Origin of the sequence: Pseudomonas siliginis (assembly GCF_019145195.1) — a bacterium.
Classification (GTDB): domain Bacteria; phylum Pseudomonadota; class Gammaproteobacteria; order Pseudomonadales; family Pseudomonadaceae; genus Aquipseudomonas; species Aquipseudomonas siliginis.
The window spans coordinates 1-56852 of record NZ_JAHSTW010000009.1 but is presented as its reverse complement, the minus strand read 5'-3'; the positions used below and the strand labels follow the sequence as shown (position 1 = coordinate 56852).

The 56852-nt window shown below is 59.9% G+C and carries 54 protein-coding genes (1 of these 54 running past the window's edge); 21 read left to right on the top strand and 33 right to left on the bottom strand.

Annotation, left to right across the window (positions count from 1 at the left end):
- The 16 genes from nuoH to KVG87_RS18215 all read right to left on the bottom strand — a co-directional run.
- A protein-coding gene (gene nuoH / locus KVG87_RS18290; RefSeq protein ID WP_016775282.1) for an NADH-quinone oxidoreductase subunit NuoH crosses the window boundary here: on the bottom strand, window positions 1-24 show its beginning. The gene continues 984 nt to the left of window position 1, outside the view; only the first 24 of its 1008 coding nucleotides appear in the window; the start codon lies at window positions 22-24; its stop codon lies beyond the left edge, outside the window.
- Window positions 21-2735, bottom strand: a complete 2715-nt coding sequence (gene nuoG / locus KVG87_RS18285) for an NADH-quinone oxidoreductase subunit NuoG (protein WP_217851918.1) — start codon at window positions 2733-2735, stop codon at window positions 21-23. Before nuoG ends, nuoH begins: the two co-directional genes overlap by 4 nt.
- Before the next feature lie 136 nt (window positions 2736-2871).
- Complete coding sequence (gene nuoF / locus KVG87_RS18280) at window positions 2872-4227, bottom strand: NADH-quinone oxidoreductase subunit NuoF (protein ID WP_024013417.1); 1356 nt, start codon at window positions 4225-4227, stop codon at window positions 2872-2874.
- On the bottom strand, window positions 4224-4721 hold the full coding sequence (nuoE, locus tag KVG87_RS18275; RefSeq protein WP_003223804.1) for an NADH-quinone oxidoreductase subunit NuoE: 498 nt from the start codon (window positions 4719-4721) through the stop codon (window positions 4224-4226). The genes nuoF and nuoE overlap by 4 nt, the downstream gene beginning before the upstream one ends.
- Before the next feature lie 2 nt (window positions 4722-4723).
- The gene (gene nuoC, locus KVG87_RS18270) at window positions 4724-6508 is read right to left on the bottom strand and encodes an NADH-quinone oxidoreductase subunit C/D (RefSeq protein ID WP_076563524.1); all 1785 of its coding nucleotides are present in this window, start codon (window positions 6506-6508) and stop codon (window positions 4724-4726) included.
- A 69-nt stretch (window positions 6509-6577) separates the two neighbouring features.
- Window positions 6578-7252, bottom strand: coding sequence for a NuoB/complex I 20 kDa subunit family protein (locus KVG87_RS18265; protein ID WP_016775278.1), 675 nt, complete (start codon window positions 7250-7252; stop codon window positions 6578-6580).
- A gap of 10 nt (window positions 7253-7262) precedes the next feature.
- Window positions 7263-7676 carry an NADH-quinone oxidoreductase subunit A gene (locus KVG87_RS18260; RefSeq protein WP_003223812.1) on the bottom strand — a complete coding sequence of 138 codons (414 nt, stop codon included), beginning with the start codon at window positions 7674-7676 and terminating at the stop codon, window positions 7263-7265.
- 646 nt (window positions 7677-8322) lie between these two features.
- A complete protein-coding gene (aceA, locus tag KVG87_RS18255) occupies window positions 8323-9648 on the bottom strand; it encodes an isocitrate lyase (RefSeq protein WP_016775277.1) in 1326 nt (441 codons plus the stop codon).
- 475 nt (window positions 9649-10123) lie between these two features.
- Window positions 10124-10885, bottom strand: a complete 762-nt coding sequence (locus KVG87_RS18250; protein WP_024013416.1) for a secretin N-terminal domain-containing protein — start codon at window positions 10883-10885, stop codon at window positions 10124-10126.
- A gap of 288 nt (window positions 10886-11173) precedes the next feature.
- Entirely contained in the window at window positions 11174-11599 is a 426-nt protein-coding gene (locus KVG87_RS18245; protein ID WP_016775275.1) for a GNAT family N-acetyltransferase, read from the bottom strand.
- Window positions 11592-12761, bottom strand: coding sequence for a ribosomal protein uL16 3-hydroxylase (locus KVG87_RS18240; RefSeq protein WP_217851916.1), 1170 nt, complete (start codon window positions 12759-12761; stop codon window positions 11592-11594). The genes KVG87_RS18245 and KVG87_RS18240 overlap by 8 nt, the downstream gene beginning before the upstream one ends.
- 86 nt (window positions 12762-12847) lie before the next feature.
- Window positions 12848-14218, bottom strand: coding sequence for an adenylosuccinate lyase (purB, locus tag KVG87_RS18235; RefSeq protein WP_003223822.1), 1371 nt, complete (start codon window positions 14216-14218; stop codon window positions 12848-12850).
- Window positions 14219-14344: 126 nt separating this feature from the next.
- Window positions 14345-14968, bottom strand: coding sequence for a high frequency lysogenization protein HflD (gene hflD / locus KVG87_RS18230; RefSeq protein WP_039763308.1), 624 nt, complete (start codon window positions 14966-14968; stop codon window positions 14345-14347).
- Entirely contained in the window at window positions 14965-16089 is a 1125-nt protein-coding gene (gene mnmA / locus KVG87_RS18225; protein ID WP_076563523.1) for a tRNA 2-thiouridine(34) synthase MnmA, read from the bottom strand. The genes hflD and mnmA overlap by 4 nt, the downstream gene beginning before the upstream one ends.
- 59 nt (window positions 16090-16148) lie before the next feature.
- Complete coding sequence (locus tag KVG87_RS18220) at window positions 16149-16595, bottom strand: NUDIX hydrolase (RefSeq protein WP_041477075.1); 447 nt, start codon at window positions 16593-16595, stop codon at window positions 16149-16151.
- Window positions 16596-16798: 203 nt separating this feature from the next.
- Window positions 16799-19024 carry an NADP-dependent isocitrate dehydrogenase gene (locus KVG87_RS18215; RefSeq protein WP_217851913.1) on the bottom strand — a complete coding sequence of 742 codons (2226 nt, stop codon included), beginning with the start codon at window positions 19022-19024 and terminating at the stop codon, window positions 16799-16801.
- Window positions 19025-19505: 481 nt separating this feature from the next.
- On the opposite strand from KVG87_RS18215, the gene icd reads away from it, so the two are divergent.
- On the top strand, window positions 19506-20762 hold the full coding sequence (icd, locus tag KVG87_RS18210) for an NADP-dependent isocitrate dehydrogenase (RefSeq protein WP_024013414.1): 1257 nt from the start codon (window positions 19506-19508) through the stop codon (window positions 20760-20762).
- A 78-nt stretch (window positions 20763-20840) separates the two neighbouring features.
- On the opposite strand, the gene KVG87_RS18205 is transcribed toward icd, so the two are convergent.
- The gene (locus tag KVG87_RS18205) at window positions 20841-21122 is read right to left on the bottom strand and encodes a cold shock domain-containing protein (RefSeq protein ID WP_076563520.1); all 282 of its coding nucleotides are present in this window, start codon (window positions 21120-21122) and stop codon (window positions 20841-20843) included.
- Between the two features lie 224 nt (window positions 21123-21346).
- Here KVG87_RS18205 and clpS point away from each other — a divergent pair, with 224 nt between their 5' ends.
- A complete protein-coding gene (clpS, locus tag KVG87_RS18200) occupies window positions 21347-21730 on the top strand; it encodes an ATP-dependent Clp protease adapter ClpS (protein WP_011334948.1) in 384 nt (127 codons plus the stop codon).
- A gap of 30 nt (window positions 21731-21760) precedes the next feature.
- Window positions 21761-24031, top strand: a complete 2271-nt coding sequence (gene clpA, locus KVG87_RS18195; protein WP_016775266.1) for an ATP-dependent Clp protease ATP-binding subunit ClpA — start codon at window positions 21761-21763, stop codon at window positions 24029-24031.
- Between the two features lie 655 nt (window positions 24032-24686).
- Here the strand turns inward: clpA and infA are convergent.
- The 3 genes from infA to aat all read right to left on the bottom strand — a co-directional run bounded on the left by infA (window position 24687) and on the right by aat (window position 26464).
- Window positions 24687-24905, bottom strand: a complete 219-nt coding sequence (infA, locus tag KVG87_RS18190) for a translation initiation factor IF-1 (RefSeq protein ID WP_002553999.1) — start codon at window positions 24903-24905, stop codon at window positions 24687-24689.
- A gap of 112 nt (window positions 24906-25017) precedes the next feature.
- Entirely contained in the window at window positions 25018-25725 is a 708-nt protein-coding gene (locus KVG87_RS18185) for an arginyltransferase (RefSeq protein WP_041477071.1), read from the bottom strand.
- Between the two features lie 58 nt (window positions 25726-25783).
- Complete coding sequence (gene aat, locus KVG87_RS18180; protein ID WP_217851911.1) at window positions 25784-26464, bottom strand: leucyl/phenylalanyl-tRNA--protein transferase; 681 nt, start codon at window positions 26462-26464, stop codon at window positions 25784-25786.
- A 522-nt stretch (window positions 26465-26986) separates the two neighbouring features.
- Between aat and ftsK the strand changes: the two genes are divergently transcribed.
- From ftsK to cysG, 6 genes are all read left to right on the top strand, one after another.
- A complete protein-coding gene (gene ftsK, locus KVG87_RS18175; protein ID WP_041477069.1) occupies window positions 26987-29395 on the top strand; it encodes a DNA translocase FtsK in 2409 nt (802 codons plus the stop codon).
- A gap of 67 nt (window positions 29396-29462) precedes the next feature.
- On the top strand, window positions 29463-30083 hold the full coding sequence (gene lolA / locus KVG87_RS18170) for an outer membrane lipoprotein periplasmic chaperone LolA (protein WP_016775262.1): 621 nt from the start codon (window positions 29463-29465) through the stop codon (window positions 30081-30083).
- A gap of 195 nt (window positions 30084-30278) precedes the next feature.
- Entirely contained in the window at window positions 30279-31601 is a 1323-nt protein-coding gene (locus KVG87_RS18165) for a replication-associated recombination protein A (RefSeq protein ID WP_217851909.1), read from the top strand.
- The gene (gene crcB / locus KVG87_RS18160) at window positions 31601-31975 is read left to right on the top strand and encodes a fluoride efflux transporter CrcB (RefSeq protein WP_016775261.1); all 375 of its coding nucleotides are present in this window, start codon (window positions 31601-31603) and stop codon (window positions 31973-31975) included. The genes KVG87_RS18165 and crcB overlap by 1 nt, the downstream gene beginning before the upstream one ends.
- Window positions 31976-31990: 15 nt before the next feature.
- The gene (gene serS, locus KVG87_RS18155) at window positions 31991-33271 is read left to right on the top strand and encodes a serine--tRNA ligase (RefSeq protein ID WP_024013408.1); all 1281 of its coding nucleotides are present in this window, start codon (window positions 31991-31993) and stop codon (window positions 33269-33271) included.
- Window positions 33272-34666 carry a siroheme synthase CysG gene (gene cysG, locus KVG87_RS18150; protein ID WP_217851907.1) on the top strand — a complete coding sequence of 465 codons (1395 nt, stop codon included), beginning with the start codon at window positions 33272-33274 and terminating at the stop codon, window positions 34664-34666.
- A gap of 132 nt (window positions 34667-34798) precedes the next feature.
- Here the strand turns inward: cysG and KVG87_RS18145 are convergent, their stop codons facing one another.
- The 7 genes from KVG87_RS18145 to KVG87_RS18115 form a co-directional block, all read right to left on the bottom strand.
- On the bottom strand, window positions 34799-35800 hold the full coding sequence (locus KVG87_RS18145) for a glutathione S-transferase family protein (protein ID WP_217851905.1): 1002 nt from the start codon (window positions 35798-35800) through the stop codon (window positions 34799-34801).
- 91 nt (window positions 35801-35891) lie between these two features.
- Entirely contained in the window at window positions 35892-36893 is a 1002-nt protein-coding gene (locus KVG87_RS18140) for a glycosyl transferase family protein (RefSeq protein ID WP_217851903.1), read from the bottom strand.
- Window positions 36890-37225 carry a TusE/DsrC/DsvC family sulfur relay protein gene (locus KVG87_RS18135; RefSeq protein ID WP_217851901.1) on the bottom strand — a complete coding sequence of 112 codons (336 nt, stop codon included), beginning with the start codon at window positions 37223-37225 and terminating at the stop codon, window positions 36890-36892. Before KVG87_RS18135 ends, KVG87_RS18140 begins: the two co-directional genes overlap by 4 nt.
- Entirely contained in the window at window positions 37222-37515 is a 294-nt protein-coding gene (gene tusB / locus KVG87_RS18130; RefSeq protein ID WP_217851899.1) for a sulfurtransferase complex subunit TusB, read from the bottom strand. The genes KVG87_RS18135 and tusB overlap by 4 nt, the downstream gene beginning before the upstream one ends.
- Window positions 37515-37871, bottom strand: a complete 357-nt coding sequence (gene tusC / locus KVG87_RS18125) for a sulfurtransferase complex subunit TusC (protein ID WP_217851897.1) — start codon at window positions 37869-37871, stop codon at window positions 37515-37517. Before tusC ends, tusB begins: the two co-directional genes overlap by 1 nt.
- A gap of 2 nt (window positions 37872-37873) precedes the next feature.
- Entirely contained in the window at window positions 37874-38266 is a 393-nt protein-coding gene (gene tusD / locus KVG87_RS18120; RefSeq protein ID WP_041477377.1) for a sulfurtransferase complex subunit TusD, read from the bottom strand.
- A 189-nt stretch (window positions 38267-38455) separates the two neighbouring features.
- The gene (locus tag KVG87_RS18115; RefSeq protein WP_217851895.1) at window positions 38456-38785 is read right to left on the bottom strand and encodes a DUF6388 family protein; all 330 of its coding nucleotides are present in this window, start codon (window positions 38783-38785) and stop codon (window positions 38456-38458) included.
- 133 nt (window positions 38786-38918) lie between these two features.
- Between KVG87_RS18115 and KVG87_RS18110 the strand changes: the two genes are divergently transcribed.
- Window positions 38919-39269 (top strand): hypothetical protein, encoded by a 351-nt coding sequence (locus KVG87_RS18110; RefSeq protein WP_024013401.1) that lies wholly within the window; start codon window positions 38919-38921, stop codon window positions 39267-39269.
- A gap of 102 nt (window positions 39270-39371) precedes the next feature.
- Here the strand turns inward: KVG87_RS18110 and KVG87_RS18105 are convergent, their stop codons facing one another.
- Window positions 39372-39797, bottom strand: a complete 426-nt coding sequence (locus tag KVG87_RS18105) for a GNAT family N-acetyltransferase (protein WP_217851893.1) — start codon at window positions 39795-39797, stop codon at window positions 39372-39374.
- A gap of 152 nt (window positions 39798-39949) precedes the next feature.
- Between KVG87_RS18105 and KVG87_RS18100 the strand changes: the two genes are divergently transcribed.
- The 6 genes from KVG87_RS18100 to KVG87_RS18075 all read left to right on the top strand — a co-directional run bounded on the left by KVG87_RS18100 (window position 39950) and on the right by KVG87_RS18075 (window position 45622).
- Window positions 39950-40390, top strand: a complete 441-nt coding sequence (locus KVG87_RS18100; protein ID WP_076563495.1) for a hemerythrin domain-containing protein — start codon at window positions 39950-39952, stop codon at window positions 40388-40390.
- A gap of 207 nt (window positions 40391-40597) precedes the next feature.
- On the top strand, window positions 40598-41233 hold the full coding sequence (locus KVG87_RS18095; RefSeq protein WP_217851891.1) for a lytic polysaccharide monooxygenase auxiliary activity family 9 protein: 636 nt from the start codon (window positions 40598-40600) through the stop codon (window positions 41231-41233).
- A gap of 99 nt (window positions 41234-41332) precedes the next feature.
- Window positions 41333-41920: an NUDIX domain-containing protein gene (locus tag KVG87_RS18090; protein ID WP_024013397.1), complete on the top strand. Its 588-nt coding sequence runs from the start codon at window positions 41333-41335 to the stop codon at window positions 41918-41920.
- 171 nt (window positions 41921-42091) lie between these two features.
- Window positions 42092-43819: a gamma-glutamyltransferase gene (gene ggt, locus KVG87_RS18085; protein WP_041477051.1), complete on the top strand. Its 1728-nt coding sequence runs from the start codon at window positions 42092-42094 to the stop codon at window positions 43817-43819.
- A 64-nt stretch (window positions 43820-43883) separates the two neighbouring features.
- Entirely contained in the window at window positions 43884-44417 is a 534-nt protein-coding gene (locus tag KVG87_RS18080) for a cysteine hydrolase family protein (protein WP_056788931.1), read from the top strand.
- A gap of 188 nt (window positions 44418-44605) precedes the next feature.
- A complete protein-coding gene (locus KVG87_RS18075; protein WP_217851889.1) occupies window positions 44606-45622 on the top strand; it encodes a lysozyme inhibitor LprI family protein in 1017 nt (338 codons plus the stop codon).
- Here the strand turns inward: KVG87_RS18075 and KVG87_RS18070 are convergent.
- Complete coding sequence (locus KVG87_RS18070; RefSeq protein ID WP_217851887.1) at window positions 45589-45933, bottom strand: DUF7693 family protein; 345 nt, start codon at window positions 45931-45933, stop codon at window positions 45589-45591. The two genes, KVG87_RS18075 and KVG87_RS18070, sit on opposite strands and share 34 nt — an antisense overlap.
- Before the next feature lie 160 nt (window positions 45934-46093).
- Here KVG87_RS18070 and KVG87_RS18065 point away from each other — a divergent pair, with 160 nt between their 5' ends.
- Window positions 46094-47539 carry a SulP family inorganic anion transporter gene (locus KVG87_RS18065; protein ID WP_217851884.1) on the top strand — a complete coding sequence of 482 codons (1446 nt, stop codon included), beginning with the start codon at window positions 46094-46096 and terminating at the stop codon, window positions 47537-47539.
- Here the strand turns inward: KVG87_RS18065 and KVG87_RS18060 are convergent.
- Complete coding sequence (locus KVG87_RS18060) at window positions 47507-49738, bottom strand: response regulator (RefSeq protein WP_217851882.1); 2232 nt, start codon at window positions 49736-49738, stop codon at window positions 47507-47509. The genes KVG87_RS18065 and KVG87_RS18060 overlap by 33 nt on opposite strands.
- A 186-nt stretch (window positions 49739-49924) precedes the next feature.
- Window positions 49925-50443, bottom strand: coding sequence for a carboxymuconolactone decarboxylase family protein (locus tag KVG87_RS18055; RefSeq protein WP_076563488.1), 519 nt, complete (start codon window positions 50441-50443; stop codon window positions 49925-49927).
- A gap of 131 nt (window positions 50444-50574) precedes the next feature.
- On the opposite strand from KVG87_RS18055, the gene KVG87_RS18050 reads away from it, so the two are divergent.
- Window positions 50575-51390 (top strand): AraC family transcriptional regulator, encoded by an 816-nt coding sequence (locus KVG87_RS18050; RefSeq protein ID WP_217851880.1) that lies wholly within the window; start codon window positions 50575-50577, stop codon window positions 51388-51390.
- A gap of 3 nt (window positions 51391-51393) precedes the next feature.
- Here KVG87_RS18050 and KVG87_RS18045 read toward each other — a convergent pair whose 3' ends face one another.
- On the bottom strand, window positions 51394-52287 hold the full coding sequence (locus KVG87_RS18045; protein ID WP_217851877.1) for a DMT family transporter: 894 nt from the start codon (window positions 52285-52287) through the stop codon (window positions 51394-51396).
- An 89-nt stretch (window positions 52288-52376) separates the two neighbouring features.
- Here KVG87_RS18045 and KVG87_RS18040 point away from each other — a divergent pair, with 89 nt between their 5' ends.
- Both KVG87_RS18040 and KVG87_RS18035 read left to right on the top strand, forming a co-directional pair.
- On the top strand, window positions 52377-53708 hold the full coding sequence (locus tag KVG87_RS18040; RefSeq protein ID WP_217851875.1) for an aminotransferase-like domain-containing protein: 1332 nt from the start codon (window positions 52377-52379) through the stop codon (window positions 53706-53708).
- A 40-nt stretch (window positions 53709-53748) separates the two neighbouring features.
- Window positions 53749-54126, top strand: a complete 378-nt coding sequence (locus KVG87_RS18035) for a c-type cytochrome (RefSeq protein WP_217851873.1) — start codon at window positions 53749-53751, stop codon at window positions 54124-54126.
- A gap of 507 nt (window positions 54127-54633) precedes the next feature.
- On the opposite strand, the gene KVG87_RS18030 is transcribed toward KVG87_RS18035, so the two are convergent.
- On the bottom strand, window positions 54634-56289 hold the full coding sequence (locus tag KVG87_RS18030) for a sensor domain-containing diguanylate cyclase (protein ID WP_217851871.1): 1656 nt from the start codon (window positions 56287-56289) through the stop codon (window positions 54634-54636).
- Window positions 56290-56466: 177 nt separating this feature from the next.
- Here KVG87_RS18030 and KVG87_RS18025 point away from each other — a divergent pair, with 177 nt between their 5' ends.
- On the top strand, window positions 56467-56802 hold the full coding sequence (locus KVG87_RS18025; RefSeq protein ID WP_024013386.1) for a hypothetical protein: 336 nt from the start codon (window positions 56467-56469) through the stop codon (window positions 56800-56802).
- The last annotated feature ends 50 nt before the right edge of the window (window positions 56803-56852 follow it).

Sequence of the window (56852 nt, the reverse complement as noted above, 5' to 3'; positions counted from 1 at the left end):
CACTTCAGGGGTGAACCAGGTCATTGCGCTGCCTCCTGCAGACCGTCGACGGACACGCCGGCGAATGCCGGTGGAATGCCGGCGATGCCCGCAGGCAGTGCCACCAGACCGGCGCCCAGTTCTTCATTGATGCGCAGCGGCAGACGCAATGTCTGACCGGCCACGTTCAGGCTCAGCAGGGCACCGTCGTTGACGCCGAGGCGATCCGCTTCGGATTTCGCCAGAGCCACGTACGGAGCCGGAATGCGTTCCTGTACCGGTGCGGCTTTCGAAGAGTTTTCTTCGCTGCCGAACAGGTGGAAGAACGGCACGGCTTGCCAGGTACCCGGCGCCGGGTTGAACGCACGCGGCGCAGCAGCGAACCAGTTCAGCGAATCACCGGTGCTTTCGATCAGGCGTGTGCCCGGGTCGCCAGCGCGCAGATGACCACCGACTTCGTCCTGGAACTTGTTCCACGCTTGTGGCGAGTTCCAGCCCGGCGACCATGCGAATGGCACCTGCTGACGCGGTTCGGCGGAGCCCGAGTAACCTTCCATGGAGAAGGCGAACGCGGTGTCCTGGTCTTGCGGGGTGCGTGGTTCGTGAACGCTGATGTCGGCGCGCATTGCGGTGCGACCGGAGTAACGCAGCGGCTCACGGGCCAGTTTCAGACCCTTGATGCGGAACGCGGCCGATGGGGCTGCGTCGACGATACGCGCCAGTTGCGCGGTGCTCGAGGCAACGGCAGCGGTGACGTGGTCAAGTTGCGTCCAGTCGATCGGCTGGTTCAGCAGGGTCGAGCGCAGGGCGTGCAGCCAGCGCCAGCCTTCGTGCACCAGAATGCTCGCGTCCATGTATTGCGGATCGAAAACCTGGAAGAAGCGCTGAGCGCGGCCTTCCTGGCTGACCAGCGTACCGTCGCCCTCGGCGAAGCTCGCCGCTGGCAGAACCAGGTGCGCGCGATCAGTGGTGGCGGTTTTCTGATGGTCAGCGACGATCACTACTTTGGCGGCGTTCAGCGCAGCATCGACCTTGGCGTTGGCAGTGCGGGTGTACAGATCGTTTTCCAGCACGACGATAGCGTCGGCCTTGCCATCGATGACCGCTTGCAGCGCGGCGTCGACCGATTCGCCACCGAGCATGGCCAGACCGAGGCTGTTGGCTTCCGGCACGATCAGGCTGATCGAACCGTTCTTCTCGCGCAGCTTCAGGGCCTTGGCGATGTTCGCGGCAGCTTCGATCAGGGCTTTGGAGCCCAGCGAAGTACCGGCGATAATCAGCGGACGCTTGGCGGCGAGCAGGGCATCGGCGATGCGCTGCGCCAGTTCCAGGGCTTCGGTGTCCAGACCTTCAACGGCCGGGGCACTGGCGTCCAGCGCGTGAGCCACGGCGAAACCGATGCGCGCCAGATCGTCGGGAGCTGCGTGTACGCACTCTTCGGCGACGTCGTCGAGCTTGGTTTCGGCGAGGCTGGCGATGAACAGCGGGTTCAGCGCGTGCTGGCCGATGTTCTTCACCGCCGCGTCGAGCCAAGGCTGTACGCGCATGGCTTCGGCCATGTCTTCAGCCTTGCCCTTGACCGACTGACGCAGAGCCAGCGCCATACGCGCGGCGGTCTGGGTCAGGTCTTCGCCGAGGACGAAGATCGCGTCGTGGTCTTCGATGTCGCGCATGTTCGGCACTGGCAGCGGGCTGTCGTTCAGCACTTGCAGGACCAGACGAATGCGCTCCAGCTCGGAGGCTTCGATACCCGAATAGAAGTGCTCGGCACCGACCAGTTCGCGCAACGCGTAGTTGCTCTCGAGGCTGGCGCGAGGCGAACCGATACCGACGATGTTGCGTCCGCGCAGCAGGTCGGCGGCTTTGTCCAGCGCAGCGTCGAGGCTGAGCTTGGTGCCATCGGCCAGCATCGGCTGACGTGGACGGTCGGTGCGGTTCACGTAGCCATAACCGAAACGGCCACGGTCGCAGAGGAAGTACTGGTTAACCGAACCGTTGAAACGGTTTTCGATGCGACGCAGTTCACCGTAACGCTCGCCCGGGGAAATGTTGCAACCGCTCGAGCAGCCATGGCAGATGCTCGGGGCGAACTGCATGTCCCACTTGCGGTTGTAGCGCTCGGAGTGGGTCTTGTCGGTGAACACACCGGTCGGGCAGACCTCGGTGAGGTTGCCGGAGAACTCGCTTTCGAGGGTGCCGTCCTCAACGCGACCGAAGTACACGTTGTCGTGGGCGCCGAATACACCGAGGTCAGTGCCGCCGGCGTAGTCCTTATAGAAACGCACGCAGCGGTAGCAGGCGATGCAGCGGTTCATTTCGTGGGAAATGAACGGGCCCAGTTGCTGGTTCTGGTGGGTGCGTTTGCTGAAGCGATAACGGCGCTCGTTGTGGCCGGTCATCACTGTCATGTCTTGCAGGTGGCAGTGACCGCCTTCCTCGCACACCGGGCAGTCGTGCGGGTGGTTGGTCATCAGCCATTCGACAACGCTGGCGCGGAACGCCTTGGATTCTTCATCGTCGATGGAGATCCAGGTGTTGTCGGTGGCCGGGGTCATGCAGGACATGACGATACGACCACGGGTGTCGTTCTCGTCGGTGTACTGCTTGACCGCGCACTGGCGGCAGGCCCCGACGCTACCGAGCGCGGGGTGCCAGCAGAAATATGGAATGTCGAGGCCCAGCGACAGACATGCCTGTAACAGGTTGTCTGCCCCGTCGACTTCGAGCGCTTTGCCGTCTACGTGGATAGTGGCCATGGTTCAAAGGTCTTCGTTGGCCCGGTGTCAGCGGGCGTGGCTAATGGAATCTTGTTATGCGTCCGAATCCAAACAGCCCCGAAGGGCGTCATCGGACGAAAGGCGAAGGGCACGGACCCTTCGCCTTTTTAAGCGTTTACGCGCCGACTACGATCGGCCTTGCCAGAGGCGGGACGGCGGCGCTGACAGGCGCGATACCGGCTTCGAACTCTGGACGGAAGTATTTGATCGCGCTGCCCAGCGGCTCCACGGCACCCGGTGCGTGAGCACAGAAGGTCTTGCCCGGGCCGAGGAAACCGACCAGACCCAGCAGGGTTTCGATGTCGCCCGGCTGGCCCTTACCCTGTTCGATGGCCATCAGCAGCTTGACGCTCCATGGCAGACCATCGCGGCACGGGGTGCAGAAACCGCAGGATTCGCGAGCGAAGAACTGCTCCATGTTGCGCAGCAGCGAGACCATGTTGACGCTGTCATCCACCGCCATCGCCAGACCGGTACCCATCCGGGTCCCGACCTTGGCGATACCGCCGGCATACATTTGTGCGTCGAGGTGCTCCGGCAGGAGGAAACCGGTACCGGCGCCCCCTGGCTGCCAGGCCTTAAGCTTGAAGCCGTCGCGCATGCCGCCGGCGTAGTCTTCGAACAGTTCACGACCGGTGACGCCGAATGGCAGTTCCCACAGGCCCGGGTTCTTGACCTTGCCGGAGAAGCCCATGAGCTTGGTGCCCATGTCTTCGGAGCCTTCGCGGGCCAACGATTTGTACCAGTCAACGCCGTCGGCAATGATCGCCGGCACGTTGCACAGGGTTTCGACGTTGTTCACGCAGGTCGGCTTGCCCCACACGCCGACGGCGGCAGGGAAGGGCGGCTTGGAGCGCGGGTTGGCGCGGCGGCCTTCAAGGGAGTTGATCAGTGCGGTTTCTTCACCGCAGATGTAACGCCCGGCGCCGGTGTGGACGAACAGCTCGAAATCGAAACCCGAACCGAGAATGTTCTTGCCCAGCAGGCCGGCCGCCTTGGCTTCTTCCACGGCACGGTTGAGGTGCTTGGCGGCGGTGGTGTATTCGCCGCGCAGGAAGATGTAGCCACGGTAGGTTTTCAGCGCGCGGGCACTGATCAGCATGCCTTCGATCAGCAGATGGGGCAGTTGCTCCATCAGCATGCGGTCTTTCCAGGTGTTCGGCTCCATTTCATCCGCGTTGCACAGCAGGTAGCGGATGTTGATGGATTCGTCCTTGGGCATCAGGCCCCACTTCACGCCAGTGGGGAAGCCGGCGCCGCCGCGACCCTTGAGGCCAGCGTCTTTGACGGTCTGGACGATCGCGTCCTGATCCATCTCGGCGAAGGCTTTGCGTGCAGCGGCGTAACCGTTCTTGGCCTGATATTCGTCGAGCCACACGGCTTCGCCGTCATCACGCAGACGCCAGGTCAGCGGGTGTGTCTCGGCCGAACGCTGGATGCGGTTGGCTGGACCAAAAGATGTCAGGGTCATACGTAGCCCTCGAGCAGTTTGGCCACGCCAGCAGGCTGCACGTCGCCAAAGGTGTCGTCGTCGATCATCAGCGCCGGTGCCTTGTCGCAGTTGCCGAGGCAGCAGACAGGCAGCAGGGTGAAACGACCGTCGGCGGTGGTCTGACCCAGGCCGATGCCCAGATTGTTCTGGATTTCGCTGACCACCGACTCGTGGCCGCCGATGTAGCAGACCATGCTGTCGCAGACGCGAATGATGTGGCGGCCGACCGGCTGACGGAAGATCTGGCTATAGAACGTCGCCACGCCTTCAACGTCGCTGGCCGGGATGCCGAGGATCTCGCCGATCGCGTACAGGGCGCCATCCGGCACCCAGCCGCGTTCCTTCTGAACGATCTTCAGGGCTTCGATCGACGCCGCGCGCGGGTCTTCGTAGTGATGCAGCTCGTGCTCGATGGCCGAGCGCTCGGTTTCACTCAAGGTGAAACGGTCTGTCTGGATAAGCGTGCTGTTCATGCTTAGCGGTCCACGTCGGCCATAACGAAGTCGATACTACCCAGGTACGCAATCAAGTCCGCGACCATGCTGCCTTTGATCACCGAAGGGATCTGCTGCAGGTGCGGGAAGCTCGGAGTACGGATCCGGGTACGGTAGCTCATGGTGCCGCCGTCGCTCGTCAGGTAATAACTGTTGATGCCCTTGGTCGCTTCGATCATCTGGAAGGATTCGTTGGCCGGCATGACCGGGCCCCACGAAACCTGCAGGAAGTGCGTGATCAGGGTTTCGATGTGCTGCAGCGTGCGCTCTTTCGGCGGCGGCGTGGTCAGCGGGTGATCCGCCTTGTACGGGCCTTCCGGCATGTTGCGCATGCATTGATCGATGATCTTGATGCTCTGGCGCATCTCTTCGACGCGGACCATGCAGCGGTCGTAGGCATCGCCGTTGACGGCCAGCGGCACTTCGAATTCGAAGTTCTCGTAGCCCGAGTACGGACGCGCTTTGCGCAGGTCGAAATCGCAACCGGTCGACCGCAGGCCGGCACCGGTGACGCCCCATTCCAGGGCCTCTTTGGTGTTGTAGGCAGCGACGCCGACGGTACGACCCTTGAGGATGCTGTTCTGCAGGGCGGCCTTGGTGTATTCGTCGAGACGCTTGGGCATCCACTCGACGAAATCCTTGACCAGTTTTTCCCACCCGCGCGGCAGGTCGTGGGCGACGCCACCGATGCGGTACCAGGCCGGGTGCAGACGGAAACCGGTAATGGCTTCGATCACCGTGTACGCCTTCTGGCGGTCGGTGAAAGTGAAGAACACCGGGGTCATGGCGCCGACGTCCTGGATATAGGTACCGAGGAACAGCAGGTGACTGGTGATCCGGAAGAACTCGGCCATCATGATGCGGATGACGTCGACCTTCTGCGGCACCTTGATGCCGGCGAGCTTCTCGACCGAGAGCACGTACGGCAGGTTGTTCATCACGCCGCCGAGGTAGTCGATGCGGTCGGTGTACGGAATGTAGCTGTGCCAGGACTGACGCTCGCCCATCTTCTCGGCGCCACGGTGGTGGTAACCGATGTCCGGGACGCAGTCGACGATCTCTTCACCGTCCAGCTGCAGGATGATGCGGAACGCACCGTGCGCCGAAGGGTGGTTCGGGCCGAGGTTGAGGAACATGTAGTCCTCGTTGGCTCCGGAACGCTTCATGCCCCAGTCTTCCGGACGGAAACGCGCGGCTTCCTCTTCCAGCTGCTGCTTGGCGAGGTTGAGGCTGAACGGATCGAATTCGGTGGCGCGCGCCGGGAAGTCCTTGCGCAGCGGGTGACCTTCCCAGGTCGGCGGCATCATGATGCGCGACAGGTGCGGGTGGCCTTTGAAGTCGATGCCGAACATGTCCCAGACTTCGCGCTCGTACCAGTTGGCGTTGGGCCAGATGCTGGTGACGGAAGGCATGCTGAGGTCGCCTTCGGACAAGGCCACCTTGATCATCACGTCACTATTACGCTCCAGCGACATGAGGTGATAGAACACGGTGAAATCGGCGCCGGTTGGCAGCCCTTGACGCTTGGTGCGCAGACGCTCGTCCACGCCGTGCAGGTCATAGAGCATGACGTACGGCTTGGGCAGGTTGCGCAGGAAAGTCAGGACTTCAACCAGTTTGGCACGGGCCACCCAGAGCACCGGCATGCCGGTGCGGGTTGCCTGCGCGGTGAACGCTTCGGCGCCAAAACGGTTGTTCAGTTCGACGACCACATCCTGGTCGTCTGCCTTGTAAGGCGGGATGTACAGAGCGCTGCCTGTAGTCATGGTTATTTTTTCGCTTTCGGTCAACGTAAAGAATGAAGCCAGCTTCTCGTTACTTGGAACAGAACTGGATCAGACTTCGTCAGGGCTGCGCAGATTGGTGACTGCGATTCGCTGTTCGCGGCGCTGTTCCTTCTGCGATGGCATGTCGGCGCGATACACGCCTTGATCACCAACGACCCAGGAAAGCGGACGACGCTCCTGTCCAATCGATTCCTGCAACAGCATCAAGCCTTGCAGAAATGCTTCCGGACGGGGCGGGCAGCCAGGTACGTAGACGTCCACGGGCAAGAACTTGTCCACCCCTTGAACCACGGAGTAGATGTCGTACATGCCGCCGGAGTTGGCGCACGAACCCATGGAGATAACCCATTTCGGTTCGAGCATTTGCTCGTAGAGACGCTGAATGATCGGCGCCATCTTGATGAAGCAGGTACCGGCGATAACCATGAAGTCGGCCTGACGCGGCGAGGCCCGGATGACTTCGGCGCCAAAGCGCGCGATGTCGTGGGGCGCCGTGAAGGCGGTGGTCATTTCCACGTAGCAGCACGACAGGCCGAAGTTGTACGGCCACAGGGAGTTCTTACGTCCCCAGTTGACCGCGCCGCTCAGCACGTCTTCCAGCTTGCCCATGAAAATGTTTTTGTGGACTTGATCTTCTAACGGATCGGCAACGGTTTCCCGCTGGCCAATCGGATACTGCTCGTTAGGAGCATCGGGGTCGATCCTGGTGAGATTGTATTGCATTGCCAAAGCCTCATTGTTTCAGCTTCGCCTGCCGCTTGCGACGAGCTTCCGGAGCCCAGTCAAGGGCGCCCACTCGGAACAGGTAGACAAGACCTGCCAACAGAATTGCTATGAAAACGAGAGCTTCGACGAATCCGGTCCAGCCGCTTTCGCGGACGGACACAGACCATGCAAAGAGAAAGAGGGCTTCGATATCGAAGATCACGAAGAGCATCGCGACCAGATAGAATTTGGCTGAGAGCCGCAAGCGGGCGCCACCGGTAGGTAGCATGCCCGACTCGAACGGTTCGTTTTTGCTGCGACCCCAGGCTTTTGACCCGAGGAGGCTGGAGACGCCAAGCATGAAGGCACACAGGCCGACGACACCCAGAAGGAAAATGGCAAAGCCCCAGTTGTGGGCCATGAGTCCTGTCGCTTCGGGCATGCTGGTAATCCTTAACAGAGAGCAAAGGTCTCTGAGCTTGATAAAGAAATAAGGCAGTGACGATATGTCGCAGCAATCAATCGGGCTGATTTTATGGCTAAACACCCGGCAAGTAAAATTCCAAAGGCGAAATTATTTACCGGATTAAGGACATAGCGCTTGTCCATAGCCCTGCGGCCCATGCGGTGCGGGCATTAGCCGGGTTTCCGTCAATTATGTTTTGTAGGCTTTGTAACGAACATAGTTGCTGCTAAATGATAATTGATATCGTTTGGAGTGGTTTTGTAACTGTTTAACGAGTGAGTGGCTGGGAAGTTGTCTTACTTGCGCGTTACTGCAAGTTGCGAAGCCTACCGTTTTAACGGAAATTTCTGACGCTTGTAGCGCTTCAGATCAATGTTTCGTCTCGCGGCTGACGGTAGCCCTGTGGGAGCGAGCCTGCTCGCGAAAGCGGTGGATCAGCCTCCAGATGTGCAAGCTGACTTGTCGCCTTCGCGAGCAGGCTCGCTCCCACCGGGGATTTATGGGGGCTTTGAGATTCCAGCAGGCAAAAAAACGCCCCGATCCAGTCGGGGCGTCAGTCTTGCGGCTTTGCGGTTAGCTTTTTATTCGATCCGCAAAGGCCGTTTGCTCAGGTGAAGCCGAATCAGTGGAACTGTTCTTCTTCGGTCGAGCCGGTCAGCGCGGTCACCGAGGACGAGCCGCCCTGGATCACGGTGGTCATGTCGTCGAAGTAGCCAGTGCCCACTTCCTGCTGGTGCGCAACGAAGGTGTAACCCTTGGCGGCGTCAGCGAATTCCTGCTCTTGCAGCTTCACGTAGGCAGTCATGTCGTTGCGGGCGTAGTCGTGCGCCAGGTTGAACATGCTGTGCCACATGTTGTGAATGCCGGCCAGGGTGATGAACTGGTGCTTGTAGCCCATGGCGGACAGTTCGCGCTGGAACTTGGCGATGGTCGCGTCGTCCAGGTTCTTCTTCCAGTTGAAGGAAGGCGAGCAGTTGTACGACAGCAGCTGGTCCGGGTATTCCTTCTTGATCGCTTCAGCGAAGCGACGGGCTTCTTCCAGATCCGGCTTTGCGGTTTCGCACCAGATCAGGTCGGCGTACGGAGCGTAAGCCAGGCCACGGGCGATCGCTTGATCCAGGCCGGCACGTACCTTGTAGAAACCTTCCTGAGTGCGCTCGCCGGTCACGAATGGCTGATCGTACGGGTCGCAGTCGGAAGTCAGCAGGTCAGCCGCGTTGGCGTCGGTGCGGGCCAGGATGATGGTCGGCGTGCCGGCAACGTCAGCTGCCAGGCGGGCAGCGGTCAGCTTCTGTACGGCTTCCTGGGTTGGCACCAGAACCTTGCCGCCCATGTGGCCGCACTTCTTCACCGAAGCCAGTTGGTCTTCGAAGTGAACGCCAGCGGCGCCGGCTTCGATCATGCTTTTCATCAGCTCGTAGGCGTTGAGTACACCGCCGAAACCGGCTTCAGCGTCGGCCACGATTGGTGCGAAGTAGTCGATGTAGCCGTCATCGCCCGGGTTCTTGCCGGCTTTCCACTGAATCTGGTCGGCACGACGGAACGAGTTGTTGATGCGCTTGACCACGGTTGGGACGGAGTCCACCGGGTACAGCGACTGGTCCGGGTACATCGATTCTGCGGAGTTGTTGTCCGCAGCAACCTGCCAGCCGGACAGGTAGATCGCCTGGATACCGGCTTTAACCTGCTGAACAGCCTGGCCGCCAGTCAGGGCGCCCATGCAGTTGACGAAATCTTTCTCTGGACGGAAGGACGGCTTGGCACCCTGGGTGACCAGGTTCCACAGCTTCTCGGCGCCCATCTTCGCGAAGGTGTGCTCTGGCTGAACCGAGCCACGCAGGCGGACCACGTCGGCAGCGGAGTAAGTGCGAGTCACGCCTTTCCAGCGCGGGTTCTCGGCCCAGTCTTTTTCAAGGGCTGCAATTTGCTGTTCGCGTGTCAGTGCCATGGAGATAAACCTCGTCGCGTCTTTTATGAAAAGTTGTTCTGCGGTGGAAAATTCCTGCGCTCGCTGACCAGAAGCTTAGGTGGTCAAGTCGGATTCGGCGGGGTAGGCGACGGGATGAACGATGGGCTCGAGGGGAAGTGAGCAGGTAGTGGCGGACTGCGGGGCGCATGCGGGCGTCGTGGGCCTTTATACGGACAACAGCGTGAAGCCGGGTTACCTAAATACGCTTCCGTCCCTCGGGACAACTTCGTTCCAGTCGGCAACCTCGTCAAACACACCTTGTGGGCGGTACAGACACGAAACGGCTCGCGGGGTAGGTGCGAGCGGCGCTTCGAAGGCCCTTGCCAGGGCCTCTGATTAGCGGGAGCGAGGCCATCATGCCTTCGCTTTTTGGCCTCGTCAAACGTTTTGTAGTGCTTTTTTCAAGGCACTACATCTTTCGTCTAATACGACTAATCAGTCAGTTTTCGGTGCTTTAGTCCAGTGTGTCGACTTTCACCCGCAAGGTCATGTCATCGCGGCCTTGAGTCGAGTAGCTGCGGGTCAGGCCCTGTTTATCGGCCTGAGTCTGGCTGTTGACGCCCGCCAGAGTGATCCACTCACCGAGGCGCCCGGTGACGGTTGTGTCGGTGCTTTGCACGTTCACTACATCGGGACGTTCCTGGCTCATGCGGTCACGGTTGGTACTGATCGCCAGATGAACGGTCTCGCCGGTGACGCTGGCGGTGACGTAGAAACCCTGGGTGACGTTGCGGTATTGGGTCTCGCTGCTGTAACCGCCGTAGGAATCGCTCTGGGTGTTGGTGATCGGCACGCTCTGGCCAACCTGAATCAGCGCCGGAGTGCCTTCACTGGTTTGCACTTGCTGAACGCCGCCGTTGCGGCTGGTGGTGCTGCGGCTGATGATCCGGGTCTGGTTCGGCTGGGCGCCGTTGACCGAATAACCTTCGTCGCCACGGCCATTGTTTTCGTTGGTGTCGACGGTGATCAGCAAGCGCTTCGGTGCGGTATCGAGTTGCGCCAGCAGATCTTTCAGTTCCTGTATCTTGCCCGGCTCGGCTTTGACGATCAGCTGATTGCCGTAAGCGCTGACCTGACCGTCCTGGCCGATGAAATCCTGCGCCACTGGCAACATGTCAGCGCTGGTGTGGTATTTGAGGGGGACGATTTCTGTAGCTGCCAGCACCGAAAAACTGCAGCCGAGCAGCAGGGTGGTGAGCAGGGTGCGTAGGGACATGTCCGTTATCTCCGCGTTCGAAAGGCTTGATATTGCCAGTTTGTCGGCCCGGGGTGGGGCAAGTTGAATCGTAGACAGCAAAACGCCCCGGCATTGGTGGATGGCGGGGCGTTTAGTGGTGTTCTTGCGGCCTTTTGTGGTGAGGGGATTTATCCCCGCTCGGCTGCGCAGCAGTCGCCGACCCAGCGCGCTCGATTTAACTGACTCACCGAGTTTTCTGGATTTGGGGTTGCTTCGCAGCCCAGCGGGGATAAATCCCCTCGCCACAGGGATCTAGAGGTTTCGGCATCAGGCCGAATGCCGAACCATGTCGACATGCGGAATCCCGGCCTCAAGAAACTCTTCGCTGACCAGGCTGAAACCCAGGCGCTCGTAGAACGCCGTGGCTTGCACCTGAGCGCTGAGCTTCTGTTGCTTCAGCCCGCGCGCTTCGGCTTCGGCGATGACCGCTTGCATCAGCGCGTCGCCGACCTTCATTCCGCGCCAGTCTTTGAGCACCGAAACCCGGCCGATATGGCCGTCGGGCAACAGCCGCGCAGTGCCGATTGGGAAGTCGCCTTCGAACGCCAGAAAATGCACGGCGGTCGCGTCATCGGCGTCCCACTCAAGCTCGGGTGGCACCGATTGTTCGGCGATGAACACCGTTTCACGAATGCGCCGGATCTCGGCGATATCCTTCTGCCAGTCTGCGACACGAACGCGAATTTTATTCATCGGCGAACCCCAGGCTTCCTTGCTTGACCAGTTCGCAGAGCAGGCTGCGGCCGTCTTCATCGCTCAGCCATTGGCCCAGGTTGTCGGCGTGCAGGGCGTCAGCGGCGCAGATCAGCTTCAGCAGTTCGCGCAGCTTGCCCGGCAGGTAGCGGCTCTGGCCGCTGGCGAACAGCAGCAGATCGTCGTCGACTTCCGACCAGGCCAGGCGCGCGCTCGGGTTGCGGATCAGCACGGCGCCGTCCTGCAGGGCGGCGAGGAAGTCTTCTTCTTCGACGTCTTCCGGGCCGACCACCAGTTCCGGGTAGCGCGGCTCGGTCATGTACTGGCCGAACCAGGTCAGCAGCAGACGCTCGTCGCTCATGTGCTCGGCGAGCAGGCTTTTCAGGCGATCCAGCGCATCGTGTTGAATCTGGTGCGGATCGACCGCCGGCTTGGCGTCGGCATCGGTGTAGCGCTCTTCGTCGGTCAGGAACTGGCTGAGGAAGTCGGTGAAGTGGGTCAGCACTTCAGCGGCGCTCGGCGCGCGGAAGCCGACCGAGTAGGTCATGCAATTGTCGACCGCGACACCGCAATGAGCCAGACGCGGCGGCAGGTAGAGCATGTCGCCCGGCTCCAGCACCCATTCTTCGGTCTCGTGGAATTCAGCGAGGATGCGCAGGTCGGCGTGTTGCAGCAGCGGGCTCTCGGAGTCGCACATCTGGCCGATTTTCCAGTTGCGCTTGCCGTGGCCCTGCAGCAGGAACACATCGTAGTTGTCGAAATGCGGGCCGACGCTGCCACCCGGGGCGGCGAAGCTGATCATCACGTCATCGACGCGCCAGCTCGGCAGGAAGCGGAAGTTTTCCAGCAGTTCACTGACTTCCGGCACGAACTGGTCAACCGCCTGCACCAGCAGTGTCCACTCTTTCTCTGGCAATTTGCTGAACTCGTCTTCGGCGAACGGGCCGCGACGCAGTTCCCATGGACGCTCGCCATGTTCGATCACCAGGCGCGATTCGACTTCTTCTTCCAGGGCCAGGCCGGCCAGTTCGTCGGCGTCGATCGGGCTTTCGAAGTCAGGAATCGCCTGACGGATCAGCAGCGGTTTTTTCTGCCAGTAGTCACGCAGGAATTCGCGTGCTGTGAGGCCGCCCAGAAGTTGAAGAGGAGTATCGGAATTCATATGTAACCTATTGAAAAAAAGCACTTTTCAGACGGGAATAAAAACGCCCGGCGCGGCCGGGCGTCTCAAACGGGGCAAACGGTCGATCAGATGCGTTTGGCTTGTGCCACAGCGTTGCCGATGTAGTTGGCCGGGGTCAGTTGCTTGAGCTCGGCTTTGGCTTCGGCTGGCATGTCCAGGCCATCGATGAAAGTCTGCAACGCTTCAGGGCTGATGCCCTTGCCACGGGTCAGTTCTTTCAGCTTTTCGTACGGGTTTTCGATGTTGTAGCGACGCATCACGGTCTGGATCGGCTCGGCCAATACTTCCCAGCAAGCATCGAGGTCAGCGGCAATCTTCTGCTCGTTGAGCTCGAGTTTGCTGATGCCTTTGAGGCTGGCTTCGTAAGCGATCACGCTGTGGGCGAAGCCGACACCGAGGTTGCGCAGGACGGTGGAGTCGGTCAGGTCGCGCTGCCAGCGGGAAATCGGCAGTTTGCTCGCCAGGTGCTGGAACAATGCATTGGCGATACCCAGGTTGCCTTCGGAGTTTTCGAAGTCGATCGGGTTGACCTTGTGCGGCATGGTCGACGAACCGATTTCGCCAGCGATGGTGCGCTGCTTGAAATAACCCAGGGAGATATAGCCCCAGATATCACGGTCGAAGTCGATCAGGATGGTGTTGAAGCGCGCGATGGCGTCGAACAGTTCGGCGATGTAGTCGTGCGGTTCGATCTGCGTGGTGTACGGGTTGAAACCCAGGCCCAGTTCGTCTTCGATGAAGGCGCGGGCGTTGGCTTCCCAGTCGATCTGCGGGTAGGCCGACAGGTGCGCGTTGTAGTTGCCAACGGCGCCGTTGATCTTGCCCAGCAGCGGTACGGCAGCGACCTGAGCGATCTGGCGCTCGAGACGGTAAACCACGTTCGCCAGCTCTTTACCCAAAGTGGTCGGCGAAGCCGGCTGGCCGTGGGTGCGCGACAGCATCGGCACGTCGGCGAAACGGATCGCCAGTTCGCGGATGGCGTTGGCGGTCTGGCGCATCAGCGGCAGCATAACGTCGTCACGGCCTTCGCGCAGCATCAGGGCGTGGGACAGGTTGTTGATGTCTTCGCTGGTGCAGGCAAAGTGGATGAATTCGCTGACCTTGGCCAGCTCCGGCAGCTTGGCCGCCTGCTCTTTGAGCAGGTATTCGATCGCTTTGACGTCGTGGTTGGTGGTGCGCTCGATCTCTTTGACGCGCTCGGCGTGCTCCAGCGAGAAGTTTTCAGCCAGTTCGTTGAGAACGGCGTTGGCCTCGGCGGAGAAGGCTGGCACTTCGGGGATGCCAGCGTGGGCGGCCAGGCGCTGGAGCCAGCGCACTTCAACCAGAACGCGGGCACGGATCAGGCCGTACTCGCTGAAAATCGGGCGCAGGGCCTGGGTTTTGCCGGCGTAGCGGCCGTCAACAGGGGAAACCGCAGTGAGCGAAGAGAGCTGCATGGGGTGTTCTCGGACAGTCGGGCAACGAAATGGGGCGCGTATCATACATGAAAAAATCCGCCGGTCCGTCGCCAACTGACCGGCGTATTACGCGTTACAGACTACAAAGCCTTCATGACGCGGCGTTTACTCGCTGCGCATCAACGGATAAAGCTCTTTAAGCAACTTGCGGCGGCTGATCACCAACTGCCAGCGATGGCCACCGAGCTGACGCCACAGGCGCGCCGAGCGGATACCGGCGAGGAGCAGGGCGCGGATCTTCGAGGCGTTGCTCGGCTGCTGCAGGTTGCGCATGTCGCCATGCACCTGAATGCGCTGGCGCAGGGTGCTCAACGTGTCCTGGTACAACGCACCGCAAGCGGCGACGACGTTTTCGTGGGCCGGGCCAAAATGCTCCACCTGCGACTGAATCTGCGGCAGGCGCTTGGCAATCGTCTCGAGCATGTCGTCACGCTTGGCCAGCTGTCGCTCCAGGCCGAGCATCGACAGGGCGTAGCGCAGTGGCTCGCGCTGCAAGGTGCTCGGATCGCGCTCCAGTGCGCCAATCAGCGCGCGATAACCCTCGCGCAGATTGATGTCGTCGCCGCCGTATACATCCAGCGTATCTTTTGGATCGCGGACCAGCAGGCTGCCGAGCATGCAACTCAGGCCGGCTTCGTTGGTCTGGCCAGTCTTGGCGATGCGATCGACCAGCACGGCGGCGAGAAACACGCCGCCCAGCGCCGTCAGTTGCTCCTGAGTCGGGCTCATGCCTGGCCGCTCCACGGCTCGGCCACTTCGATCACGCCGCCGCCGAGGCAGATTTCACCGTCATAGAAAACCACCGACTGGCCCGGCGTCACCGCACGTTGCGGTTCGTCGAACACGGCGCGATAGCCGCTGGCGGTTTTTTCCAGGGTGCAGGCCTGATCGCTCTGGCGATAGCGCACTTTCGCCGTCAGGCGCAGCGGCTGGCTCAGATCGATCGGATTGACCCAGTAGATTTCCGAAGCGAGCAGGGCGCTGGAGAACAGCCACGGATGGTTGTTGCCCTGGCCGACGATCAGCTCGTTGTTCTGCAGATCCTTGCGCAGCACGTACCACGGCTCGTCACCGGCATCTTTCAAACCGCCGATACCGAGGCCCTGGCGCTGGCCGATGGTGTGGTACATCAAGCCGTGATGACGGCCGATGACTTCGCCTTCGGTGGTCTTGATTTCGCCCGGTTGTGCCGGCAGGTACTGCTTGAGGAAATCGCTGAAACGGCGCTCGCCGATGAAGCAAATCCCGGTGGAATCCTTCTTCTTGGCGGTGGCCAGTTCGTATTTCTCGGCAATCGCGCGCACTTCAGGCTTTTCCAGTTCGCCGACCGGGAACAGGGTCTTGGCGATCTGTTCGCCACCAACGGCGTGCAGGAAGTAGCTCTGATCCTTGTTCGGATCGAGGCCCTTGAGCAGTTCGGTGCGGCCATCGATGTCGCGGCGGCGCACGTAGTGACCGGTGGCGATCAGGTCGGCACCGAGCATCATCGCGTAGTCGAGAAACGCTTTGAACTTGATCTCGCGGTTGCACAGGATGTCCGGGTTCGGCGTACGCCCGGCCTTGTATTCGGCGAGGAAGTGCTCGAACACGTTGTCCCAGTACTCGGCGGCGAAGTTGGCGGTGTGCAGCTTGATGCCGATCTTGTCGCAGACAGCCTGCGCATCCGCCAGGTCGTCCATGGCGGTGCAGTATTCCGTTCCGTCGTCTTCTTCCCAGTTCTTCATGAACAGGCCTTCCACTTCATAACCCTGCTCGATCAGCAGAAGGGCGGAAACGGAAGAGTCCACGCCGCCGGACATGCCGACAATGACGCGCTTCTTGGATGTGTCAGAAGGGGCTGGATCACGCATAGGGATTCAATGAGTGTCTTGGAAAAGGGCGCGATTCTATCAGGCTCGCGGCCGCAAGGCTAAAGAGAAGGGCGGATCAGTTCGAGGCTGAAGTGATGACCGGCCAGATAATCGTCGATGCAACGGATGATCAGTTCACTGCGCCAGTTGTCGCGCTGGGCGATTAATTCGTCGCGGGTCAGCCACTTGGCGCCGACGATGCCGTCGTCAAGCCGGTAATCCGGATGATGCTGCACGGCTTTGGCGCTGAAGCATATGCGCTGGTAAGTCACGCCGTTGCTCGGTGCGGTGTACAGATAAATGCCGATCACGCCTGTCGGCTCGACGTCCCAGCCGGTTTCTTCGAGGGTTTCGCGAATGGCCGCATCGATCAGGGTTTCATCCGGATCGAGATGGCCGGCGGGCTGGTTGAGCACATTGCGCCCACCTTTGTGCTCTTCGACCATCAGGAAGCGGCCGTTGTCCTCGACGATGGTGGCGACGGTGATGTGGGGGAGCCATTCCATAAAACCTTCCTCAATCTATTGGTTAAACCCCAATCCCTGTGGGAGCTGGCTTGCCAGCGATAGCGGTGGTTCAGTCACCATCCATGCTGGATGATAAACCGCCATCGCTGGCAAGCCAGCTCCCACAAAGTTTTGTGGTGATCACAAAACCCGGAAACACAAACCCCGGCACAAGGCCGGGGTCTGTTTAACGCTTTACAACCTTAAACCAGCGCAGCAATCGCCGCGTTGAAGGTTGCGCTTGGGCGCATGGCCTTGCTGATCAGCTCGGCGTCGGCGTGGTAGTAACCGCCGATGTCGACTGGCTTGCCCTGCACGGCGTTGAGCTCGGCAACGATGGTTGCCTCGTTCTCGGTCAGGGTTTTGGCCAGAGTCGCGAACTGCGCTTGCAGTGCAGCGTCTTCGGTCTGGGCAGCCAGGGCCTGAGCCCAGTACATCGCCAGGTAGAAGTGGCTGCCGCGGTTGTCGATGTTGCCGACCTTGCGCGATGGCGACTTGTTGTTGTCGAGGAACTGGCCGGTGGCCTGGTCCAGGGTTTTCGACAGCACCAGTGCTTTCGGGTTGTTGTAGTTCACACCCAGGTGCTCAAGGGAAGCGGCGAGGGCAAGGAACTCACCCAGCGAATCCCAGCGCAGGAAGTTTTCTTCAACCAGTTGCTGCACGTGCTTCGGAGCCGAACCGCCGGCGCCGGTTTCGAACAGACCACCGCCGTTCATCAGCGGCACGATCGACAGCATCTTGGCGCTGGTGCCCAGTTCCATGATCGGGAACAGATCGGTCAGGTAGTCGCGCAGTACGTTGCCGGTCACCGAAATGGTGTCCTTGCCTTCGCGGGTGCGCTGCAGGGTGTACTTCATCGCGTCGACCGGCGCCATGATCTGGATGTCCAGACCGCTGGTGTCGTGATCCTTCAGGTAGGCCTGAACCTTCTCGATCACTACGCCATCGTGAGCGCGCATCGGGTCGAGCCAGAAGATCGCCGGCGTGCTGCTCGCGCGAGCACGGTTGACGGCCAGTTTGACCCAGTCCTGGATCGGCGCGTCTTTGGTCTGGCACATGCGGAAGATGTCGCCGGCTTCGACAGCCTGTTCCATCAGCAGCTTGCCTTTGCTGTCGGTGACGCGAACAACGCCGACAGCCTTGATCTGGAAGGTCTTGTCGTGCGAGCCGTACTCTTCGGCTTTCTTCGCCATCAGACCGACGTTCGGCACGCTGCCCATGGTGGTCGGATCAAAAGCGCCATTGGCTTTGCAATCTTCGATCACAGCCTGGTAGATGGTCGCGTAGCAACGATCCGGGATCACAGCCTTGGTGTCGTGCAGCTGACCGTCGGTGCCCCACATCTTGCCGGAGTCACGGATCATCGCTGGCATCGAGGCGTCAACGATTACGTCGCTCGGTACGTGCAGGTTGGTGATGCCTTTGTCGGAGTTGACCATCGCCAGCGAAGGACGAACGGCGTAGACCGCTGCGATATCGGCTTCGATCTGCGCTTGCTGCTCGGCCGGCAGGGCCTTGATGCGCGCGTACAGATCGCCGATGCCGTTGTTCAGATTGAAGCCGATCTGGTTCAGCACGTCAGCGTGCTTGGTCAGTGCGTCTTTATAGAACTCGGCAACGATCTGGCCGAACATGATCGGGTCCGAGACCTTCATCATGGTCGCTTTCAGGTGAACCGAGAGCAGCACGCCCTGGGCCTTGGCGCTTTCGATCTCGGCAGCGATGAACGCACGCAAGGCGTTTTTGCTCATCACGGCGCAGTCGAGGATCTCGCCAGCCTGAACGGTGGTTTTTTCTTTCAGAACGGTGGCAGCACCGTCCTTGGCGACCAGTTCGATCTTCACAGCGTCAGCGGCGTCGATCAGGACAGCTTTTTCGCTGCCGTAGAAATCGCCGGTGCTCATGTGCGCGACGTGAGACTTGGAATCCTTGGCCCAGGCGCCCATTTTGTGCGGGTGCTTGCGCGCGTAGTTCTTCACCGACAGTGGAGCGCGGCGGTCGGAGTTGCCTTCACGCAGAACCGGGTTTACGGCGCTGCCCTTGACCTTGTCGTAACGCGCCTTGGCGTCTTTGTCGGCGTCGCTGGTCACGGTTTCCGGGTAGTCCGGCAGGTTGTAGCCCTGCGCCTGCAGCTCTTTGATCGCGGCTTGCAGCTGTGGCACCGAAGCACTGATGTTCGGCAGCTTGATGATGTTGGCTTCAGGCGTAACGGCCAGGTCGCCCAGTTCGGCGAGGTGGTCGGCTACGGCTTTGTCGCCCAGTTGCTCGGGGAAGCTTGCCAGGATGCGCGCTGCAAGAGAGATATCGCGGGTTTCCACGGCGATATCGGCCGAGGCGGTGTAAGCCTCGATGATCGGCAGCAGGGAATAGGTGGCGAGGGCAGGAGCTTCGTCGGTGAAGGTATAGATGATCTTCGAGCGGGTGGGCATATTCGGATTAACTCTCTCTTCTTTGCTAAAGCGTGCGCAGAAACTCGAGGGGCGCCGGGTAAGCGCGTTCGTTCAAAGTCATCCATGAACCGAATGTCGAGATTCTTCGCGGTGATGTTGGGTGCATCAGTAGAGCGTCAAGCAGTCAGGCTGCGGTAACAACCCGACCAATCAGGCGGAAAGTCTCGTGCTAGAGAGGCCAGCCGTCGTGACCCTGTGGTCAGCGGGCGGCATTATACATAGGTAGCTGGCAATCTGCCGATGGTTCATATGCAACGATTCTCGTCCATTGGTCTAAAGGTCGCAGGGCGCGACCGGGCAAAGACTCGTTACGAATGCTGGAGTTTGGCGCTTTTCCCTTTGCTTTCAGGCTTGTACGAAACGAGATGTGCGCGGCGCAGGAACATAGGGTTTGCGTGTTGATTCAACTGGGTTACGCTCGAAGCAAGCCAGGTGTTCAATCCAAACAATGGAGTTCAGCATGGGTTACAAGAAGATTCAGGTTCCAGCCGTCGGTGACAAAATCACTGTCAATGCAGACCATTCTCTCAATGTTCCTGATAACCCGATCATCCCCTTCATCGAAGGTGACGGTATTGGTGTCGACATCAGTCCGGTGATGATCAAGGTTGTCGATGCTGCTGTTGAAAAGGCCTACGGCGGCAAGCGCAAGATTTCCTGGATGGAAGTCTACGCCGGCGAAAAGGCCACTCAGGTTTATGACCAGGACACCTGGCTGCCGCAGGAAACCCTCGACGCGGTCAAGGATTACGTGGTCTCCATCAAAGGCCCGCTGACTACTCCGGTCGGTGGCGGTATCCGCTCGCTGAACGTGGCCCTGCGTCAGCAGCTCGACCTGTACGTCTGCCTGCGCCCGGTGCGCTGGTTCGAAGGCGTGCCAAGCCCGGTGAAAAAGCCCGGCGATGTCGACATGACCATCTTCCGCGAGAACTCCGAAGACATCTACGCTGGTATCGAATGGAAGGCCGGTTCGCCGGAAGCCACCAAGGTCATCAAATTCCTTAAAGAAGAAATGGGCGTCACCAAGATCCGTTTCGACGAAAACTGCGGCATCGGCGTCAAGCCGGTCTCCCGCGAAGGCACCAAGCGTCTGGCGCGCAAGGCCCTGCAATATGTGGTCGATAATGATCGCGACTCGCTGACCATCGTGCACAAAGGCAACATCATGAAGTTCACCGAAGGTGCCTTCAAGGAATGGGCCTACGAAGTGGCGGCCGAAGAATTCGGCGCGACGCTGCTGGACGGCGGTCCGTGGATGCAGTTCAAGAACCCGAAAACCGGCAAGAACGTCGTGGTCAAGGACGCCATCGCCGACGCCATGCTCCAGCAGATCCTGTTGCGCCCGGCCGAATACGATGTGATCGCTACGCTTAACCTCAACGGTGACTACCTGTCCGACGCGCTGGCGGCAGAGGTGGGCGGTATCGGCATCGCGCCGGGCGCCAACCTGTCCGACACCGTGGCGATGTTCGAAGCGACCCACGGTACCGCACCGAAATATGCCGGCAAGGATCAGGTCAACCCGGGCTCGCTGATTCTCTCGGCCGAGATGATGTTGCGTCATATGGGCTGGACTGAAGCGGCGGACCTGATCATCAAGGGCACCAACGGTGCGATCGGCGCCAAGACTGTTACTTATGATTTCGAGCGCTTGATGGATGGCGCGAAGCTGGTGTCGTCTTCCGGGTTCGGGGATGCGTTGATTTCGCATATGTAAAAGTTGCAGGCACGCAAAAACCGCCTGACTCGATGGGTTGAGTCAGGCGGTTTTTTTATGACCGAATATTTTGAGGCTTCAACTGGTTGCCGTTTGTTTTTCCGTGGCAATCGCGCTCGGCGCCGAAGCGACTTCGACCGAAGTTATCTTCACGGCATGCAAGCCTTTGGGGCCTTGAACGATGTCGAATGTGACTGCCTGACCCGCTTTCAGGGTCTTGTACCCATCCATTTCAATGGCCGAGTAGTGGGCAAAGAAGTCAATGTCCTTGCCATCCTCATCGCGACCTTCCCGGGCATCGGTATTGATAAAGCCGAATCCCTTGGCATTGTTGAACCATTTCACCTTGCCGACAGCCATGCTCAAATCCCTCTGCAACAGACTCCATCGCTGGAGTATCATCCACGACATCCGCAATCGAATTCGATAAAAGAATTGACTCCGCGGATCTTTTTTACCCACTGTGGGCTCTATTGGTTGTAACACCGTTTTCCCGATAGTCAAGGTGACCGGGCAGTCGTAGTTGAAAACGTGTGCAACCGCCCCCACCACTGTATTCGCACAACTGACGAACCTTTTTTTCCATGCATGCAATCAGCCAGATTCGACTAACATTCAATCAGGATCGCCCGCTTCTCCAAAAGGATCTTCCACAGGAGCACGACGACGATTCGGCAGGCGTTGCTGTTCAGGAAGCAAAGCCCGCGTTACAGGCGCCGCCGATGTACAAGGTGGTTTTGTTCAACGATGACTACACACCGATGGATTTCGTCGTCGAAGTGCTCGAGGTGTTTTTTAACCTGAATCGCGAGCTGGCGACCAAGGTCATGCTGGCCGTCCATACAGAAGGACGGGCAGTATGTGGAGTGTTTACCCGCGACATCGCCGAGACAAAGGCCATGCAGGTCAACCAGTACGCCAGGGAAAGCCAGCATCCGCTACTCTGTGAAATCGAGAAGGACGGTTAATCGCCGACCACTTGGGTATGAGGTGAAGCTATGTTAAACCGCGAGCTCGAAGTCACCCTCAATCTTGCCTTCAAGGAGGCTCGTTCGAAGCGTCATGAGTTCATGACCGTCGAACATCTCCTGCTGGCCCTATTGGATAATGAGGCTGCCGCCACCGTTTTGCGTGCCTGCGGCGCAAACCTCGACAAACTCAAGCATGATCTGCAGGAGTTCATCGACTCCACCACGCCATTGATCCCCGTGCATGACGAGGATCGCGAAACCCAGCCAACCCTGGGCTTCCAGCGTGTCCTGCAGCGTGCTGTTTTTCACGTACAGAGCTCGGGCAAACGCGAAGTGACCGGCGCCAACGTGCTGGTCGCCATCTTCAGTGAGCAAGAGAGTCAGGCCGTGTTCCTGCTGAAACAGCAGAGCGTGGCGCGCATCGATGTCGTCAACTACATCGCCCACGGCATTTCGAAAGTACCGGGGCACGGCGATCACTCTGAAGGTGAACAAGATATGCAGGACGACGAGGGCGGTGAGTCTTCTTCTTCAGGCAATCCTCTGGATGCTTATGCCAGCAACCTCAACGAACTCGCACGCCAGGGTCGCATCGATCCGCTGGTCGGCCGTGAATCGGAAGTTGAGCGTGTCGCGCAGATTCTCGCGCGCCGGCGCAAGAACAACCCGCTGCTCGTGGGTGAAGCTGGCGTAGGTAAAACCGCGATTGCCGAAGGTCTGGCCAAGCGCATCGTCGACAATCAGGTGCCGGATCTGCTGGCCAATGCGGTTGTTTATTCGCTCGACCTCGGCGCTCTGCTTGCGGGTACCAAGTATCGCGGTGATTTCGAGAAGCGCTTCAAGGCGCTGCTCAATGAACTGAAGAAACGTCCGCAGGCGATTCTGTTCATCGACGAGATCCACACCATCATCGGTGCGGGTGCTGCGTCCGGTGGCGTGATGGATGCGTCCAACCTGCTCAAGCCGCTGCTGTCGTCTGGCGACATTCGCTGCATCGGTTCGACCACATTCCAGGAGTTTCGCGGCATCTTCGAGAAGGATCGTGCCTTGGCGCGTCGCTTCCAGAAGGTCGATGTCGTCGAGCCATCGGTGGAAGACACCATCGGTATCCTGCGTGGCCTGAAAGGGCGTTTCGAGCAGCATCACAATATCGAATACAGCGATGAGTCGCTGCGTGCCGCTGCCGAACTGGCGTCGCGCTACATCAATGACCGGCACATGCCGGACAAGGCCATCGACGTAATCGACGAGGCGGGCGCCTACCAGCGTCTGCAACCGGTAGAGATGCGCGTCAAGCGTATCGAAGTGCCACAGGTCGAGGACATCGTCGCGAAAATCGCGAGGATTCCGCCAAAGCACGTCACCAGTTCCGACAAAGAGTTGCTGCGTAACCTGGAGCGTGACCTGAAGCTGACGGTGTTTGGTCAGGACGCGGCGATCGATTCGCTGTCGACTGCGATCAAGCTGTCCCGTGCCGGGCTCAAATCGCCGGACAAGCCGGTCGGTTCGTTCCTGTTTGCCGGGCCTACCGGTGTCGGTAAAACCGAGGCCGCGCGACAGTTGGCCAAGGCACTGGGCATCGAGCTGGTGCGCTTCGACATGTCCGAGTACATGGAGCGGCACACCGTATCGCGTCTGATCGGTGCGCCTCCAGGGTATGTCGGTTTCGACCAGGGCGGTCTGTTGACCGAAGCCATTACCAAGCAGCCGCATTGCGTATTGCTGCTCGACGAAATCGAGAAGGCGCATCCGGAAGTCTTCAACCTGCTGTTGCAGGTCATGGATCACGGAACGCTGACCGACAACAATGGGCGCAAAGCGGACTTCCGCAATGTGATCGTGATCATGACCACCAACGCCGGTGCCGAGACGGCCGCGCGGGCTTCGATCGGTTTCACCCATCAGGACCACTCGTCCGATGCGATGGAAGTGATCAAGAAGAGCTTCACGCCGGAATTCCGTAACCGTCTGGACACCATTATCCAGTTTGGTCGCCTCAGTCATGAGGTCATCAAGAGTGTGGTGGACAAGTTCCTCACCGAGCTTCAGGCGCAGTTGGAGGACAAGCGTGTGTTGCTTGAGGTTACCGATGCGGCGCGTAGTTGGCTGGCGGCGGGTGGTTATGACTCGGCGATGGGCGCACGTCCAATGGCGCGTCTGATCCAGGACAAGATCAAGCGTCCGCTGGCGGAGGAGATTCTGTTTGGCGAACTGGCCGAGCATGGCGGTGTGGTGCACATCGACATCAAGGATGGGGAGTTGACGTTCGACTTCGAAACTACTGCGGAAATGGCCTGACGGCTTGATGTGGATTGGAAAGGCGCCTTCGGGCGCCTTTTTGTTGTCCGGTGTTTTTGGGCTCTGGGTGTATATCCGTTGCTGCGGTGATGGCTTATTACGGTTTCGCCCTTACGGCGAGTCACCTTTTTCAAACGCCAAAAAGGTAACCCAAAACGCTTGCTCCTACGTTCGGCCCTCGCAGGCTCGGGTTCCTTCGCTGCGGGACTGATCCGGGCGCAGCGGCTCCGGTTTGCTTCGCTGCACCTCCTTCCGCTGTGTCTGGCTGCGCCAGACGGTCGCTGCGCTCCCACGCCCGGATCAATCCCTCCGCTCAGCCTTCCGACGTCGCCGGTGGATCAACAGCAAGATCAAAAGCACTCGAGCTTGCGCTCATTGTTGAGTGGGTCGACTTCGCCGCGGGCAGCTGCGCTGCTTTGCCTTTTTGTGGGAGCGAGCCTGCTCGCGAAGGCGGCCTGCTGGTCAACCAGTTTCTATCGAACTCACGCGATCCAACTGTAGGTGCTGCCGAGGCTGCGATCTTTTGATTTGCATGCTGTTAGCGCGAAACCGCCAGCGGCAACACCCGTAGCAACGGATAAGTCCCCAGCCCTCAAGCCTCAAAACGCAGACACAAAAACGCCCGGCATAACCCGGGCGTTCTGTATTGACTTGATTAACGAGCGCGGTAAGTGATCCGCCCTTTGCTCAAGTCATAGGGCGTCAGCTCGACGCGCACTTTGTCACCGGTAAGAATACGAATGTAGTTCTTGCGCATCTTGCCGGAAATATGCGCGGTTACGACGTGCCCATTTTCCAACTCCACACGAAACATGGTGTTGGGCAGGGTGTCGACGACAGTGCCTTCCATTTCGAAGCTGTCTTCTTTCGACATGCAGTAAAGCCCTCGGTATCCAATGAATGGCCCGGTGCAACTGCGCCAGGCAAAAGCGGCGTGCATTGTGCCCGAAAAATGGTGTTTACGCCAAGGGGTTTAGGCCGCAGGTTCAGTTCAGGATGACCCAGCGCTGATTGATCAGCAATTCGATGGGCCGATATTGCGTCTTGTAGTTCATCTTTTTGCAGTTCTTGATCCAGTAACCCAAGTACACGGCCTCAAGGCCCAGACGCTGGCTCTCGGCGATTTGCCAGAGGATTGCGTAACGGCCGAGGCTGCGGCGTTCTTCGTTCGGTTCGTAGAAGGTGTACACCGCTGACAAACCGTTGGGCAGCAGATCGGTCACCGCCACCGCGAGCAACCGTCCGTCGAGTCGAAATTCGTAGAAGCGCGAGAAGGGCAGGTCACGCACCAGGAACGTCGAGAACTGATCGCGGCTTGGCGGGTACATGTCGCCGTCAGCATGGCGCTGTTCTATGTAGCGCTGGTACAGGTCGAAATATTCTTCGCTGAAGTGCGGTTTGACCGGCTGCACCTGCAAATCCGCGTTGCGTTTGTAGATGCGCTTTTGCTGGCGATTGGTGATGAATTGTGCGGAGGGAATGCGCGCAGGCACGCACGCATTGCAATTCTGGCAATGCGGCCGGTACAGATGATCGCCGCTGCGGCGAAAGCCCATTTCCGACAGGTCTGCGTAGACATGCACATCCATGGGCTGACTCGGGTCGAGAAACAGCGTCGTGGCCTGCTCCTCGGGCAGATAACTGCAAGAGTGGGGCTGAGTGGCATAAAACTTCAAACGCGCCAACTCGGTCATGAATCAACCCTCGGGATAAGCTGGTGGATTAAGTGTAAGCCACCTGCGCAAAAGTCGCTCAGCAAACCCAGGTCGCTGAATTCGGTTGATCTAGATGGCGCTGCAGATAGTCGGCGAATTCGCTGCGCGGAATAGATCGCGCTCCCAGGCTGTGCAGGTGATCAGTCGGCATCTGGCAGTCGATCAAGACAAAGCCTGCGGCTTTCAAATGCTGGACCAGCGTGGCAAAGCCATATTTGGACGCGTTGTCAGCGCGGCTGAACATCGACTCGCCAAAAAACAGTTGGCCCATCGCCAGCCCGTACAGGCCGCCGACCAGCTGTCCCTCGTCCCAGACCTCAACCGAATGAGCGAAACCGCGCCGATGCAATTCTACGTAAGCATCCTGCATGGCCTCGGTGATCCAGGTGCCGTCGGCGTAATCACGCGGTGCAGCGCACGCGCGGATGACGGCGTCGAAATCCTGATCGAAGGTCACTTGATAGCGTTGCTTGCGCAGCAGCTTGCCGAGACTGCGCGAGACGTGCAGTTCGTCGGGAAACAGCACGGTACGCGGATCCGGCGACCACCAGAGAATCGGCTGGCCCTCGGAAAACCAGGGGAAGCAGCCATGGCGATAGGCCTGGATCAGTCGGTCTGCCGACAGGTCGCCGCCGGCGGCGAGCAATCCGTTCGGCTCGCGCATGGCTTTTTCCAGTGGCGGAAAGGTCAGGGAATTACGTTGTAACCAAGTCAGCATGGCATCCGGGCTTGCAGAAGGGGAGGGCGGTCAGGGGGCGTGCAGGCCCCGCGAAAGAGTTTGCCGCGAAACGGCGCCGCTGTCCTGCACAGTTGTCTGGTGCAGCGAGCATTGAGCTGCAACTTGATGTGTCGCCCGTGGTCGTAAGCGTCGCCGTGTCGATGCTGTCGAGCATTCCTGTGAGCCTGATCCGGCCAGGTTCGCTACGTTCATCAAATACAGCTCATAAGCCTTTGTCACAAAAGGCAATGCATGCTCCAATTGCAAGGCGTTGCGTGTGCGATTGGCTATGCTCAAGGCTGGGGGCTGAAACATGGCGTCGGGCGCACAAACCCGTACAATGCCGGGTTGTGACGGTCTTTTCGCTGCGCACAGTGTTTATGGCTGTGTTTATAAAACCAGTGGCACAGTGTTAAAAGTAGTCCCAGTTGAGCTTTTCACCTTTTTTACCTGCCTGGATTGGGCAGTTTTTTATCGTCATTCAATAGATGGACGCGCCTCGGGCGCAGGAAAAGAAGCGTTTTGAAGAAGACCACCGAAGCACCCAAAACAGTCGTTCCGCTCTGGCGCCAGCAACTGCACTACCGGCTCAAGGAAGGTGCATTGATCGCCATTGGCGCTTTGTGCCTGTTCCTGATGATGGCTTTGCTGACTTACGGCAAGGACGACCCGGGCTGGAGCCATAACAGCAAGATCGACGATGTGCAGAACTTTGGCGGCCCGGCCGGCTCGTACAGCGCCGATATCCTGTTCATGGTGCTCGGCTACTTCGCCTATATCTTTCCGTTGCTGCTGGCGGTCAAGGCGTACCAGATTTTCCGTCAACGCCATGAACCATGGCAGTGGAGTGGCTGGCTGTTTTCCTGGCGCCTGATCGGTCTGGTGTTCCTCGTGCTCTCCGGCGCTGCGCTGGCGCACATTCATTTCCATGCCGCGACCGGTCTGCCGGCCGGCGCTGGCGGTGCCCTGGGCGAAAGCCTTGGCGATCTGGCGAAGAATGCGCTGAACATTCAGGGCAGCACGTTGCTGTTCATCGCTCTGTTTCTGTTCGGCCTGACCGTATTCACCGATCTGTCGTGGTTCAAGGTGATGGACGTCACCGGCAAGATCACCCTCGATCTGTTCGAGCTGTTCCAGGGCGCGCTCAACCGCTGGTGGTCGGCGCGCACTGAACGCAAGCAACTGGTTGCGCAACTGCGTGAGGTTGATGACCGCGTCCACGATGTGGTCGCACCGACTGTCACCGACAAACGCGAACAGGCCAAGGTCAAGGAACGCCTGATCGAGCGTGAGCAAGCGTTGAGCAAGCACATGTCCGACCGCGAGAAGCAGGTGCCACCGGTGATCGCGCCGGCACCGGCCAAGGCGCCGGAGCCGAGCAAGCGCGTGCAGAAAGAGAAGCAGGCGCCGTTGTTCGTCGACAGCGCGGTCGAAGGCACCTTGCCGCCGATCTCGATTCTTGATCCTGCGGAAAAGAAACAGCTCAACTATTCGCCTGAGTCCTTGGCGGCGGTCGGCCACTTGCTGGAAATCAAGCTCAAGGAATTCGGCGTCGAAGTCACCGTTGACTCGATCCATCCGGGTCCAGTGATTACCCGATACGAAATCCAGCCTGCCGCCGGGGTAAAAGTCAGCCGCATCGCCAACCTCGCCAAGGATCTGGCACGTTCGCTGGCGGTGACCAGTGTGCGGGTGGTCGAGGTGATTCCGGGCAAGACCACCGTCGGTATCGAGATTCCCAACGAAGACCGCCAGATCGTGCGTTTCTCCGAGGTGCTGTCGACCCCCGAGTACGACAACTTCAAATCCCCGGTCACCCTGGCGCTCGGTCATGATATCGGCGGCAAGCCGGTCATCACCGACCTGGCGAAGATGCCGCACTTGCTGGTGGCCGGTACCACCGGTTCCGGTAAGTCCGTGGGCGTGAACGCGATGATCCTGTCGATCCTGTTCAAGTCCGGCCCCGACGATGCCAAGCTGATCATGATCGACCCGAAGATGCTTGAGCTGTCGATCTACGAAGGCATTCCGCACCTGCTCTGCCCGGTTGTGACTGACATGAAGGACGCCGCCAACGCCTTGCGCTGGAGCGTTGCCGAGATGGAGCGTCGCTACAAGCTGATGGCGAAAATGGGCGTGCGTAACCTCTCCGGCTTCAATGCCAAGGTCAAGGAAGCCCAGGATGCCGGCGAGCCGTTGAGCGATCCGCTGTACAAACGCGAAAGCATTCACGACGAAGCGCCGCTGCTGCAGAAACTGCCGACCATCGTCGTAGTGGTGGACGAATTTGCCGACATGATGATGATCGTCGGCAAGAAGGTTGAAGAATTGATCGCCCGTATTGCGCAAAAAGCGCGTGCGGCGGGGATTCACTTGATTCTTGCGACCCAGCGCCCGTCGGTGGACGTGATCACTGGTCTGATCAAAGCCAACATCCCGACACGTATGGCGTTCCAGGTATCGAGCAAGATCGACTCGCGAACCATCATCGACCAGGGTGGCGCCGAGCAACTGCTCGGTCACGGTGACATGCTCTACATGCCGCCTGGCACCAGTTTGCCGATCCGCGTCCACGGCGCGTTCGTCTCCGACGATGAGGTTCACCGCGTGGTCGAGGCCTGGAAATTGCGCGGCGCGCCGGAATACAACGACGATATCCTCAACGGTGTTGAAGAGGCAGGCAGCGGCTTTGAAGGCAGCAGTGGCGGTGGCGACGGTGATGATCCGGAAGCCGACGCGCTGTATGACGAAGCGGTGCAGTTCGTCCTCGAAAGCCGTCGCGCGTCTATTTCCGCTGTGCAGCGCAAGCTGAAGATCGGCTACAACCGCGCCGCGCGGATGATCGAGGCGATGGAGATGGCCGGCGTCGTTACCTCAATGAACACCAACGGTTCGCGTGAAGTCCTGGCCCCTGGCCCGGTACGCGACTGAAACGCAACGACTCGGGTGGCGCAATGACGCGCCACCCGCTTTCCCACGAGTATTCAAGAGGACTCTCATGCGCCTTATCCGCATGCTGTTGCCAGTATTGGCGCTGACCACACTCACGGCCCACGCCGATGAAAAGGACGTGGCGCGTCTGACCCAATTGCTCGAAACATCGAAAACCCTGTCGGCGAACTTTTCGCAGTTGACCCTCGATGGCACCGGCACCCAGTTGCAGGAAACCACCGGCAACATGACCTTGCAGCGTCCGGGCCTGTTCTACTGGCACACCAATGCGCCGGCCGAGCAGACCATGGTCTCCGATGGCAAGAAAGTCACCCTGTGGGACCCGGATCTGGAGCAGGCAACCATCAAGAAGCTCGATGAGCGTCTGACCCAGACGCCGGCGCTGCTGCTGTCCGGTGATGTCTCGAAGATCAGCCAGAGCTTCGATATCAGCGCGAAAGAGGCGGGCGGCGTGATCGACTTCACCCTGAAGCCGAAAACCAAGGACACCCTGTTCGACAATCTGCGCCTGTCGTTCCGCAACGGCCTGCTCAATGACATGCAACTGATTGACAGCGTCGGCCAGCGCACCAATATCCTGTTTACCGGGGTCAAGGCCAACGAAGCGGTGCCAGCGTCCAAGTTCAAATTCGACATTCCCAAAGGTGCCGACGTTATCCAGGAATAAACACCGGCCCTTTGTGTCAGGGCCTTTGTGGTGAGGGCCTGCTGTTGAGGGACTATTGTGGAGAGGGGATTTATCCCCGTCCGGCTGCGCCGCAGTCGTCGCTTTTGGGGCCGCTTCGCAGCCCAACGGGGATAAATCCCCTCACCACAGGTTCTTCAGCAGATTTCAGAAAATCAGAGGTTTCAACGCTACGTGATGGATCTGTTTCGCAGTGCACCGATTGCCCAACCCTTGGCCGCCCGTCTGCGTGCAGCCAATCTGGATGAGTACGTCGGTCAGGAACACGTGCTCGCTCGCGGCAAGCCTCTGCGTGAGGCGCTGGAGCAGGGCGCGCTGCATTCGATGATCTTCTGGGGGCCGCCGGGCGTGGGCAAGACCACCCTGGCGCGCTTGCTTGCAGAAGTCTCCGATGCGCACTTCGAAACGGTTTCGGCGGTGCTCGCCGGGGTCAAGGAAATCCGCCAGGCCGTTGAAATCGCCAAGCAGCAGGCCGGCCAGTACGGCAAGCGCACGATCCTGTTTGTCGATGAAGTACACCGTTTCAACAAGTCGCAGCAGGACGCGTTTCTGCCGTACGTTGAAGATGGCACGCTGATCTTCATCGGCGCCACCACCGAAAACCCTTCGTTCGAACTGAACAACGCCTTATTGTCGCGGGCCCGCGTCTACGTGCTGAAAAGCCTCGACGAAGCGGCCTTGCGCAAACTGGTGCACCGCGCACTCACCGAAGAGCGCGGCCTGGGCAAGCGCAACCTGACCCTGAGCGATGAAGGCTTCCAGATGTTGCTGTCGGCCGCCGATGGCGATGGCCGGCGTCTGCTCAATCTGTTGGAAAACGCCTCTGATCTGGCCGAAGACAACAGCGAAATCGGCACCAACCTGCTGCAAAGCCTGCTCGGCGACACCCGTCGGCGTTTCGACAAGGGCGGTGAAGCGTTCTACGACCAGATCTCGGCGCTGCACAAATCCGTGCGCGGTTCCAATCCCGACGGCGCGCTGTACTGGTTTGCGCGGATGATCGACGGCGGCTGCGATCCGCTTTATCTGGCCCGGCGCGTGGTGCGCATGGCCAGCGAAGACATCGGCAATGCCGATCCGCGTGCGCTGAGCCTGTGTCTGGCGGCGTGGGAAGTGCAGGAGCGTCTCGGCAGTCCCGAAGGCGAATTGGCAGTCGCCCAGGCCATTACTTATCTGGCCTGTGCACCGAAAAGCAATGCGGTGTACATGGGCTTCAAAACTGCACTGCGCGCTGCGGCTGAGAACGGCTCGCTGGAAGTGCCGCTGCATTTGCGCAATGCACCGACCAAGCTGATGAAGCAATTGGGTTACGGCGACGAATACCGCTACGCCCATGATGAACCGGATGCCTATGCCGCCGGTGAAGACTATTTCCCGGAAGAACTCGAGCCGATTCCGTTCTATCAGCCAGTGCCCCGTGGCCTGGAGTTGAAGATCGGCGAAAAGCTCAATCACCTCGCTCAGCTCGATCGTCTGAGCCCTCGGCAGCGGAGAAAATAGTGGTTCCATTGATACTCGCAGTGTCGGTCGGCGGTGTTGCCGGCACCTTGTTGCGCTTCGCCACCGGTAATTGGGTCAGCGCCAATTGGCCGCGGCACTTCTATACCGCGACGCTGGCCGTTAATATCGTGGGCTGCCTGCTGATTGGCGTGTTGTACGGCCTGTTTCTGATACGCCCGGAGGTGCCGATCGAGGTGCGCGCCGGGTTGATGGTCGGCTTCCTCGGGGGGCTGACGACTTTTTCATCCTTTTCACTGGATACGGTGCGCCTGCTGGAAAGCGGGCAAGTGTTGCTGGCCCTGGGCTATGCCGCACTCAGCGTATTCGGCGGGCTGCTCGCGACGTGGGCCGGCCTGTCCCTGACCAAACTTTGATAACGAGAAACCGACATGCTCGATTCCAAACTGTTACGTAGCAACCTTCAGGACGTAGCGGACCGCCTGGCTTCCCGTGGCTTTGCCCTGGACACCGCGCGCATCGAAGCGCTGGAAGAACAGCGCAAGACCGTCCAGACCCGCACCGAAGCACTGCAGGCTGAACGTAACGCGCGTTCCAAATCCATCGGGCAGGCCAAGCAGCGTGGCGAAGACATCGCGCCGCTGATGGCGGACGTCGAGCGCATGGCGGGCGAGCTGAGCGCGGGCAAGGTCGAGCTGGACGCGATCCAGACCGAACTCGATTCGATCCTGCTCGGTATCCCCAACCTGCCGCACGAGTCGGTTCCGGTCGGCAAGGACGAAGACGACAACGTCGAAGTGCGCCGTTGGGGCACCCCGACTCAGTTCGATTTCGAAGTCAAAGACCACGTCGCCCTCGGCGAAAAGTTCGGCTGGCTGGACTTTGAAACCGCCGCCAAGCTGTCCGGCGCGCGGTTCGCCTTGCTGCGCGGTCCGATTGCCCGTCTGCATCGCGCACTGGCGCAGTTCATGATCAACCTGCATGTCACCGAACATGGCTACGAAGAGGCTTACACGCCTTATCTGGTTCAGGCTCCGGCGCTGCAAGGTACCGGCCAGCTGCCGAAGTTCGAAGAAGATCTGTTCAAGATCGCCCGCGAAGGCGAAGCCGATCTGTACCTGATTCCAACCGCCGAAGTGTCGCTGACCAACATCGTTGCCGGCGAAATCGTCGATTCGAAACTGCTGCCGATCAAGTTCGTCGCCCATACCCCATGCTTCCGCAGCGAAGCCGGTGCGTCGGGCCGCGACACGCGTGGCATGATCCGCCAGCACCAGTTCGACAAAGTCGAAATGGTCCAGATCGTCGAGCCATCGCAATCGATGGAAGCGCTGGAAGGCCTGACCGCCAACGCCGAAAAAGTCCTGCAACTGCTCGGTCTGCCTTACCGCACCCTGGCGCTGTGCACCGGCGACATGGGCTTCAGCGCGGTCAAGACCTACGATCTGGAAGTGTGGATTCCGAGCCAGGACAAATACCGCGAAATCTCCTCGTGCTCCAACTGCGGCGACTTCCAGGCGCGGCGCATGCAGGCGCGTTTCCGTAACCCGGAAACCGGCAAACCTGAGCTGGTGCACACCTTGAACGGCTCTGGTCTGGCGGTCGGTCGTACTCTGGTTGCGGTACTGGAAAACTACCAGCAGGCCGACGGTTCGATCCGTGTGCCGGACGTGCTGAAGCCGTACATGGGTGGCCTTGAGGTCATCGGCTAAATGAAATATCTGCCGCTGTTTCACAACCTGCGCGGCAGTCGTGTGTTGGTTGTCGGTGGGGGGGAAATTGCCTTGCGCAAATCCCGCCTGCTGGCCGATGCCGGTGCGCTGCTGCGGGTGGTCGCACCTGAAATCGAAACGCAACTGGCCGAACTGGTCGCTGCCAGCGGCGGTGAATGCCTGTTGCGCGGTTACGCCGAAACGGATCTGGACGGTTGCGGGCTGATCATTGCCGCTACCGACGACGAAACGCTCAACGCGCAAGTCTCCACCGACGCCCACCGCCGTTGCGTGCCGGTCAACGTGGTCGATGCGCCGGCCTTGTGCAGCGTGATCTTCCCGGCGATCGTCGATCGCTCGCCGTTGATCATCGCCGTGTCCAGCGGCGGCGATGCGCCGGTACTGGCGCGTCTGATCCGCGCGAAAATCGAAACCTGGATTCCTTCCACTTACGGTCAATTGGCAGGGCTGGCTGCGCGTTTCCGTCATCAGGTGAAAAACCTGTTTCCGGACGTTCAGCAGCGGCGCGGCTTCTGGGAAGACGTTTTCCAGGGCCCTATCGCCGATCGTCAACTGGCCGGGCAGGGCGCTGAAGCCGAGCGCCTGTTGCAGGCCAAGGTCGATGGCGAGCCAATGGTCACCACTGGCGAGGTTTATCTGGTCGGTGCCGGTCCGGGTGACCCGGATCTGTTGACCTTCCGCGCGCTGCGTCTGATGCAGCAAGCCGATGTGGTGCTCTATGACCGCCTGGTGGCGCCGGCGATTCTCGAGTTGTGCCGTCGCGATGCCGAGCGGGTGTATGTCGGCAAGCGGCGCTCCGAGCACGCCGTGCCGCAGGATCAGATCAACCAGCAACTGGTCGATCTGGCCAAGGCCGGCAAGCGTGTAGTGCGGTTGAAGGGCGGCGATCCGTTTATCTTCGGCCGCGGTGGCGAAGAGATCGAAGAACTGGCGGCCCACGGTATTCCATTCCAGGTGGTGCCGGGCATTACGGCAGCCAACGGTTGCGCTGCTTATGCGGGGATTCCGCTGACCCACCGTGACCATGCGCAGTCCGTGCGGTTTGTCACTGGCCACTTGAAGGATGGTTCCACCGATCTGCCATGGGCTGACCTGGTGGCTCCGGCGCAGACGCTGGTGTTCTACATGGGCCTGGTGGGCCTGCCGATCATCTGCGAGCAGTTGATCAAGCATGGTCGCGCGGCGGATACCCCGGCGGCGTTGATTCAGCAGGGCACTACAGTCAATCAGCGGGTTTTCACCGGCACGCTGGCGGATCTGCCGCGAATGGTGGCGGAGCATGAAGTGCATGCGCCGACCCTGGTGATCGTCGGCGAAGTGGTGCAACTGCGCGAGAAACTGGCGTGGTTTGAAGGGGCTCAGGCGCAGGTCTAAACACCGCGTCGCCCCAATCGCTGGCAAGCCAGCTCCCACAGGTATTGTGTCAAAGCTGCAATCTTCAGCGTTACACAAGACCTTGTGGGAGCTGGCTTGCCAGCGATGGCGCCCTTAAGAGCTGCTCGAATTTCAACCCCGGCGCCAAACCCCTTTCCCGATCAACCGCTCGCGATCATGCGCTACGCTGAAATCCTGCTGCGGCCCCTTCGGCACTACACCGGTCGGGTTGATGGTCTTGTGGCTGCCATAGTAGTGATGCTTGATGTGCTGGAAATCCACCGTCTCGGCAATCCCCGGCCACTGATACATCTCGCGCAGCCAGTTCGACAGATTCGGGTAATCGGCAATCCGCCGCAGGTTGCACTTGAAGTGCCCGTGATACACCGTGTCAAAGCGAATCATCGTGGTAAACAGGCGCACGTCGGCCTCAGTCAGGTATTCCCCGCTCAGGTAGCGATTGGCACCCAGCAGTTGCTCCAGATGATCCAGTTCGGCGAAGACTTCATCGAACGCCTGTTCGTATGCCTCTTGCGAGGTGGCGAACCCGGCACGATAGACACCGTTGTTCACCGCCGGGTAGATCCGCTCGTTCAGCGCATCGATTTCGTTGCGTAGCGGCGCCGGATAAAAGTCCAGATCGTTACCAGTGATCCCGTCGAAGGCGCTGTTGAACATGCGGATGATTTCCGCCGATTCATTGCTGACGATGCGCTTGAGTTTCTTGTCCCACAGCACTGGCACCGTCACGCGCCCGGTGTAATCAGGCGTGTCGGCGGTGTAGCGCTGATGCATGAAATCGAAGCCATCGAGTTTGTCGCCTGTCGAACCGAGCGCCTTGTCGAAGGTCCAGCCGTTCTCCAGCATGAGCCAGCTGACCACCGACACGTCGATCAGACTTTCCAGCCCTTTGAGTTTGCGCAGGATCAGCGTGCGATGCGCCCAAGGGCAGGCGAGGGAAACGTAGAGGTGATAGCGCCCGGCTTCGGCAGTGAAACCGCCTTCACCGCTGGGGCCTGGTTGACCGTCGGCGGTCACCCAGTTGCGGCGTTGCGCTTGTTCGCGCTGGAACGCGCCGTCCTTGCTGCTTTCGTACCACTTGTCCTGCCAGTGGCCGTCGACGAGTAAACCCATGATCAAGACTCCCAAAACCAATATTCGTTGGAGTCGAGTCTATTCCGATGAGTTCGAACAAAAAGCGCAAAGATCGGGCGCTAATGATCGGTTAGATCGATGTGTTGCGCGCCGCCCAATACTGCTCGGCGGTTGCGAAGGCCTGTTCACGATTCTGACCGAGACCGCGCAGGGCAAGGGCCATGGTCGCAATCAAAGCCATTTGCGGGTAACTGTCGACCACATCGCCACGCCACACGGCTTTCAAGTGCTCGATGTCCAGCGAGGCGGGTTTGACATGGCGCTGCGCTGACAGCTGCGGCCATTCTTCGTCCCAGCTCTGACCGCCGCTGGTGCCGTAAAGGTGGCTGGTGGCGTCGGGGTTGATCTCGATTTCACCGCCATCGCCCTTGACCACGATTGCCGTGTCGCCGAGCAAACCGCTGGCATCGCGATGAACCGCCTGGTAACCCGGGTGAAAAATGCTTTGCAGGCCGCAGCGTGCGCCCAACGGATTGAGAATCCGCGCCAGCGAGTGGATCGGCGACCGCAGGCCCAAGGTATTGCGCAGGTCGATCATCTTTTGCAACTGCGGCGCCCAGTCCACCAGCGGCATAAACGCCAGGCCGCCGTTGTCCAGTGCCGTGCCGACCTGCTGCCAATCACGGCACAGGGGAATGTTCAGTTCGCCCAGCAGTTGTTCGCTATACAGGCGCCCGGCCGTGTGTGCGCCGCCGCCATGCATGAAGATGCGTACGCCGTTTTGCGCCAGGCACTTGGCTGCCAGCAGGTACCACGGCAGATGGCGTTTTTTGCCGGCGTAGGTCGGCCAGTCCAGGTCGACATTCAATGCGGGCGCTTGCAAGCGTGCGCGCAGGGCTTCGGTGAAACCGGCCATTTCCTCGGCACTTTCTTCCTTGTGCCGCAGCAACATCAGGAAGGCACCTAGTTGCGTATCCTCGACTTGGTCATCGAGCACCATGCCCATGGCCTCGCGGGCTTCTTCGCGCGTCAGGTCGCGGGCGCCGCGCTTGCCCTTGCCGAGAATGCGCACGAATTGCGCGAACGGATGCTCGGCAGGCGTTTCGAGGGTCAAAGCAGGAAAGTCGTTCATAGGCAATTCGTCGGTTTGGGCAGGCCCGCCAGTTTCGCGGCGAGTTTGGCAGGGGTGCCTTTGAACAGTCGGTTCAGGTGCAGGCTGTTGCCTTTGTCGGCGCCGAGTCTCAACGCGGTGTACTTGATCAGCGGCCGCGTGGCCGGCGATAGCTGGAATTCGGCGTAGAAGCTACGCAGAAGCTCAAGGACTTCCCAGTGTTCGGGCGTCAACTCGATGTCTTCAGCGGCGGCGAGGGCGCTGGCGACTTCAGCCGACCAGTCGCTGAGGTCAACGAGAAAGCCATCCTTGTCCAGTTCGATGGCGCGGGCGCCTACGGTTATTGAATTCATAGCCAGCTGTTGACCTTGGCGTGATGGATCGACAGTTCGACGAAAGCCGGGTAGTCGATGGCCTTGGCCCAGTCTGGAATCTCGATCGCACGCGCCTGTGCGTCCTCAATCAATACAAACAGTCTGATTGCTCGCTCTTGAAGGGTTGAGAACGGCACAGTGTCCGGTTGCAGCGCATACACCGCATCGCCGGACAACAATACCGCATCGGCGCTGCCGAGCAGGCGCAGGCAACTGCTCAGGCGATCGTCGCCGTACGGGGAATGAGACAACACATGCAAAGTCGACATCAGAGGGTGATCACCTGATCGTAACGGTCAATAAGGGCGGTGATGTGTTCAGCAGCAAGCGGCTGCGCCTCGTCCAGCGACAGTTTGCCAAGACCGCGAGCATTGGCGCTTTCGGCGCAATAGAACAGCTCTTCGACACCAAACATCGGCAGCGCCTGCAGATTGGCGCTGAGGTCCTTCTGCTGCACGGCCCTGGCGTTCTGCCCGGCGGCCAGTTGCAGCACGCCGTCATCGAGAAACAGCAGACCGATCGGCAGATCGAATGCGCCACCGGCGAGCACGATATCCAGCGCTTCCCGCGCACCGGGGCCGGACCATGGCGATTGGCGGCTGATGATCAACAGCGATTTGGCCATGTTCAAGCGCCTCCGAAACAGATGAGACGGTCAGCGTCCTGCACGGCGTCGTGCAACTGACCCAGACCGGACAATTCCCACGGCGCGCTGAGCGAAATCGCTTCACGCTGGTAACGCTTGGCTTCTTCTTCGTTCAACACACCACGGCGCAGAGCGGCGGCGATGCAGACCACGCCGTCGAGTTGCTTTTCGTTGATGAAGGCGCGCCATTGCTTGGGCAGATCCTGTTCATCCTGCGGCGTCACCACTGCATCGGAGGCGTTGAACACGCCGTCCTGATAGAAGAACAGCCGGACAATCTCGTGGCCGCCGGCCAGCGCGGCCTGGGCAAACAGCAAGGCACGGCGCGAGGAGGGCGCATGGGCGGCGGAAAACAGCGCGATGGCGAACTTCATGATGGACTCGATCAGCGAAACTGCGGCCATGATAAAGCTTTATCGCGCGTGCCGCGAAATCTGGTAACACGCGGTTCACCGTGGGAGCGAGCCTGCTCGCGAAAGCGTCGCCTCGTTCGAGATCAGTTTCGGCAGTCACGCCGCCTTCGCGAGCAGGCTCGCTCCCACGGGAGTGTTGCGGCGGCTGGATTACGGGGTGATGCCGTAAAGCTCGCAATACTCAAGCCAGTCCATCCCCGCCATTTCTGCCACTTCCCGGTGCACTTCCAGCCGTTGCGCCTGATAGTCCTCGGGCGAATCAGCGGTCAGCTGCAACGTCAGCTCCCAGGCAAACAACCCCTGGCTTTCCGCCTCAGCCTCGAATGCTTCGTGCAAGCGTTCTTCGCGATACTGCGCCTGGGTTTCGCCCTTGGCCTGAGCCAGCAGCGGGTTGAGATGGTCGAGGGTCTCGCGCAGTTCGGGTCGCGCATCGAGAAACAGTTTCAGGGCGTGTTCATGTCGTTGGTCGCTAGGCGCCATGTAATGTCCTTGTGTGGCTGAAGATCTCAGAGTGCCGCAGCTGCTCACGCGTGTCGCGCATAAAAACAGTAAAGCAGAACGATTTGCCGCGTTGCAGTGCTACAGTCCGCTTTTTTCTCGATGAGCGAATGCAATGCGAATGCTGATGGTAGTGCTGGCGGCGGCCCTGTTGGCCGGGTGCGCCGGTTCGGTGATGAACGATGCTCGCAGCAAGAGCCCGGACAAGGTCCTGACCTCGGACAAGCCGGAGAAAGACGTCGCCCGGTGCGTGCAATTCGCATGGCAGGACGAAGCGGTTTTCGGCGTGGACGCGGCGGCCTATCTGGAGCCGCGCGAGTCCGGTGGCACTACGGTTTACACGCGTTCGGCAGAGTCGTTTGTCGATGTGATCACCGAAGCGTCAGGGACAACCTTGAACTATTACGCGCAGAAGAGTGATTTTGTCGCGATGCGGCGGATGGCGGCGATGGCGACCTGCCTCTGATTGTGTGTCGAGGCGGCTGGCGCTTTCGCGAGCAGGCTCGCTCCCACAGGTTGAATGCTTTCCAGTGTGGGAGCGAGCCTGCTCGCGCAAAGGGCGACACAGTCAGTCGATCAGCCGCTTTTGGAAAAAGTGCCGCTTGTGCCCCGGTGGATAGTCAACGATCTCACCGAACTGGCTGAAGCCCAGCTTCTTGTAGAACTCCGGCGCCTGAAAATCGAAGGTGTCGAGCCAGACGCCGTAGCAGTTTTTTTCCTTGGCCAGGGCTTCCGCCTGAGCCATCAATTTCGAGCCGATCCCCTGTCCGCGACCTTGTTCCGGCACTGACAGCAGTTCGATGAACATCCAGCGAAAAATCATTCGCCCGTACAGGCCGCCCAATATCGCGCCATTTTCGTCTTTGACCATCAAGGCGAACGGCTCGGATTTCGAACCGCCGGTTTGAGCATCGTTGTATTCGATCAGCGGTTGCAGAATGGCCTGACGCTGTTCCTCGGTAGGATTGTCCGTCAACTCGATACGCAAATTCATGCATGACTTCCTTGTGTGATTGAACGCCCAGCCTAACCCGTCCGGGCAAACGCCTCCAAGCCCTTCGATCGAACAAGCGGAACCGTCAAACCAGCGTTGCGGTCTAGGCTTTTATCGCGTCTTTCCCTGAGCGCGATTGATGAGGAAATCCCGTGAATATTTTTGAAGCCCTGCGCGAAAGCCACGAGCGCCAGCGCACTTACGCCAAGGCTCTGATCGCGACCAGCGGCGACAGCCCTGAGCGGGTCGAGGCCTACAAGCAGCTAAAAGCAGAACTGCAAGCGCATGAAACCGCTGAAGAGCGGCACTTCTACATTCCGTTGATGGAAATCGATGAAGGCGTGGACCTGAGCCGCCACGCCATCGCCGAACACCACGAAATGGACGAGATGATGGAAGAGCTCGACGAGACCGAGATGTCCAGTCCGGCCTGGCTGGCCACAGCCAAAAAGCTTTCCGACAAGGTTCATCACCACCTCGAGGAAGAAGAGCACAAATTCTTCCAGATGGCCGGCAAGCTGCTCGACGATAAACAGAAAACGCTACTCGCCGGGCAGTACGAAAAGGAGTATCAGGCGCAACTGTCTGAATGACCAAAGGCGACTCGGCGTGTAGGTGTTCAGCTACACGTTGAGTACGATGCGTCGTCGAGTGCTGGTTATGCATCCAGTATTTACGGGCTTTTTACGTCTTGCACACTGGGACTGTGACAAAAGCGCCGATGGACAAAAAATTCACCTCCGTTAGCTTGAAGGCCTCTCCTCGGGAAGGAGAGTTCTCAAATCAACGGAGTGAAGACGATGAATCAGGCAATCCCACAAACCCAACTCAAACACGGTCGTGTCATCTCGCCAGCAAGCCGCGGCGCAGTGGCCATTGACCTCGGCCTGCTCGGCGCTTGGCAAGTCAATGAAATGGAGGGCGGCAAAAACTTTCCGGCCGTGAATGCTGGGCCGTTCCCGCAACCCTTCGAGACCGACTCGGACAGCGTCGCGCCGCCGGCCGATGGCTACATTCTCAGCGGCGGCAAGACTGATGCCCGCGATTGCGTCAATTACACCGACGAAGAGATGAGCAAGAAGCTCGGCCGTTCATTCAACTGGCCGCTGCTGAATGTCGATCCGGGCCAGATTCTTGTGGTCAGTTGGGCGTACACCGCGCCGCATACCACCCGAGGTTATCGCTGGCTGATCACCAAAGACGGCTGGGAACCCCAGCAACGCATCAGCCGTGCGCAGCTGGAAACCCAGCCGTTCTTCGAGGATTTCTACCCACAAGTGCCTTATTACAGTCATGCCGGTGAACTGAAGGCGAAGGTCGATCACCAAGTGCAGCTGCCGGCGAGCAAGAAGGGCCACCATGTCATTGTGCTGATGTGGATCGTCGCCAATACCGGCAACGCCTTCTACCAGGCCTTTGACGTCGACTTTCAGTAACCGCGCAGGCTGAACGAGCCCGGTAGCGCTGCCGGGCTTTTTTTGTCGGCGCAATTGATCGACCATGGCAGTCCCCCCATGAAGACAGGATCAGACGCGATGTCCAACACAGCCGAACGGGTCAACATCGTCGACACTCAGGTGTTGTCCCACGACTGGTATCTGCTGAAGAAAATCACTTTCGACTACCACCGCAACAACGGTGAATGGCAGCGCCAGACCCGCGAGGTCTACGACCGGGGCAACGGCGCGGCGATTCTGCTGTTCAACCGCGAAAAGCGCACGGTGGTGCTGACCCGCCAGTTTCGTTTGCCGGTGTTCGTCAACGGCCACGATGGATTGTTGATCGAGGTGGCGGCGGGGTTGCTGGAAGGTGCCGCCCCTGAGCAACGCATTCGTGACGAAGCCGAGGAGGAAACCGGTTATCGCGTGCATGACGTGAAGAAAGTATTCGAGGCGTATATGAGCCCCGGCTCGGTGACGGAGAAGCTGCACTTTTTTATCGCCGAATACGACGCCGCGTCCAAAGTCAGCGACGGTGGTGGGCTGGAAGAGGAAACCGAAGAACTGGAAGTGCTCGAATGGGGCTTCGATGAGGCACTGGCAGCATTTCAACGCGGCGAGATCTGCGATGCCAAGACCATCATGCTGTTGCAGTACGCAGCGATGAATAACCTCTTCGCTTGATGAAAGATCGCAGCCTTCGACGCATTTTTCAGGAGCTGCCAAAGGCTGCGATGGCTCAGCATACTGGCTGAACGGGGAGGCGCAATACCCAAAGCCGACCATACTGCTTGTTGCTTCTGAAGCGTTGCCCTGCGTTTTGCGCAGTCCCCAAAAACAAAAAGAGATCGACTCATGAAGTACGAACCTTTGGCCAGATCGCTCATTGCGACCTCCCTGGCGCTCAGCTGTCTCATGGCTCACGCGGCATCGGTGGCGCCGGTGGCGGCGGAAAACGGCATGGTGGTCACCGCGCAACATCTGGCGACCCATGTCGGCGTCGATGTGTTGAAAAACGGCGGCAATGCCGTGGATGCGGCAGTGGCCGTGGGCTATGCGCTGGCGGTGGTCTACCCGGCTGCGGGCAATCTTGGCGGTGGCGGATTCATGACCATTCAACTGGCGGACGGACGCAAGACCTTTCTCGATTTCCGTGAGAAAGCGCCGCTGGCAGCGACCGCCAACATGTATCTGGACAAGGACGGTAACGTCATCCCGGACTTGAGCACGCGCGGCCATCTGGCCGTCGGGGTGCCGGGCACCGTGTCCGGCATGGAGCTGGCGCTGAGCAAATATGGCACCAAACAGCGCAAGGACATGATTGCCCCGGCGATCAAACTGGCCGAAGACGGTTTCGAGCTGCAGCAGGGCGATGTCGAGCTGCTCGAATACGCGACGGATGTGTTCAAGAAGGACATGCGCGATTCCGGCTCGATCTTCCTCAGCAACGGCGAGCCGATGCAGGTCGGGCAGAAACTGGTGCAAAAGGATCTGGCGAAAACCCTGCGGACAATTTCCGAGAAGGGCGCCGACGGCTTCTACAAAGGCTGGGTCGCCGATGCCATTGTCACTTCCAGCCAGGCCAACAAAGGCATCATCAGCCAGGCCGACCTGGACAAATACAAGACTCGCGAACTCGCCCCGGTGGAGTGCGATTATCGCGGCTATCACGTGGTCTCGGCGCCACCGCCCAGCTCCGGCGGGGTGGTGATCTGCCAGATCATGAATATCCTCGAAGGCTATCCGATGAAGGACCTGGGCTTCCATTCCGCTCAGGGCATGCACTACCAGATCGAAGCGATGCGCCACGCATACGTTGATCGCAACAGCTACCTCGGCGATCCGGATTTTGTGAAGAATCCGATCGAGCACCTGCTGGACAAGAATTACGCGACCAAACTGCGCAACGCCATCCAGCCGCAGAAGGCCGGCGTGTCGGCTGAGCTCAAACCCGGTGTGGCGCCCCACGAAGGCAGCAACACCACGCACTATTCGATCGTCGACAAGTGGGGCAATGCCGTCTCCGTCACCTACACCCTTAATGACTGGTTCGGCGCCGGCGTGATGGCGAGCAAGACCGGGGTGATCCTCAACGATGAAATGGACGACTTCACCTCCAAGGTCGGCGTTCCGAACATGTATGGGCTGGTTCAAGGCGAGGCTAACGCTATCGCACCGGGCAAGGCGCCGCTGTCGTCGATGAGTCCGACCATCGTCACCAAGGATGGCAAAGTAGTGATGGTGGTCGGCACGCCGGGGGGTAGCCGGATCATCACCGCGACCTTGCTGACCATGCTCAACGTCATCGATTACGGCATGGGCTTGCAGGAAGCGGTCGACGCGCCGCGCTTCCATCAGCAGTGGATGCCGGAGGAAACCAACCTCGAAGACTTCGCCGCCAGCCCGGATACGAAAAAGCTCCTCGAGAGCTGGGGCCACAAGTTTGCCGGCCCGCAGGATCCCAACCACATTGCCGCGATTCTGGTCGGCGCGCCGTCACTGGACGGCAAACCGGTTGGCAAGAATCGCTTCTACGGCGCCAATGATCCACGGCGTAATACCGGCTTGTCACTGGGTTACTGAGCGGAGTAAAAAGGGGCGGGCTCAGGTCCGCCCCATCTCAAGGACTGATCAAGGAAGGCTCGACATGACCACCGCATTACTGATCATCGACGTCCAGCAAGCACTGTGTGCTGGTGAATATCAGTGTTTTGAAATCGACCGCGTAATCGCCACGATCAATGATCTCAGCCAACGCGCCCGCACAGCTGGCGTTCCGGTGGTGTTGATTCAGCACGAAGAAAAGGACGGTCCGTTCGTGCATGGCGCGGACGGTTGGCAACTGGCCGAAGGTTTGCTGACTTCGACGAAAGACCTGCGTGTAGGCAAGACTACCGGGGATTCTTTCTACCAGACCGATCTCGGCAAGCTGCTGCCCAGCGAGGACTTCGAACGCCTGATCATCTGCGGCCTGCAAACCGATTACTGCGTCAACGCCACGGTGCGCAGCGCGCATTCACTGGGTTACGACATCGTCGTCGCGCGGGATGCACATTCGACGGTCGATAACGGCAACATGAGCGCCGAGGACATCATTGCCCAACACAACAAGGACTTCGCCGCCCTGACCAGTTCCGTGGCACGAATCGACGTCAAACCGGCAGCCGAAATCACCTTCTGAACTCACACAAACCCCCTGTGGGAGCGAGCCTGCTCGCAAAAGCGCTATGACAGCCAACATCAAACCGACTGATATACCGCCTTCGCGAGCAGGCTCGCTCCCACAGGGGTGAGCAGGCTCTACGACAGCGGCGATTTACGGCAGCAGCACTGGCATAATCCCCGCCGCCCGAAGAATGGAATCTCTCGATGTTCGCTATCTACCTGCGTCACGCCGTGGCGCTGACATCTCTCGTCCTCGCCTGCACCGCCCACGCCAGCAGTTTCGATTGCACCCATGCCACCAGCAAAACCGAAAAAGCCATCTGCACTGATCCCTACCTCTCAACCCTCGACGACAAACTCGCCGAGCAATGGCGGACCACGCTGGGCAAAGTTGCCGATCCCAAAATGCTGAAAACCGACCAGCGTCAGTGGCTGAAAAACCGCAACGCCTGCGGCGACCTGAGCGCGTGTCTGCGGCGCGAATACCTGATGCGCCTCACTGAGCTCGAACACGCGGTCCAGCCCTTCAGCTGGGATGCCACCTGGCAACTGATTCCGCCCGGCACCTCGACCTCGGCGACCCTTGTCACCCAACGTCGTGATGCCACGCATATCGCCATCGATATCTCAGCAGGCGAGGGCGCCAATTCCGGAGACTTGACCGGCGTTGCCATACTCAAGGATGGAACAGCCCTGTACGCCGAGGACGCCTGCAAACTCGCCTTCACGCCCATCAATGGCGTACTGAACGTCACGCAAACCGGTGCGGATTCCGACTGCGGCGGTGGCATGGGCGTGTATTACGCCGGTCGGTATGTCGCCTCCGAACAACCGCTGAAGCTGGATTACGATCTGCTCAGCCTGGGTCTGGCTCGCACACCCGCAGAAGATCAGGTACTGCGTTCGCTGCTCAAGACCGACTACCAGAAACTGGTAGAAACCTCCGGTTCCTTGCAGGTCGGCGAAGACTCAAAAGATATGGCCGATGCTCAGGTTGTAGAAATGTGGATGCGCGGTCTCGGCGGCATCGGCATTCTGATGAGTGCTGCAGACGCACAGGTCTGGCTGATCTTCAAAAGCTACGATGATCAGGGCCATGAACATCTGCGGTACTACACCAACGTGGCGAAGTGGAAGAAGCGGTTGCCCGATGTGCTGCAGGGCTGGTATGACCGCATGCAAGAAAATCAGTCGTCACCGGTTCTGGAAATGATGCCCTGAGCCACATCTCCATCCGCCTCACGCAGTAACCGCTCGATCTGCGCCAGTTCCCATGTGCTGAGCAGACTCACCGGGTCCGTGCCATAACGCTGCCACGTGTTGAGCGTCGCTTCGTCCCCGGCGCAGTTGCGCGCGTATTCACAGTGATGCAAATGTCCGTCGGCGAAGTCCAACAGCAGATGCCAGCCTTCGATATCAACGGGAATCAGCCCGGACTGGGACATTACCTCGCAGACTTCGAACGCAAGCACGCCCAGCGCAGCTTCGCGCAGACGCTGACACACATCCCGGGCGGACAAAAACGCTGACATGCTGCGACTCGATTCGATGGACAAGCCTGCAAGGATAAGGCCCGCGCCACTCCATGTCAGCGTTTCACTGGCCCGAGGCTGAACAATTCCGTAACATTCGCCTCCCTCTTTTTTTGCGAAAACAGCAGCCGTGCCCGACGGCCGCTCAGTCAGGTAAGCCATGAAACCGATTCGTCTGCGCGCCGATGTCCTCGCCGGACTCACCACCTCGTTCGCCCTGTTGCCCGAATGCATTGCTTTCGCGCTGGTCGCGCATCTCAATCCGCTGATGGGCTTGTACGGCGCGTTCATCATTTGCACGCTGACGGCGTTGTTTGGCGGCCGACCGGGCATGGTTTCCGGTGCGGCGGGTTCGATGGCGGTGGTGATCGTCGCGCTGGTGGTGCAACACGGCGTGCAATATCTGCTGGCAACGGTGCTGCTCGGCGGTCTGATCATGATGGCGTTCGGGCTGTTGCGCTTGGGCAAACTGGTGCGCATGGTGCCGCATCCGGTGATGCTCGGTTTCGTCAACGGCCTGGCGATCATCATTGCCCTGGCGCAACTGGAGCACTTCAAAAGCGGCGAGCACTGGCTCAGCGGTACGCCGCTGTATCTGATGACCGGGCTGGTGCTACTGACCATGGCCATCGTTTACATCCTGCCGCGCCTGACCAAAGCAGTGCCGCCGGCCCTGGTGGCGATCCTTGGTGTCGGCCTGCTGGTCTACCTGTTCGGCCTGCCGACCCGCACCCTCGGCGACATGGCGCACATTGCCGGCGGTCTGCCGACTTTTGCCATGCCGGACATTCCGTGGAGCCTGGAAACGCTGCGCATCATCGCTCCGTACGCGATCCTGATGGCGATGGTCGGCCTGCTGGAAACCTTGCTGACACTGAACCTGACCGACGAAATCACCGAGACTCGTGGCTATCCGGATCGTGAGTGCGTAGCGCTCGGCGCGGCGAACATGGTGTCCGGTGCGTTCGGCGGCATGGGCGGTTGCGCGATGATCGGCCAGACCGTGATCAACCTCAGCTCCGGCGGGCGCGGGCGCTTGTCCGGCGTTGTGGCCGGTGTGCTGATTCTGTTGTTCATTCTGTTTCTGTCGCCGCTGATCGAGCGTATTCCGCTGGCCGCACTGGTGGGGGTGATGTTTGTGGTATCTCAGCAGACGTTCGCCTGGGCGTCGTTGCGGGTGATAAACAAGGTGCCGCTGCACGATGTGCTGGTGATCATCGCGGTGACCACCATCACCGTGTTCACCGATCTGGCCACGGCCGTGCTGTGCGGGATCATCATCGCTGCGCTCAACTTCGCCTGGCAGCAGGCCCGCGAACTGTATGCCGATGAACATCTTGAAGCCGATGGCAGCAAGCTCTATCGCCTGCACGGCACGCTGTTTTTCGCCTCGACCACGCCGTTTCTCAATCAGTTCGACCCGGCCAACGATCCGGCCAAAGTCACTCTCGATTGCCGGCACCTGAGCTTTGTCGACTACTCGGCGATTGCCGCGTTGAAAACCCTGCGTGAACGCTACGCCAAGGCAGGCAAGCATTTACAGGTGTTTCATCTGTCGGAACGCTGCAAGAAATTACTCAAGCGCGCCGGCGTCGATCACCACTGACGCCGCGGGTTTTGCGTCCTTGAGCCAGGTCTTGCCGAGAATCCGCGAGACCTGTTCGGCGGAGTAGGGCTTGGCGAGAAATTCGAAACCTTCGTACCCGCTGCGCGCCAGTTCTTCGCTGTAGCCGGAAGTCAGAATCACCGGTAGATCGGGGCGGCGCTGGCGCAGTTCCTTCGCCAACGCGACTCCGGTGATGCCCGGCATGACCACGTCGGAAAACACCGCATCGAACGCGCTGGCATCGCTGCCCGCCAACTGCAGGGCTTCTTCAGCGTTGGTTGCCCATGCGGTTTCATAGCCCAGATCCTGGAGGATCTGGTTGGCAAAGCGACCAACATCGAGATTGTCTTCGACCACCAGCACCCGGCGTTTTTCGCAGGCCGGCTGCACCTCGCCATCGTCCTCTGCCTCGTCCATTTCTGCCTCGATCGCCGGCACTTGCGGCAAATACAAGGTGAACTCGGTGCCTTGTCCAAGGACGCTGGAGACGTCGACGTTGCCGCCCGACTGCTTGGCAAACCCGAACACCTGCGACAGCCCGAGACCCGTGCCTTTGCCGACAGCCTTGGTGGTAAAGAACGGCTCGAAGATGTGTTCAAGGGTGTGTGCGTCGATACCGGCACCGGTGTCGGCCAGGGCAATCGACACGAAATGGCTGCTGGACGCAGCGTGGCCGCGAATCGGCGGCAGCGCTTTGTGGCACTCCAGGCGCAATTTCAGCTCACCCTGACCATTCATTGCGTCGCGAGCGTTCAGGGCGATGTTGATCAACGCGGTTTCGAACTGACTGAGATCGACGCGGATGTAGCAGGGGTGATCCGGGCGCTCGACGCACACGTGAATCTGCGCGCCGGTGACCGATTCGAGCATCTCGCCAATATTGGCCAGCCGTTCGCCGGCATCGACCACCTGCGGATTGAGCGGCTGACGGCGAGCGAAGGCGAGCAACTGGCTGGTCAGTTTGGAGGCGCGCTCGACGGTATCGGAAACCGCGCGCATGTAGCGCTGGCGGCGTTCTTCCGGCAGGTTGGGCTGGCGCAGAAAGTCCACCGACGAACGAATGATCGTCAGCAGATTATTGAAGTCGTGGGCGACGCCGCCGGTTAATTGGCCGATGGCTTCGAGCTTTTGCGACTGGGGCAACGCCGACTCGGCCTGGGCCAGGCGCAGGCTGCGTTCCTCGACCCGTTGTTCCAGCGTGGCATTGAGTTCAGCCAATGCAAGCAAGCCCTCGCGCACGTTCGCATCGGCGCGCACCCGTTCGATGTGCGCCCAGCACCGTTCGGTCACTTCGCTCATCAATGCCTGCTCAAATTGCGACCAGACCCGCGGCACTTTGTCGTGGACGGCCATCAATGCGGTCAGACGGCCCTGCTTGATCAGTGGTACACAAATGGTCGCGGTAATACCGATGGCCTGAAAGGTCGCCGACTCTTCCGGTGGTAGCTCGCTGCGGTTGTCATGGATGACCAGCGGTTCCCCGGCGCGCAGCAGAGTCACTGCCTTCTCACCGAAATCGCGCAGGCGGTAGTGGCCGACGATGCTTGGCGAACCCGGTGCCGCATAGTCGCCGCGAATGGTGAAGCCATCCTCGTCGGCATCCATGTCGGCGTACGCGCAGTTGGACAATTGCAACTGCTCGACCATCAGCCGGGTGCTCGCCGCCAGGATTGCTTGCGCATCGGTGGCATTGGTCACCGCTTCGCCGATGGCATCGAGGACGGCCAGGCGTTGGTTGAGATAAACGGTCTGGGTGGTCTCGGTGACCGTGTCGAGCATGCCGACGACATTGCCCAGCGAGTCACGAATCGGGCTGTAGCAGAAAGTGAAGAACGCCTGCTCCGGACCGTTGCCGCGTTCGATCTTCAGGGCAAAGTTTTCGATGTAGGTGGCTTGGCCGGCATAGGCCGCCTCGGCTATCGGGCTGATCTCATGCCAGGCTTCTTTCCAGATGTCGCTGAAAGGACGTCCCAGCGCATGCGGCTTGTCGCCGAGAATCGGCACGAAGGCGTCATTATAGAGGGTGATCAGTTGCGGTCCCCAGACGATCGCCTGAGGGAAATGCGAGGCGAGGCTGAGCGAGACGGTGGTCTTGAGTACATCGGGCCAGTGTTCCAGCGGGCCGAGGGGCGAATTCGCCCAGTCGTGACGGCGGATCTGCCCGGCCATCTCGCCGTTGTCTTGCAACCAGTCTGTCATGGGGTTCGTGTCTTTCCGGGCATTTGTCTGAGAACAAAGACCTGCGCGCAGGGTGTTTGGTTTCAGCGCACCAGACACTGTTTGCGCTGCGAATTATTCTGACCTACATCATGGCAGCAAAAAACAGCGCTGGCGAAAAGAGCATCTTTTCGCCAGCGGATTTTTCTTCAGTTCGTGAGCAACTGCTCAGGCCTCGACGGCCGGGAAGTCAATGTCGGTCAGCGCCGTGTTGTTCAGGTAGTTAGTCAATGTCTGCACGGCCACCAGGGCAATCACTTCGATAATCTTGCGGTCATCGATACCGGCAGCGCGGGCAGCGGCCAATTGTTCATCGCTCAAGTGGCCACGGGTTTCGGTCAGTTGGCGGGCGAGGGCGGCGTAGGCATTCAGTTCGCCGTGACGTGCCGCGATGATGTCCTCCGCCGACAGCCCGGCTTTGCCGGCAAACACGGTGTGTGCGGACAGGCAATAGTCGCAACCGTTGACTTGCGAAGTGGCGAGGTAAACGGCTTCTTTCTCTTTGCCGCTCAATGAGGTCTTGCCGAGGATGGCCGAGGCTTGCAGGTAAGTGTCGAATGCAACTGGCGCTTGGGCGAGGGTGGTGAAGACGTTGGGCAGGAAGCCGATTTTTTTCTTCACGCCTTCCAGTGCAGGACGGGTGGCATCGGTGGCGGCGTCGAGGCTGATTGCAGGGATGCGGCTCATGGTGATTCTCCGAAATTCCGCAGCGAAGTGCAGCGGGGATGGAGAGATCTTAGGGGCTGCCAATGGCGCTTTGGCTGCAAATCGTCGAGGATATGCGGCAGATCGTCCAGATATGCCTTCGGGAGTCAGCCATGGATCGCCTTTCCACATTACTCAGTCATTTTGGCGTGAACGCCGGCACCTTTCATAGCGGCGCGTTTTGCGGCGTGAGCGTTCACGAAGGCGAGCCGGTCGGGCACGTGCATGTTCTGCAAGCCGGGGCGTTGCTGCTCAAACCGGGCAACGAGCGGGAAATTCGTCTGGACGAACCGTCACTGATTTTCTTTCCCCGGCCGTTTACCCATCGGATGTTTGCCGACGAAGCCATGGCCAGTCAGATTGTCTGTGCCTCGCTGACCTTCGACGGTGGCTCGGGCAATGCCCTGGCCGCCGCGTTACCGGACTATCTGGTGTTGAAACTCACCGATATCCCGGAATTGCGCAGCACCCTTGACTGGCTGTTCAACGAAGCTTTTGAAGGGCATTGCGGGCGCGTGGCGGTGATGGATCGCCTGTTCGAATTGCTGGTGATTCTGTTGCTGCGCCATCTCATCGGTAGTCGAGATCAGCAACCGGGCATGATGGCCGGCCTGGCTGACCCGCGCTTGTCTCGCGCTTTGAACCTGATCCATGAGCAACCGCACAAGCCCTGGAGTGTGGCCGATCTCGCGGCGGCGGCGAACCAGTCCCGCGCCGGTTTTGCCGAGCAGTTTCGCCGGGTTGTCGGGCAGACACCGGCCGAATACCTGCTGAGCTGGCGCGTCAGTCTTGCGCAGAAACGCCTGCGCGAAGGCCGGCCGATTGCGCTGATTGCCGAAGAGGTCGGTTACGAAAGTCCGTCGGCGCTGGCCCGGGCGTTTCGGCGCAAGACCGGGCTGAGTCCTCGGCAATGGAAAGCCGGACACTGAATACTATTTGGCAAATTTCTTCGCCCCGGCCACGCAGAGAATCACCCCAAGCGTTACGCCGAGCATGCCGACGCTGACCTGCTCATGCAGCAACGTCGCCGCCAGCGCCAGACCGAAAAACGGCTGCAGCAACTGCAACTGCCCGACCGCTGCGATTCCACCTTGTGCCAGACCGCGATACCAGAACACGAAACCGATCAGCATGCTGAACAGCGACACGTAGCCCAGGCACATCCACGCAGGCAAGCTGATGTTGCCGAACGAGGCGGGCGCCAGCCACAGGCTCAGCACTGCCATCAGCGGTAACGACATTACCAGCGCCCAGCAGATCACCTGCCAGCCGCCGAGGCTGCGTGACAGTTTCGCGCCTTCGGCGTAACCGAGGCCGCAGGCGAGAATCGCCGCGAGCATCAGCAGATCCCCGATGGGCGAGGCGCTCAGGCCTTGCGACAGAGCGAAGCCCACCACCAATGCGCTGCCCAGCACCGAAAAGATCCAGAACACCGGCCGTGGCCGCTCACCGCCACGCAAGACACCAAACATTGCCGTGGCCAGCGGCAGCAATCCTACAAACACGATCGAATGCGCTGACGTTACGTGCTGCAATGCCAACGCGGTCAGCAGCGGAAAACCCAACACCACGCCCAGCGCCACAATCACCAGCGACAGCCACTGATGGCGCGACGGTCGCGGTTGCTTGAACAACAGCAGAAGTCCGACGGCCAGTGCGCCGGCAATCGCTGCTCGCACCACGGTCAGAAACACCGGATCGAATTCCAGCACCGCCAGCCGCGTCGCCGGAAGTGAACCGCTGAAAATCAGCACACCGATAAAACCGTTGATCCAGCCACTGGTCTTTTCCAGCGCCGGGTTGGCCGCAGTCGATGTTGTGTGCATGTCGGTCGCGCTCAAAAAGTGGCTTGTGTCGCCGTGATCCTAGGGCGGAGAATCAGCACAATCAAAAAATTGTCATGGATACAGCCGGCATGCCCCGATCCCGTTACAAGACCTTGGTTGACCGTTATGCGGCGGATATTCGTGGCGGACGACTGCCGCCGGGCACGCGATTACCTACGCATCGGCAACTGGCGGCGCAGGAAGGACTGGCGCTGGTTACCGCTTCACGGGTTTATGCCGAGCTTGAGGCGATGGGCCTGGTCAGTGGCGAAGCCGGGCGCGGCACTTTTGTGCGGGAAACGTCGCTGGCGCCGGGGCAGGGCATCGATCAGAAAGACGTAGCGGTCGGCATGATCGACCTGAATTTCAACTATCCGTCGTTGCCCGGTCAGGCTGAGTTGTTGCGCACGGCGTTGCGGCAACTGGCGTTGTCCGGCGATCTCGAAGCGTTGCTGCGTTATCAACCCCACGCCGGACGTGCCCACGAACGCGCCTCGGTGGCGCGACATTTGTCGACACGCGGCGTGACCGTTGAAGCCGACCAAGTGCTGATCGTCAATGGCGCTCAGCAAGGTTTGGCGGTGACGCTGATGGCCCTGCTCAAGCCCGGTGATGTGATCGCCGCCGATGCGCTGACCTATTCCGGGTTCAAGGTGCTGGCCGACGCGTTGCATCTGGAAGTGCTGGCGATCCCGATGACAGAGCACGGCCCGGATTTGCCGGCACTGGACAGGCTCTGCCGCCAGCGTGCGGTGCGCGCCGTGTACAGCATGCCGACGCTGCACAATCCGCTGGGCTGGGTCATGCCACTGGAACAGCGCGAGCAATTGGTGGCGATTGCCCGACGCTATGATCTGACACTTATCGAAGATGCGGCCTACGCGTTTCTGGTGGAAAATCCGCCGCGAACCTTGATCGATCTGGCACCGGAACGGACGTTTTACGTATCGGGCCTGTCGAAAAACATCGCCACCGGGTTGCGCGTTGGCTTCATTGCTGCGCCGCTGCCTCAAGTGCCCGCACTGGAGCGAATCATTCGCGCGACAACGTGGAACACGCCCGGGGTGATGACCGCCATTGCGTGCGGTTGGCTCGACGACGGCACCGTCACCGTGCTTGAGGAGCAGAAGCGGCGTGATGCGATGGCGCGCCAGGCCTTGGCCGCCGAGGTGCTGAAAGGGCTGCGCTACGTTGCTCATCCGGCTTCGTATTTTCTGTGGCTGCCGCTGCCCGAAGATGTGCGTGCCGATCAGATCGTGGTCGAGTTGATGCAGCAGCAGATTTCCGTCACCAGCGCCGAGCCGTTTTCGCTGGCGGCCAATACGCCCCATGCGATTCGTCTGGCGTTGGGTTCGGTGGACATGAAGGTGTTGCGTCAGGCGTTGATCACTGTCAGAACGATTGTCGGCGCTTATCTGTAAACTGCGCCCACGCCATGCAAAGCCAGGTTTGGACTGTTCAATGAAATTCACCACGACACTGTTTCTCGCCTTGATTTTCAGCGGCAGCGCACAGGCTGAGGGCGATCCTGAAGCCGGGGCGAAAATCTTCCCGCGTCTGTGCGGCGGTTGCCATCAGGTTGGCGAGTCGGCTCGTTCGGGGTTTGGTCCGCAGTTGAACGGCGTCATTGGCCGGGCTGCGGGGACTTCGGCCAATTATGTTTATTCCGATGCGATGAAGAACTCGGGGATTACCTGGGATCGGGCGACGTTGAAGGCTTATCTGGAGGACCCGAAAGAGGTGGTGCCGGGGACACGGATGATTTTCTGGGGGCTGAGTGATGAGGAGAAGTTGAATAATTTGTTGGCTTATCTGCAGAAGTTCAGTGCTGAGCCCTAGTCGGGCGATGGTTTCCTGGCTGATTGAGTACATATCCATTGCTGCGGTAACGGCTGCTTAGGGTTCCGCCCTTACGGCGGGTCACCTTTTTCAAACGCCAAAAAGGTAACCCAAAAGGCTTGCTCCTGCGTTCGGCCCTCGCAGGCTCGGGTCCCTTCGCTGCGGGATCGATCCGGGCGCAGCGGCTACGGTTTGCTTCGCTGCACCTACACTCGCTGTGTCTGGCTGCGCCAGACGGTCGCTGCGCTCCCACCCCCGGATCAATCCCTCCGCTCAGCCTTCCGACGTCGCCGGTGGATCAAAAGCAAGATCAAAAGCACTTGAGCTAACGCTCATTGTTGAGTGGGGCAGCTGCGCTGCATTGCTTTTCTGTGGGAGCGAGCCTGCTCGCGAAAGCGGTTCTCCAGCCGACCCATATTTCCGCCTTTTACCCCATCCCTGTGGGAGCTGGCTTGCCAGCGATGGCGACGTGCGGGCGGACCTGTCTCTGGTTGATATACGCCGGTGTCAGTGGGCATGGAACGCCACCTGATTGCGCCCCGCAGCTTTCGCCTGATACAGCTGCTGATCGGCACGTTTGATCAGCGTCGTATGGTTGTTGTCCGCCGGATCTGCCAGGCCGAGGCCAATACTCACCGTGACGTTGCCGACGCCGGGAAACTGCGCTTCGGCGACTGCCGTGCGAATCTTTTCGGCGACGACTTCCGGGGTGTCAGGTTGCGCGACTTCCGGCAGCAGTACGGCGAACTCTTCGCCGCCGTAGCGGGCGACGAAATCGGTGCTGCGTACGCTGTTCTGGATCAAGGTCGCCAGTTGTTGCAGGACCTCATCACCGACCGCGTGGCCATGGCTGTCATTGATGCGTTTGAAGTGGTCGGCATCGATCAGCAACAAGGCAAAAGGGCGCCCGGTGCGTCGGGACAGCAGCGAGTATTCAGTGATTTTTTCGTCAAAACGGCGACGGTTGTAAACGCCGGTCAAGCCGTCATGTGTGGCCAGACTCAGCAGTTCGGCGTTGGCCTCGGTGAGTGCGGCGGTGCGTTGTGCCACGGTGGCTTCCAGCGAGGCGTTGGCTTCTTGCAGCTCGCGTTCCTTGCCGAGCAGTGACTGCGTCATTGCGTCGATGGACTGGCCGAGCTGGGCGATTTCCAGTACCGGATGCTGGAGCTGGAACTGTGCGCCGGACTGGTTGTTCTGCACCTGTTTGGCCGAGTGCGCGAGTTGTTCGATTGGGCGGCTCAGGTACAGCGCCAAGTAATAAGCCACCAGACCGAAAACGATGGCGGCGAAAACGCCGAGGATTAGCAATTCGTATTGCAGCGTCCGCGCCGGTTGCAGCGCAGTCTCCAATGGCTGGCGAATGGCGATCGACCATGATAGCGCCGTGCCCGATGGCGTCGGCACGGTGACCATGCTGGTCAGGTAACCGTTGGCCGCCGTCCAGCCCGACAATACCGGATCGTTGGTCGCCAGCTGTTGGCCCATCAGCGCTTCGGGGTAGAGCACCTTGCCATCGTGGTCGACGATCAGCGCCTGAATATCCGGCGCCGAGTTCTTGTGGGAAAACGCCGCCGACTCGACGATGCGCGTCACCCAACTCCAGTGCGCATGTGCACCCAGCACGCCGATCACCTGTCCTTCGGCATTGTGGATTGGCGCGGCGAAATCGATGAAGCGCAGCGGCTCGCCATTGGGCAGGCCCGGCAACAACTTGGCCAGCAACACTGCTTCATGGGGATCGCCGGTGTATTGCCGGCGCAAGCCGATCTGGAACCACGGGCGTTTCTGCACCGATTGACCGACCAGCAGATCATTGACCGCTTGGCGCACGTTGCCCTCGGCGTCGGTGACGCCCATCCACGCATATTCGGCGCGCGCCTGGGTGCGCAACTGCATCGACTTGAGGATGGCTGGATTGTCCAGATCGCCACGCTCCAGATGCGGCGCGCGACTGAGCAGATAGACCTCCAGTTGCCGCTCGCGCAGTTGCTCACCCAATAACGTCGCCGCCGCGCGCGCCGTGTTCAGCAAGGCGTTGCCGCTGGCCTGCTTCATTTGTTCGGTGGCGATATGACCGACATAGAAGCCGACGCTCAATAACGTCAGCAGGGACAAACCGCCGAACCACAGGGTGAGATGGCTACGCAGACTGGCTTTGAACATGGAGGCGGGTGTCTGTCTTTATTGAAGTGGCGCCATGGTATGCGACATCGCTGACGGCGGGCCAGCGAACGGGTTCAAGTAAATACAAACAAGATTGATGCCAATGAGCCATCATTTTGGTTAGAATGCGCGCCGCCCGAGAGACGGATCCCGGGCGTTCCCCCATGGAGTTTTACTGTGAAATACCTCAGCAAAGTAGTCGCCGCCGCACTGTTCGGTGTGGTTCTGGCAGGTTGCACCGGCGCCCCGATGAAAACCGCCCATTACGACAGCAACCAATACACCGTGGTTGGCCACAGCGAAGCATCGGCCACCGGCCTGCTGCTGTTTGGCATCATCCCTATCCGCCAGAACAGCCGATTTGTGCGCGCGCAAAACGCGGCCATCCAAGCCAAGGGCGGCGATGCAATGATCAACACGCAGGTTCAGGAAAACTGGTTCTGGGCCTGGGTTCTGACCGGCTACACCACCACCATCTCCGGTGACGTGGTCAAGCTGAAAACCGCGCAATAAGCGACGGCTGAATGCAAAAAAGCCCGGCTGATCAGGCCGGGCTTTTTCAT

Bases quoted from the DNA above. Each gene is read 5' to 3' on its own strand.
- nuoG (WP_217851918.1), bottom strand. From the start codon at position 2,735: ATGGCCACTATCCACGTAGACGGCAAAGCGCTCGAAGTCGACGGGGCA.
- nuoF (WP_024013417.1), bottom strand. From the start codon at position 4,227: ATGACCCTGACATCTTTTGGTCCAGCCAACCGCATCCAGCGTTCGGCC.
- nuoE (WP_003223804.1), bottom strand. From the start codon at position 4,721: ATGAACAGCACGCTTATCCAGACAGACCGTTTCACCTTGAGTGAAACC.
- nuoC (WP_076563524.1), bottom strand. From the start codon at position 6,508: ATGACTACAGGCAGCGCTCTGTACATCCCGCCTTACAAGGCAGACGAC.
- KVG87_RS18265 (WP_016775278.1), bottom strand. From the start codon at position 7,252: ATGCAATACAATCTCACCAGGATCGACCCCGATGCTCCTAACGAGCAG.
- KVG87_RS18260 (WP_003223812.1), bottom strand. From the start codon at position 7,676: ATGCCCGAAGCGACAGGACTCATGGCCCACAACTGGGGCTTTGCCATT.
- aceA (WP_016775277.1), bottom strand. From the start codon at position 9,648: ATGGCACTGACACGCGAACAGCAAATTGCAGCCCTTGAAAAAGACTGG.
- KVG87_RS18250 (WP_024013416.1), bottom strand. From the start codon at position 10,885: ATGTCCCTACGCACCCTGCTCACCACCCTGCTGCTCGGCTGCAGTTTT.
- KVG87_RS18245 (WP_016775275.1), bottom strand. From the start codon at position 11,599: ATGAATAAAATTCGCGTTCGTGTCGCAGACTGGCAGAAGGATATCGCC.
- KVG87_RS18240 (WP_217851916.1), bottom strand. From the start codon at position 12,761: ATGAATTCCGATACTCCTCTTCAACTTCTGGGCGGCCTCACAGCACGC.
- purB (WP_003223822.1), bottom strand. From the start codon at position 14,218: ATGCAGCTCTCTTCGCTCACTGCGGTTTCCCCTGTTGACGGCCGCTAC.
- hflD (WP_039763308.1), bottom strand. From the start codon at position 14,968: ATGAGCCCGACTCAGGAGCAACTGACGGCGCTGGGCGGCGTGTTTCTC.
- mnmA (WP_076563523.1), bottom strand. From the start codon at position 16,089: ATGCGTGATCCAGCCCCTTCTGACACATCCAAGAAGCGCGTCATTGTC.
- KVG87_RS18220 (WP_041477075.1), bottom strand. From the start codon at position 16,595: ATGGAATGGCTCCCCCACATCACCGTCGCCACCATCGTCGAGGACAAC.
- KVG87_RS18215 (WP_217851913.1), bottom strand. From the start codon at position 19,024: ATGCCCACCCGCTCGAAGATCATCTATACCTTCACCGACGAAGCTCCT.
- icd (WP_024013414.1), top strand. From the start codon at position 19,506: ATGGGTTACAAGAAGATTCAGGTTCCAGCCGTCGGTGACAAAATCACT.
- KVG87_RS18205 (WP_076563520.1), bottom strand. From the start codon at position 21,122: ATGGCTGTCGGCAAGGTGAAATGGTTCAACAATGCCAAGGGATTCGGC.
- clpS (WP_011334948.1), top strand. From the start codon at position 21,347: ATGCATGCAATCAGCCAGATTCGACTAACATTCAATCAGGATCGCCCG.
- clpA (WP_016775266.1), top strand. From the start codon at position 21,761: ATGTTAAACCGCGAGCTCGAAGTCACCCTCAATCTTGCCTTCAAGGAG.
- infA (WP_002553999.1), bottom strand. From the start codon at position 24,905: ATGTCGAAAGAAGACAGCTTCGAAATGGAAGGCACTGTCGTCGACACC.
- KVG87_RS18185 (WP_041477071.1), bottom strand. From the start codon at position 25,725: ATGACCGAGTTGGCGCGTTTGAAGTTTTATGCCACTCAGCCCCACTCT.
- aat (WP_217851911.1), bottom strand. From the start codon at position 26,464: ATGCTGACTTGGTTACAACGTAATTCCCTGACCTTTCCGCCACTGGAA.
- lolA (WP_016775262.1), top strand. From the start codon at position 29,463: ATGCGCCTTATCCGCATGCTGTTGCCAGTATTGGCGCTGACCACACTC.
- KVG87_RS18165 (WP_217851909.1), top strand. From the start codon at position 30,279: ATGGATCTGTTTCGCAGTGCACCGATTGCCCAACCCTTGGCCGCCCGT.
- serS (WP_024013408.1), top strand. From the start codon at position 31,991: ATGCTCGATTCCAAACTGTTACGTAGCAACCTTCAGGACGTAGCGGAC.
- cysG (WP_217851907.1), top strand. From the start codon at position 33,272: ATGAAATATCTGCCGCTGTTTCACAACCTGCGCGGCAGTCGTGTGTTG.
- KVG87_RS18145 (WP_217851905.1), bottom strand. From the start codon at position 35,800: ATGGGTTTACTCGTCGACGGCCACTGGCAGGACAAGTGGTACGAAAGC.
- KVG87_RS18140 (WP_217851903.1), bottom strand. From the start codon at position 36,893: ATGAACGACTTTCCTGCTTTGACCCTCGAAACGCCTGCCGAGCATCCG.
- KVG87_RS18135 (WP_217851901.1), bottom strand. From the start codon at position 37,225: ATGAATTCAATAACCGTAGGCGCCCGCGCCATCGAACTGGACAAGGAT.
- tusB (WP_217851899.1), bottom strand. From the start codon at position 37,515: ATGTCGACTTTGCATGTGTTGTCTCATTCCCCGTACGGCGACGATCGC.
- tusC (WP_217851897.1), bottom strand. From the start codon at position 37,871: ATGGCCAAATCGCTGTTGATCATCAGCCGCCAATCGCCATGGTCCGGC.
- tusD (WP_041477377.1), bottom strand. From the start codon at position 38,266: ATGAAGTTCGCCATCGCGCTGTTTTCCGCCGCCCATGCGCCCTCCTCG.
- KVG87_RS18115 (WP_217851895.1), bottom strand. From the start codon at position 38,785: ATGGCGCCTAGCGACCAACGACATGAACACGCCCTGAAACTGTTTCTC.
- KVG87_RS18110 (WP_024013401.1), top strand. From the start codon at position 38,919: ATGCGAATGCTGATGGTAGTGCTGGCGGCGGCCCTGTTGGCCGGGTGC.
- KVG87_RS18105 (WP_217851893.1), bottom strand. From the start codon at position 39,797: ATGAATTTGCGTATCGAGTTGACGGACAATCCTACCGAGGAACAGCGT.
- KVG87_RS18095 (WP_217851891.1), top strand. From the start codon at position 40,598: ATGAATCAGGCAATCCCACAAACCCAACTCAAACACGGTCGTGTCATC.
- KVG87_RS18090 (WP_024013397.1), top strand. From the start codon at position 41,333: ATGTCCAACACAGCCGAACGGGTCAACATCGTCGACACTCAGGTGTTG.
- ggt (WP_041477051.1), top strand. From the start codon at position 42,092: ATGAAGTACGAACCTTTGGCCAGATCGCTCATTGCGACCTCCCTGGCG.
- KVG87_RS18080 (WP_056788931.1), top strand. From the start codon at position 43,884: ATGACCACCGCATTACTGATCATCGACGTCCAGCAAGCACTGTGTGCT.
- KVG87_RS18075 (WP_217851889.1), top strand. From the start codon at position 44,606: ATGTTCGCTATCTACCTGCGTCACGCCGTGGCGCTGACATCTCTCGTC.
- KVG87_RS18070 (WP_217851887.1), bottom strand. From the start codon at position 45,933: ATGTCAGCGTTTTTGTCCGCCCGGGATGTGTGTCAGCGTCTGCGCGAA.
- KVG87_RS18065 (WP_217851884.1), top strand. From the start codon at position 46,094: ATGAAACCGATTCGTCTGCGCGCCGATGTCCTCGCCGGACTCACCACC.
- KVG87_RS18060 (WP_217851882.1), bottom strand. From the start codon at position 49,738: ATGACAGACTGGTTGCAAGACAACGGCGAGATGGCCGGGCAGATCCGC.
- KVG87_RS18055 (WP_076563488.1), bottom strand. From the start codon at position 50,443: ATGAGCCGCATCCCTGCAATCAGCCTCGACGCCGCCACCGATGCCACC.
- KVG87_RS18050 (WP_217851880.1), top strand. From the start codon at position 50,575: ATGGATCGCCTTTCCACATTACTCAGTCATTTTGGCGTGAACGCCGGC.
- KVG87_RS18045 (WP_217851877.1), bottom strand. From the start codon at position 52,287: ATGCACACAACATCGACTGCGGCCAACCCGGCGCTGGAAAAGACCAGT.
- KVG87_RS18040 (WP_217851875.1), top strand. From the start codon at position 52,377: ATGCCCCGATCCCGTTACAAGACCTTGGTTGACCGTTATGCGGCGGAT.
- KVG87_RS18035 (WP_217851873.1), top strand. From the start codon at position 53,749: ATGAAATTCACCACGACACTGTTTCTCGCCTTGATTTTCAGCGGCAGC.
- KVG87_RS18030 (WP_217851871.1), bottom strand. From the start codon at position 56,289: ATGTTCAAAGCCAGTCTGCGTAGCCATCTCACCCTGTGGTTCGGCGGT.